The 57,671-nt window shown below is 44.6% G+C and carries 50 protein-coding genes, 1 tRNA gene, 1 other RNA gene and 1 pseudogene (1 of these 53 running past the window's edge); 40 read left to right on the top strand and 13 right to left on the bottom strand.

Annotated elements, in window-relative coordinates:
- Nucleotides 1-304: 304 nt before the first annotated feature.
- Nucleotides 305-376 (top strand) — tRNA-Arg (locus tag H5993_RS02585).
- A gap of 280 nt (nt 377-656) precedes the next feature.
- On the opposite strand, the gene H5993_RS02590 is transcribed toward H5993_RS02585, so the two are convergent.
- From H5993_RS02590 to H5993_RS02630, 9 genes are all read right to left on the bottom strand, one after another.
- Nucleotides 657-2,024: an NAD-dependent succinate-semialdehyde dehydrogenase gene (locus H5993_RS02590; protein WP_204776100.1), complete on the bottom strand. Its 1,368-nt coding sequence runs from the start codon at nt 2,022-2,024 to the stop codon at nt 657-659.
- Between the two features lie 393 nt (nt 2,025-2,417).
- Complete coding sequence (locus H5993_RS02595; protein ID WP_204776101.1) at nt 2,418-2,918, bottom strand: shikimate kinase; 501 nt, start codon at nt 2,916-2,918, stop codon at nt 2,418-2,420.
- A gap of 1 nt (nt 2,919) precedes the next feature.
- Entirely contained in the window at nt 2,920-4,002 is a 1,083-nt protein-coding gene (locus H5993_RS02600; protein ID WP_204776102.1) for a prephenate dehydrogenase, read from the bottom strand.
- A gap of 2 nt (nt 4,003-4,004) precedes the next feature.
- Nucleotides 4,005-5,300, bottom strand: a complete 1,296-nt coding sequence (gene aroA / locus H5993_RS02605; RefSeq protein WP_180870451.1) for a 3-phosphoshikimate 1-carboxyvinyltransferase — start codon at nt 5,298-5,300, stop codon at nt 4,005-4,007.
- The gene (locus H5993_RS02610) at nt 5,297-5,836 is read right to left on the bottom strand and encodes a hypothetical protein (RefSeq protein ID WP_204776103.1); all 540 of its coding nucleotides are present in this window, start codon (nt 5,834-5,836) and stop codon (nt 5,297-5,299) included. The genes aroA and H5993_RS02610 overlap by 4 nt, the downstream gene beginning before the upstream one ends.
- Nucleotides 5,833-6,999: a chorismate synthase gene (gene aroC / locus H5993_RS02615; RefSeq protein WP_180870447.1), complete on the bottom strand. Its 1,167-nt coding sequence runs from the start codon at nt 6,997-6,999 to the stop codon at nt 5,833-5,835. Before aroC ends, H5993_RS02610 begins: the two co-directional genes overlap by 4 nt.
- Before the next feature lie 12 nt (nt 7,000-7,011).
- Nucleotides 7,012-7,266: a chorismate mutase gene (locus H5993_RS02620; RefSeq protein ID WP_204776104.1), complete on the bottom strand. Its 255-nt coding sequence runs from the start codon at nt 7,264-7,266 to the stop codon at nt 7,012-7,014.
- Between the two features lie 12 nt (nt 7,267-7,278).
- The gene (locus H5993_RS02625; protein WP_204776105.1) at nt 7,279-8,487 is read right to left on the bottom strand and encodes an MFS transporter; all 1,209 of its coding nucleotides are present in this window, start codon (nt 8,485-8,487) and stop codon (nt 7,279-7,281) included.
- Between the two features lie 381 nt (nt 8,488-8,868).
- Complete coding sequence (locus H5993_RS02630; protein ID WP_204776106.1) at nt 8,869-10,020, bottom strand: cobalamin-independent methionine synthase II family protein; 1,152 nt, start codon at nt 10,018-10,020, stop codon at nt 8,869-8,871.
- A gap of 117 nt (nt 10,021-10,137) precedes the next feature.
- Between H5993_RS02630 and H5993_RS02635 the strand changes: the two genes are divergently transcribed.
- The 4 genes from H5993_RS02635 to H5993_RS09460 all read left to right on the top strand — a co-directional run bounded on the left by H5993_RS02635 (nt 10,138) and on the right by H5993_RS09460 (nt 14,717).
- Nucleotides 10,138-11,082: a LysR family transcriptional regulator gene (locus tag H5993_RS02635; RefSeq protein ID WP_204776107.1), complete on the top strand. Its 945-nt coding sequence runs from the start codon at nt 10,138-10,140 to the stop codon at nt 11,080-11,082.
- A gap of 222 nt (nt 11,083-11,304) precedes the next feature.
- A complete protein-coding gene (locus tag H5993_RS02640) occupies nt 11,305-11,721 on the top strand; it encodes a (deoxy)nucleoside triphosphate pyrophosphohydrolase (RefSeq protein ID WP_204776108.1) in 417 nt (138 codons plus the stop codon).
- Nucleotides 11,718-13,769 (top strand): DEAD/DEAH box helicase family protein, encoded by a 2,052-nt coding sequence (locus H5993_RS02645; RefSeq protein ID WP_239457952.1) that lies wholly within the window; start codon nt 11,718-11,720, stop codon nt 13,767-13,769. Before H5993_RS02640 ends, H5993_RS02645 begins: the two co-directional genes overlap by 4 nt.
- A gap of 12 nt (nt 13,770-13,781) precedes the next feature.
- Nucleotides 13,782-14,717, top strand: a complete 936-nt coding sequence (locus tag H5993_RS09460; protein ID WP_338033122.1) for a DUF3427 domain-containing protein — start codon at nt 13,782-13,784, stop codon at nt 14,715-14,717.
- 291 nt (nt 14,718-15,008) lie between these two features.
- Here the strand turns inward: H5993_RS09460 and ssrA are convergent.
- Nucleotides 15,009-15,385, bottom strand: a transfer-messenger RNA (tmRNA) gene (gene ssrA / locus H5993_RS02650).
- Between the two features lie 119 nt (nt 15,386-15,504).
- Between ssrA and H5993_RS02655 the strand changes: the two genes are divergently transcribed.
- The 14 genes and pseudogenes from H5993_RS02655 to H5993_RS02720 all read left to right on the top strand — a co-directional run bounded on the left by H5993_RS02655 (nt 15,505) and on the right by H5993_RS02720 (nt 34,828).
- Nucleotides 15,505-16,224, top strand: coding sequence for a response regulator transcription factor (locus tag H5993_RS02655; protein ID WP_204776109.1), 720 nt, complete (start codon nt 15,505-15,507; stop codon nt 16,222-16,224).
- A gap of 3 nt (nt 16,225-16,227) precedes the next feature.
- Complete coding sequence (locus H5993_RS02660; protein WP_204776110.1) at nt 16,228-17,745, top strand: sensor histidine kinase; 1,518 nt, start codon at nt 16,228-16,230, stop codon at nt 17,743-17,745.
- Between the two features lie 176 nt (nt 17,746-17,921).
- Nucleotides 17,922-18,785: a GRP family sugar transporter gene (locus H5993_RS02665; protein ID WP_204776111.1), complete on the top strand. Its 864-nt coding sequence runs from the start codon at nt 17,922-17,924 to the stop codon at nt 18,783-18,785.
- Nucleotides 18,786-19,101: 316 nt separating this feature from the next.
- Nucleotides 19,102-20,642, top strand: a pseudogene (locus H5993_RS02670) (YfcC family protein).
- Nucleotides 20,643-21,047: 405 nt separating this feature from the next.
- On the top strand, nt 21,048-23,084 hold the full coding sequence (gene uvrB, locus H5993_RS02675) for an excinuclease ABC subunit UvrB (RefSeq protein ID WP_204776112.1): 2,037 nt from the start codon (nt 21,048-21,050) through the stop codon (nt 23,082-23,084).
- A complete protein-coding gene (gene uvrA / locus H5993_RS02680) occupies nt 23,074-25,926 on the top strand; it encodes an excinuclease ABC subunit UvrA (RefSeq protein ID WP_204776113.1) in 2,853 nt (950 codons plus the stop codon). The genes uvrB and uvrA overlap by 11 nt, the downstream gene beginning before the upstream one ends.
- A 134-nt stretch (nt 25,927-26,060) precedes the next feature.
- Nucleotides 26,061-27,005, top strand: a complete 945-nt coding sequence (locus tag H5993_RS02685; RefSeq protein WP_204776114.1) for an aldo/keto reductase — start codon at nt 26,061-26,063, stop codon at nt 27,003-27,005.
- A 74-nt stretch (nt 27,006-27,079) separates the two neighbouring features.
- The gene (rapZ, locus tag H5993_RS02690; RefSeq protein ID WP_204776115.1) at nt 27,080-27,952 is read left to right on the top strand and encodes an RNase adapter RapZ; all 873 of its coding nucleotides are present in this window, start codon (nt 27,080-27,082) and stop codon (nt 27,950-27,952) included.
- A gap of 130 nt (nt 27,953-28,082) precedes the next feature.
- A complete protein-coding gene (locus tag H5993_RS02695; RefSeq protein WP_180870391.1) occupies nt 28,083-29,066 on the top strand; it encodes a gluconeogenesis factor YvcK family protein in 984 nt (327 codons plus the stop codon).
- Nucleotides 29,067-29,105: 39 nt separating this feature from the next.
- Nucleotides 29,106-30,038, top strand: coding sequence for a DNA-binding protein WhiA (whiA, locus tag H5993_RS02700; RefSeq protein WP_180870389.1), 933 nt, complete (start codon nt 29,106-29,108; stop codon nt 30,036-30,038).
- Between the two features lie 196 nt (nt 30,039-30,234).
- Nucleotides 30,235-31,248: a type I glyceraldehyde-3-phosphate dehydrogenase gene (gene gap / locus H5993_RS02705; protein ID WP_204776116.1), complete on the top strand. Its 1,014-nt coding sequence runs from the start codon at nt 30,235-30,237 to the stop codon at nt 31,246-31,248.
- Between the two features lie 86 nt (nt 31,249-31,334).
- The gene (locus H5993_RS02710) at nt 31,335-32,540 is read left to right on the top strand and encodes a phosphoglycerate kinase (protein WP_204776117.1); all 1,206 of its coding nucleotides are present in this window, start codon (nt 31,335-31,337) and stop codon (nt 32,538-32,540) included.
- Nucleotides 32,541-32,727: 187 nt separating this feature from the next.
- Nucleotides 32,728-33,510 carry a triose-phosphate isomerase gene (gene tpiA, locus H5993_RS02715; RefSeq protein ID WP_204776118.1) on the top strand — a complete coding sequence of 261 codons (783 nt, stop codon included), beginning with the start codon at nt 32,728-32,730 and terminating at the stop codon, nt 33,508-33,510.
- Nucleotides 33,503-34,828: an amidohydrolase family protein gene (locus H5993_RS02720; protein WP_204776119.1), complete on the top strand. Its 1,326-nt coding sequence runs from the start codon at nt 33,503-33,505 to the stop codon at nt 34,826-34,828. Before tpiA ends, H5993_RS02720 begins: the two co-directional genes overlap by 8 nt.
- Here H5993_RS02720 and H5993_RS02725 read toward each other — a convergent pair.
- Nucleotides 34,825-35,244 carry a PAS domain-containing protein gene (locus H5993_RS02725; protein ID WP_204776120.1) on the bottom strand — a complete coding sequence of 140 codons (420 nt, stop codon included), beginning with the start codon at nt 35,242-35,244 and terminating at the stop codon, nt 34,825-34,827. The two genes, H5993_RS02720 and H5993_RS02725, sit on opposite strands and share 4 nt — an antisense overlap.
- 259 nt (nt 35,245-35,503) lie before the next feature.
- Between H5993_RS02725 and eno the strand changes: the two genes are divergently transcribed.
- From eno to H5993_RS09560, 10 genes are all read left to right on the top strand, one after another.
- Nucleotides 35,504-36,826 carry a phosphopyruvate hydratase gene (gene eno, locus H5993_RS02730; protein ID WP_204776121.1) on the top strand — a complete coding sequence of 441 codons (1,323 nt, stop codon included), beginning with the start codon at nt 35,504-35,506 and terminating at the stop codon, nt 36,824-36,826.
- 235 nt (nt 36,827-37,061) lie between these two features.
- Nucleotides 37,062-38,462: an amino acid permease gene (locus H5993_RS02735; protein WP_204776122.1), complete on the top strand. Its 1,401-nt coding sequence runs from the start codon at nt 37,062-37,064 to the stop codon at nt 38,460-38,462.
- A gap of 179 nt (nt 38,463-38,641) precedes the next feature.
- Nucleotides 38,642-39,019, top strand: a complete 378-nt coding sequence (gene gloA2 / locus H5993_RS02740) for an SMU1112c/YaeR family gloxylase I-like metalloprotein (protein ID WP_204776123.1) — start codon at nt 38,642-38,644, stop codon at nt 39,017-39,019.
- Between the two features lie 71 nt (nt 39,020-39,090).
- Entirely contained in the window at nt 39,091-40,635 is a 1,545-nt protein-coding gene (locus H5993_RS02745) for a ClC family H(+)/Cl(-) exchange transporter (RefSeq protein ID WP_204776124.1), read from the top strand.
- 227 nt (nt 40,636-40,862) lie between these two features.
- Nucleotides 40,863-41,180, top strand: a complete 318-nt coding sequence (locus tag H5993_RS02750) for a hypothetical protein (RefSeq protein WP_180870374.1) — start codon at nt 40,863-40,865, stop codon at nt 41,178-41,180.
- 118 nt (nt 41,181-41,298) lie between these two features.
- Nucleotides 41,299-43,143, top strand: a complete 1,845-nt coding sequence (locus tag H5993_RS02755) for an acyltransferase family protein (RefSeq protein WP_204776125.1) — start codon at nt 41,299-41,301, stop codon at nt 43,141-43,143.
- 1 nt (nt 43,144) lies between these two features.
- Nucleotides 43,145-43,951: a Cof-type HAD-IIB family hydrolase gene (locus tag H5993_RS02760; protein WP_204776126.1), complete on the top strand. Its 807-nt coding sequence runs from the start codon at nt 43,145-43,147 to the stop codon at nt 43,949-43,951.
- A gap of 314 nt (nt 43,952-44,265) precedes the next feature.
- Entirely contained in the window at nt 44,266-44,868 is a 603-nt protein-coding gene (apf, locus tag H5993_RS02765; RefSeq protein ID WP_204776127.1) for an aggregation-promoting factor, read from the top strand.
- A 352-nt stretch (nt 44,869-45,220) separates the two neighbouring features.
- A complete protein-coding gene (locus H5993_RS02770; protein ID WP_204776128.1) occupies nt 45,221-45,883 on the top strand; it encodes an NAD(P)H-dependent oxidoreductase in 663 nt (220 codons plus the stop codon).
- Between the two features lie 93 nt (nt 45,884-45,976).
- Nucleotides 45,977-46,108: a hypothetical protein gene (locus H5993_RS09560; RefSeq protein ID WP_275086994.1), complete on the top strand. Its 132-nt coding sequence runs from the start codon at nt 45,977-45,979 to the stop codon at nt 46,106-46,108.
- Nucleotides 46,109-46,192: 84 nt separating this feature from the next.
- Here H5993_RS09560 and H5993_RS02775 read toward each other — a convergent pair whose 3' ends face one another.
- Nucleotides 46,193-47,218 carry a YeiH family protein gene (locus tag H5993_RS02775; RefSeq protein WP_487343522.1) on the bottom strand — a complete coding sequence of 342 codons (1,026 nt, stop codon included), beginning with the start codon at nt 47,216-47,218 and terminating at the stop codon, nt 46,193-46,195.
- Nucleotides 47,219-47,327: 109 nt separating this feature from the next.
- On the opposite strand from H5993_RS02775, the gene H5993_RS02780 reads away from it, so the two are divergent.
- Complete coding sequence (locus H5993_RS02780) at nt 47,328-48,206, top strand: LysR family transcriptional regulator (RefSeq protein ID WP_204776130.1); 879 nt, start codon at nt 47,328-47,330, stop codon at nt 48,204-48,206.
- Nucleotides 48,207-48,280: 74 nt separating this feature from the next.
- The gene (locus H5993_RS02785; protein ID WP_204776131.1) at nt 48,281-48,814 is read left to right on the top strand and encodes a VanZ family protein; all 534 of its coding nucleotides are present in this window, start codon (nt 48,281-48,283) and stop codon (nt 48,812-48,814) included.
- A 51-nt stretch (nt 48,815-48,865) separates the two neighbouring features.
- Here H5993_RS02785 and thrC read toward each other — a convergent pair whose 3' ends face one another.
- Complete coding sequence (thrC, locus tag H5993_RS02790; RefSeq protein WP_204776132.1) at nt 48,866-50,344, bottom strand: threonine synthase; 1,479 nt, start codon at nt 50,342-50,344, stop codon at nt 48,866-48,868.
- Between the two features lie 114 nt (nt 50,345-50,458).
- Between thrC and H5993_RS02795 the strand changes: the two genes are divergently transcribed.
- The 9 genes from H5993_RS02795 to fabF form a co-directional block, all read left to right on the top strand.
- Nucleotides 50,459-51,736 (top strand): homoserine dehydrogenase, encoded by a 1,278-nt coding sequence (locus H5993_RS02795; protein ID WP_204776133.1) that lies wholly within the window; start codon nt 50,459-50,461, stop codon nt 51,734-51,736.
- A 12-nt stretch (nt 51,737-51,748) separates the two neighbouring features.
- The gene (gene thrB, locus H5993_RS02800; protein ID WP_204776134.1) at nt 51,749-52,612 is read left to right on the top strand and encodes a homoserine kinase; all 864 of its coding nucleotides are present in this window, start codon (nt 51,749-51,751) and stop codon (nt 52,610-52,612) included.
- Nucleotides 52,613-52,889: 277 nt separating this feature from the next.
- On the top strand, nt 52,890-53,336 hold the full coding sequence (gene fabZ, locus H5993_RS02805; protein WP_180870355.1) for a 3-hydroxyacyl-ACP dehydratase FabZ: 447 nt from the start codon (nt 52,890-52,892) through the stop codon (nt 53,334-53,336).
- Nucleotides 53,337-53,452: 116 nt separating this feature from the next.
- A complete protein-coding gene (locus tag H5993_RS02810; RefSeq protein ID WP_180870353.1) occupies nt 53,453-53,899 on the top strand; it encodes a MarR family winged helix-turn-helix transcriptional regulator in 447 nt (148 codons plus the stop codon).
- A gap of 4 nt (nt 53,900-53,903) precedes the next feature.
- Nucleotides 53,904-54,878: a beta-ketoacyl-ACP synthase III gene (locus H5993_RS02815; protein ID WP_204776135.1), complete on the top strand. Its 975-nt coding sequence runs from the start codon at nt 53,904-53,906 to the stop codon at nt 54,876-54,878.
- 33 nt (nt 54,879-54,911) lie between these two features.
- On the top strand, nt 54,912-55,154 hold the full coding sequence (locus H5993_RS02820; RefSeq protein WP_180870349.1) for an acyl carrier protein: 243 nt from the start codon (nt 54,912-54,914) through the stop codon (nt 55,152-55,154).
- On the top strand, nt 55,154-56,101 hold the full coding sequence (locus H5993_RS02825) for an ACP S-malonyltransferase (protein WP_180870348.1): 948 nt from the start codon (nt 55,154-55,156) through the stop codon (nt 56,099-56,101). The genes H5993_RS02820 and H5993_RS02825 overlap by 1 nt, the downstream gene beginning before the upstream one ends.
- Nucleotides 56,085-56,810 carry a 3-oxoacyl-ACP reductase family protein gene (locus tag H5993_RS02830; protein WP_204776136.1) on the top strand — a complete coding sequence of 242 codons (726 nt, stop codon included), beginning with the start codon at nt 56,085-56,087 and terminating at the stop codon, nt 56,808-56,810. The genes H5993_RS02825 and H5993_RS02830 overlap by 17 nt, the downstream gene beginning before the upstream one ends.
- A gap of 27 nt (nt 56,811-56,837) precedes the next feature.
- A protein-coding gene (gene fabF, locus H5993_RS02835; protein ID WP_180870344.1) for a beta-ketoacyl-ACP synthase II crosses the window boundary here: on the top strand, nt 56,838-57,671 show its 5' portion. 399 nt of this gene lie beyond the right edge of the window; 834 of the gene's 1,233 nt are visible here — the first part of the coding sequence; the start codon lies at nt 56,838-56,840; its stop codon lies beyond the right edge, outside the window.

Below are 57,671 nucleotides of genomic sequence, written 5' to 3' on the forward strand. Positions count from 1 at the left end.
CCACGTTGGGCAGCCTAAACTAGACCAATTTAGCCTTAAAAATTCTATCAGTACCAGTTGACGAAGAGCCTTTTTTCATCCCCTGGTTTTGTTTGCTAAGTTTGTAAAGGGGTGATAGTTTGACCAATGCGATTTTGCGGATGGTAAAAGTTGCTTTTGACTTAGAAGTGTTATTGTCAAAGTAATATCTTTGGTGTAAAATAATAACGTTAGGGTGATCGATGGTATCGCTAGTAACAAATGAAAATTATGCAAAAAAGGCTAGTAATTTAGGGCCTGTTTATGTATAATAGTTAATGCTGATGCGCCCTTAGTGTAATGGATCGCACGTGAGATTCCGGTTCTCGAGATCGGGGTTCGACTCCCCGGGGGCGCATAATTAAACAGGATGAAGTAAAAGCTTCATCCTGTTTTTTCGTATATCGAAAATTTTTCCCGCGATGGATAAGTAGGTTGCGATTATAAAAAAACTTGGGATGATGTGGTTCGCGGCACCTTGCGCGCAATCTGATCTTATTTAGCATCGGAGAATTTTCAACGTAGCTTTTTCAATCAAAAGACCCAGCACTAAGGGGAATGCTGGGTCAAGGGGAAAGGGGTTATTGGGTAATTTGAGTGTGAGTATCTGTATGGGTGTAATGCAGGGGATAATTTCTTTATTGCGCTTCGTAAACGAGGTGTTGGTTAACAAATTCGGTAAAGCCGATTTCACTCAATTCACGGCCGTAACCAGAGTGCTTAACCCCACCAAATGGAATTTCAGGTAAGGATGCCCAACCATCGTTGATCCAGGACATTCCTGTTTCAATCTTGGCAGCCACTTCACGGGCGTGCTTTACTTCACCAAAGACGGTGTTTCCAAGGCCATAGCTAGAGTTATTAGCTAACGCAATGGCTTCGTCTTCGGTCTTGTAAGTGTAGACTTCTGCTACTGGACCGAAGAGTTCTTGATCGAAAATGGGATTGTTTTCGTCAATGTCAGTCAAAATAGTCGGTGGGAAGAATTGACCTGGTAAGTCAACTGATTCGTGTTGGTAAGCTAAGGTTGCCCCACCGGCAATGGCGTCAGCAACTTGCTTTTCAAGCTTTTCCTTGGCCTTCTTGGAAGAAAGCGGAGCTAAGGTTGTGGAACGATCCAGTGGATCACCCATCTTAACGTTTGAGAAGACTTCCTTAACCATGGCAATAAATTGATCTTTCATGTCTTCTGGAACGAGGAACCGCTTGGAAGAAGTACATACTTGACCGGCGTTAAAGAGCCGTGCAAATTGAATCGTAGCCTGCAACTTGTCCAGATCAGCGTCGTTCAGAACAATAAAGGCATCGTTCCCACCAAGCTCCATCGTACTCTTCTTGAGGTGCTTTGCGGCTTCGGTAGCAACGGCTTTGCCACCTCGTTCAGAACCAGTTAAGCAAACGCCGGCGATGCGTGGATCCGCGATGATGTCGGCAACTTGATCGTAGGAAATGAAGAGGTTGGTCAAGCTACCTGCTGGTGCCCCTGCTTCAGCAATCAAGTCACAGAAGGCTTGAGCAGAAGTCGGACAGTTGGCAGCATCCTTTAAGAGCATTGGATTTCCAACTAAGAAGTTTGGAATAAAGACCCGGGCGATTTGGTAGAATGGGAAGTTCCATGGTTCGACCGCCATCAATGCCCCAAGGGACTGCTTCAAAACATAAGCATTCCCAGACGCCGTGTAGATTGGCTTGGGTTGTAAGAACTCGTTGGCTTTGTCAACGTAGTAGTCACAAAAGGAAGCGCAAAGGTCAACTTCGGCTTCAGCTTCACCAATTAACTTTCCCATGTCGCGGACCATTAGTTCAGCGAGTTCCGTCCGGCGTTCCCGAAGTAATTCCCCCAAGCGAATGATCACGGCTTTCCGGGCTTCTAAGTCGTTGTCTTGCCTCCATAACTTGTAAAGGGCGTGGGCCTTGACTAAGGTTTGTTCAATTTCTTCGTTGGTCGTGTTTTCATATTCGTGTTCAACTTCATTGGTATATGGATTTACAGTTTTGTATGCCATTTGTGCATTCCTACCTTTCAAAATTGGCTGATTATTGACTATGGCTATATTGTAACCGCTTTTTTAAATTTCACAAGTGCTTTGGTAATTAAAGATTAAATACACAATAGTTGTTAATTGGTATTGTTATGATTGGTTGTGAAAAAAGTTGATTCTGACCGTTATTTCACAAATAATTAACGCACAAAGTTGAGTAAATGATGTAACCAAAATTGATTGAGAACAATTAAAAACCCTGTTATTTTCACCGCTGAAGTTTGTGAAAATAAAAAAATAATAGCAAGGATTTTGAACAGTCCTGTAAGATACGAAAAAGCCGAAGCTAAATTCAGAAAACGAATTTGCTCCGGTTAATTTAGCTATTTAAATTGATAGCTCAGTTTGGCTGTTTGCTTAAAATGGGACCCGCGCTTCAATTGCTAAAGCAACTTCCATTGGTGAAAGAAGGTTGGTTTCGATCGTGTAATTAGCGCAGGCTTGGTAGGCCTGGTGGCGTTGCTTTTTTAGGGCTTCAATTCCAGCTTGATCAAGCCCCTTGGCAAGCGGTCGGTTTTGGGTGTTGCCAAGCCGGGAGAGGGTTTCCTTAGCGTTAGCTCGCAGGTGGATAATCGGGACAGCAGCGTTTTGTAAGAGCGCCTGATTGTCAGCACGTAATGGCGTTCCGCCACCAGTTGCCAAGATTCCTGGTTGATCAATTACGGTCGCTAAGACTTGGTGCTCTAGCTTTCGGAAGTAGGTTTCACCGTGAGTCGCAAAGATTGCGGGGATCGTTTGGCCCGCCGCTTCTTCGATGGCTTGGTCGAGATCAATTACCGGGAGACTATGACGTTGTCCGAGGAGCTTACCAACGGTGGATTTACCGCTTCCCATAAAGCCGATTAAAATTAGTTTCATCCTAATCCCCCCGATCAATAATTTCGTAGTGTGGTGCTAAAACGGTGGCGGCTGTTTTGACTTCAGCTGCGGTCCGAAAGGTCAATTGAAGAATACCGTCAATTTCATCCCGGACTTCTAAAAGTTGGATGTTAATTAAGGACAAGTGGTGGTTGGCCAAAAGGTGAGTGACCTTGGCGATTGCGCCAACCTCATCCGATAAGTTTAAAAAGAGATCGTAGAAAGGCGCCCGAGCTGGTTGATTGAGTTTTTCGCGACTAACCTTAGCTTGATTGAAGAATTGGTGGATGGCGGTTTGATCTCCAGCTCCAATTGCTTGATCAATCTGGTGTAACTGGTCGATAAAACCGGTAAGTTGTTGGCGGATGATGGATCCGTTTGCCTGTAAGATCGCTGTCCACATGGTCGGATCTGCCGCCGCAATCCGGGTCACTGACTTAAAGCCCCCGGCCGCAAGTCGCATCCCTAAGGGTTGGGTTTTAAACCGCTGATTAGTTTGGTTAACTAAAGCTGCCGCAATGATATGGGGGAGGTGGCTAATCTGGCTTACAATTTGGTCATGTTCTTGGGGCGTGACCGTTAACCACTTAACATGGGTGGCACTAAAGAGGTCCTGGATTTGTTTAGTTGCTTTTAGATGGCCATTTGGGATCTGAAAGTAAAACGCATTTTCAAATAGGTCGGGTCGGCCCGCTTGGACACCACTTTTATGGGAACCAGCCATTGGGTGGCCGCCGACAAAGGCAACCCCCTGAGCTAATAATGGTTGGGCCGCCTTAATCACGGTTGACTTGGTACTGCCGACGTCGGTGATAATCACCCCGGGTTTCAAGTTTAACTTGGCAAGGGCTTTTAAGTCAGCTTCGATTTGACTAACGGGACTGGCTAAAACAATCAAATCAGCTCGTTCTACCTGGTCAAAACCGATCGTGGCTTGGTCGATAATCCCGTGATCTAAGGCATAGGCGGTTGTCCCGGCTTGCGGATCACTGGCCAAAATCTCTATCTTTGGATGGGCTAACCGGATTGCTTGGGCCAAGGAACTGCCAATTAAACCTAGGCCTTTGAAAAAGATAGTTATCATGCTTAAGCCTTCTTTCTAAACCTTGCTAGATCAGTAAAGAATTCCGGATAGGAAACTGCCACCGCGTCCGCGTGTCCTAACGCTAGGGGCCGGTCGGCTTTGAGGGCCGCAATCGCCAGCATCATCCCGATCCGGTGGTCCCCGTGACTATCGAGCTGGGTATTTTTGATTGTCCAGTGAGGACGCCCGGTAATGATCATTCCATCGGGGAGTTCGGTAACTTGAACGCCAAGTTTTCGAAGTTCAGCACTCACGGTCGCAATTCGGTCGGTTTCTTTGACCCGGAGTTCACTAGCTCCAGTAATCTTACTGGTGCCCTGCGCGCAGGCCGCCAAAAGCGCGACCAGAGGAAGCTCATCGATGACAGCCGGAATATCAACGGGTCCCAAGTTAATTGGCTTTAAGGAACTACTTTGAATGGTTAAGTCGCCAATTGGTTCGCTAGCACTAGGGTATTCAGTAACGGTAAGCTGAGCCCCCATCTGCTGGAGAACGTTCAAGATCCCGGTCCGCGTTGGGTTGAGGTTGACTCCGGTAAGGGTGATTTGGGAATGGGGAACGATTGCTCCCGCGACTAAGAAGAAGGCCGCTGAGGAAATATCCCCTGGCACCGTAACGGTTTGTCCCTGTAAGTGGGGTGCGGGATGAACGGTAATTGTCCGCTGGTCACTTGCTGTAGTTATGTCAGCGCCAAATTGGCGTAACATTAACTCGGTGTGGTTCCGGGTTGGAAGTTTTTCGATGATCGTAGATGGCCCATCGGCTTGGAGAGCGGCGAGGATTAAGGCGCTCTTAACCTGAGCGGAAGCTACTTGTAATTCAACCGTAGCGGGGTGGAGGATCTGACCAGTGATTGTGGCGGGTAAGGTCCCCGCTGGACTTAATCGGACTTGACCGCCAAAAGCCTTCAAAGGTTCGGTTACCCGTTTCATTGGCCGTTTTTGTAGGGAAGCATCCCCAATCATTTGACTTGCAAAGGGCCGTCCTGCTAAGAGTCCCATCATCAAGCGGGTAGTCGTTCCCGAGTTTCCCATTTGCAGGGGATGATTAGTGGCGTGGAGCCCAGCCCAGCCTTGTCCATGGATTAAGACTTCATCTTGAGCTTGTTCGATCTGTACTCCCAGCTTCCGGAAGGCTTGGAGCGTCCGGAGGCAGTCTTCACCGGCTAAAAAGTGGTGGATCTGGGTCGCGCCCTGACTAATGGCGCCGAGCATAACCGCCCGGTGGGAAATACTTTTGTCACCTGGGATGGCGAGGGTCCCGGCAAGACCGGTCGGGGCAGGTAAAAGTTGGGTCATTGGCTGTGTCCTTTCGTTGGTAAAATTTGGTACACACTCCAAAGCATCGGGGTGTGAATTGCTTTCAAAATGGTAATTTCCGGGTCAGCTGGTAAAAGGTTCTGACTAGTTAAGACGTATTCGCCGTTCAGTAAAAATTGGTTAGCCGCTACAACCTTGCTGGAACAGGCTTTAATTTGAATCTCCGGGGGCAAGAATTGTCTTAATAAATCAGCCGTTGCCGGATGGCTATAGGCCAGTTTTGTCGTCCGGCCTTGATAGTGGGCGACTGCCATCGGTGCCAGTTCAAAAACAAAGCCGTCAACTAACTGGAGTTGGTTTAAGCTTCGATAATGAAGTTGCCCCCAACTGAGGCCAGTCGGGCTTTGATAGGCCGCCGGAATTAAGAGATAATCACCGGCCAAGTGATTGAGTTGATCATAAATCGCCGTAAAGCTAGGGTGGAGTTGGACCGTAAATTGGGGATGGGTGTTTAAATACGCCGCCGCGGCGTGAGCACTGTCAGTTGCCGCTGGGCCAAGAGTATGCAAGATCATTGGTTCATTTCCATGCGCCAAGCTTTGACTTGGTCTTGTAAGCGGGCGAGGTTGTCGCCTTCAAAAGCCTCCAGGATGGCCTTGGCAAGTTCAATTGCCACCACGTTTTCAACGACTAAAGCGGCCGGAACAATTGCCGTGGTGTCAGACCGTTCGACGTTGGCTTTCATGACTTCCTTCGTTTGGACGTCAACGGTTTGCAGGGCCTTATAGAGGGTCGGAATCGGCTTCATCGCCGCATTCACGACTAATGGCATCCCATTAGTCATCCCCCCTTCAAAGCCACCGAGGTGGTCGGAAAGCCGGTGGTAGCCAGTTTTTTGATCAAAGGCAATCGGATCCATGACTTGACTCCCGGGGCGGGTAGCAGCTTCAAAACCATCCCCGATGGCAACCCCCTTCATGGCGTTAATCCCCATCACGGCGCCGGCAATTTTGGCATCTAATTTAGTGTCCCAGCTAACGTAAGAACCTAAACCAACGGGGACATTTTCCGCGATCACCTTGATCAAACCACCCAGAGTGTCACCGGCCCCCCGGGTATCATCAATTAACTGGTGAATGGTATCGACCTTGTCGGGATCAGTAATCCGCAGGTCATTGGCGGCGGTGACCGCCTTGATTTCTGCGACGCTTTTTAGGGGTTGCTCTGCTGGCACGGGGCCAATCTGGCGGACGTAACCAACGATTTGAATGTCCAGAGCGGCTAAGAGTTGTTCACAGACGTTGCCAATGGCGACCCGCATGGCAGTTTCGCGGGCTGAGGACCGTTCCAAGACGTTGCGCATATCGTTATGGCGGTACTTGAGGCCCCCGACTAAGTCAGCGTGACCTGGGCGGGGCCGGGTCACTTTCCGGGTCGTGTTTTCCGGCGTAGCGGGAGCTGTTGGGTCCATGATCGCACTCCAATGGGCGTGGTCGCGGTTGTGGATGACTAAGGTAATCGGTGAACCCAAGGTTACCCCGTGACGGACCCCACCGAGGATTTCGACTTGGTCATGTTCGATCTTTTGGCGGTTACCCCGGCCGTAGCCCCGTTGGCGATCAGCTAAGGCGGCGTTAATTTGGTCGACGTCAAGGGTTAAGCCGGCCGGAATCCCTTCGATAATTCCCGTGAGTTGAGGGCCGTGTGATTCGCCGGCAGTAAGATAAGTAAATGTCATGACTTCCTCCCATTATTGTCGTTCTAAGGCCCGTGATTGGGCCATAATCGTTTTAAAAACTTGTTGCAAGGGTTCTTTTAATGATGGATCTGCCTGCCCAACTTGCGCAAGGATTTCGGCTTCCCGTTGCGGATCGCAAACCGGTAACTGGGTAGTTTGTTTGAGATTACCCACCTCAGTTACTAGGTTAAAGCGTTGAATTAACAACTGTTCTAATTGCTGGTTAATGGTGTCAATTTCGTGGCGGAGTTGGTTTAAATCAGCCATCTTAATCCCTCCTTACTTTGTCCGGTGCAAACCGGCCAGGACAATCACGATTACCGTACCAACTAGGCCGACGATTAAGTCACCTGAGAAGGCGAGGGCAATGCTTTGGGCAGATAAGAGCCCGGTAATTAGTGGAACTGTAAAGGAAGCAATACTGCCGAAGAAGTAAAAGGCGCCAGTGATCATTCCGTGGTGACTGGGGAAAAGCTTCATGAAGACCGTTAGTCCGGTTTGCATGGCCCCACCAGCCGCCGCAAACCCAAAGATAAGACTAGCCAGATTAGCTAACCAAACGATCCGGCCGGCAAAAAGCAAAATTGCTAACGCAACCACGGCCGTTAAGTTCAAAGCGATCAAAAGCTTTAGTTCGCTAACGGCACGGTTTAAGAGAATAAAGAGAATAATCACGCCGGTGATGGAACCGATACTGTAGAGGGATAAGATAAAGTGAGCCGCTGTTTCGCCGAAGTGAAGTTGTTGCTGGGCAAAGAGGGTGATCCATTGGGTAAACCAGATCATCAAGGCCATTGAGGTGTAGCCGTAACCGAGTAATAAAATTGTAGCGACGACTTTTTTAAATCCTCGTGGACCGTGACTAGTTTGACTAACGGCCTGGTTAAGTTGTTTTAGTTCGGCGTGGTTAGGAAAACGGACGGTTAAGACGTTGATGAAATTTAAAACAATGATGGCAGCCATCACAATGAAGGACCAGCCAAACCACCATTCGTGATTTGCTAGGGTCGCAACTAAGATGGGGAGGATAAATTCCCCGAGGGACATGAACCCCTTTAGTAAAATCGTGCCGTCCCCCTTGCCATGGTTGATTTCAACTAAGGTCGTGTAGGTTCCGGCATCGAGCGCTGAGTTGGCGATGCCGGCAAGGATGGCGAGACCGTAAGCAACGGGGATGGAAGGATTCATTACCATCCCAACGGCAAAGACTAGGTAACACAACATCCCGATGACGACGAAGAGTTTCCGACTTAAAAGGTCGGCTAAACTTCCAGTGATTAGGTAAGCAATTAAACGACCAACCCCAATCCCGGAAATCACGAAGGAGACGGTCTTCAATGGCACGTTCCAACTATTTCCGAGGGCGGTCATGTTTTGGGCAAGGATGATAATCCCAAACCCGTGAATTAAGTAATTTAAGTAAAGGGTAAGTGATAAACGCCATTTATTGATATTCACAGTCGTTTGACTCCCTGGGGCAATTTCCATCATGGACCTCCTAAATTAATTATCACGAGGGAAACGAAAAAAACCAACTAGCATGCTTTGGGGGACGCAATCTAGTTGGTTTTCAAGTTAATATTAATTGGAGTAAATGCTACTCACTAACTTGACCCTGCTAGATTAGTACCTAGCAGAAGTCGTTAAAAGATGACTTTGCTTCGGTACGAACGCCCGCGTCCGTACCGAAATGGCCGGACGATTACTTAAAATAAGCAAAGCCAAAATAGAAACTCGTCATCTTTAGATTAAGCAACATTCTTAAAACTCCCTTCGAAAATTGTTGGTTATATTAAAACATTCTCATTTGGTGATGTCAAGAAGAAAATTTGAAAAAGGAGAAACTGGGAAATTAGACTCGTAAAGTGGTTATGATTGCCAGAATTCCTCGGCGAGGCGTTCACCTTGATCGATTTTAGCCCACTGTTGGTCAATCGTTAGTTCATTGCCTTCGTCACAAGAGGCAAACCCACATTGATGAGAGAGATAGAGCCGATTCTTATCCAGAATAGTGGCTGCCCGATTAAGAAGGCGACGAACCCGATCCTCATCATCAAGTTCAGCTCGTTTACTTGAAAGTAGACCGAGAACCACTTCTACTTCTGGCCGATTTTGAAGGACTTTGAGGGCCGCTAGATCCCCTGCCCGTTCATCATCCCACTCCAAGAAGAAACGATCGTAGTGTTGTTCACCGAGAAATTTCTTGGCGATGGTCGTATAGGAGCCGCCGGCAGCATGACGGGAGGCGTAGTTGCCCCGACAATTATGAGTCCATACTTTTAGACCAAGTTGGTGGCCATAGTCGGCAACCGCATTGTTAATCGTAATGAACTCGTCGGCAAGGCCGGCAACCTTATTGTCATCCCCCTTAAAGAAGGATTGTTGATTATCGGAAGCAAAGAGTTCCCAAAGGCAGTCGTCAAATTGAATGATTTCGCCCCCGGCAGCTTTATATTCGGTTAAAAATTCCTTATAAGCGTTAATTAAACCATCGCGAAGGTCGGCTGCTGTCTGATAGACTTGGTTGTCTCCATAGAGATGATCAAAGATGGATAATTCGGTATAAGCGTGGGCGGCACCCCAAACGGTTGTTTTAATCGTTTGGTTAGGGGCGAGTGCTTTAAGTTCCTTGAAGATATCAATAAAATGGTGTCCCTTACCTGAAAGGGGAGCGGTGATGCGGACACCGATGTCTTTACGGGTTTCATAGTCGGATCCATCATGATCTTCAAAGGTGTATCCGTGGTCAGCAATGTAGCGTTCTACTCCCTGAAGGCCCCAGATAAAATCAAGGTGCCACATTGACTTGGAGTATTCGCCATCGGTAATGACCGAAATGCCGTGATCAAGTTGATCCTTAACGACTTGCTTAATCGCAGCTGTTTCAGTTGCTTGATAACCAGGAAAGTCATCATAAAATGGATAGGTAATGTCATCCCGTTTTTCGATGGCGCGCTTGTACTTCAATAATTCAGGGGTCCGCAGTAGTGATCCTACCAGTTGAAATCGATTAGTTGCCATGTTTTCTTTCCTCCTGTGCTTTAAGTTGACATTAGTATAACAAGGCTAGTTGATTTTAGATAATACTTATTAACTTGATGGTATAATAGGCATTACTTATAAGAAGGGGGAATCCGCGTGCGAATTCGACAATTACAATACTTTGAAAAGATTGCCGAAACTGGCTCGATGAACGAAGCGGCTAAACAGCTTTATATCAGCCAGCCATCACTTTCTCAAGCAATGAAGGAGTTGGAAAAGGAGTACCAGGTTCAATTGTTGTACCGGTCCAAGGTAGGAATTACGCTAACTGATGCGGGACGGGAATTCCTCAATTATGCCCGGGGAGTTTTAGACCAAGTTTCCTTGTTAGACGAACGTTTTGGGACGAAAACGACCCATAAGCAAATTTTTTCCGTTTCTGGGCAACATTATGCCTTTGTTGTTCATGCTTTTGTGGAATTAGTAAAGAAGATTGGTAAAGAAGAATATAATTTCACCCTACGGGAGACCCAAACCGAAAACGTCCTTAATGATATCCAAAACTTAAGGAGTGAGGTGGGGATAATCTACCTAAATCCTTTTAATGAAACGGTAATGCAACGCTTGATCAGTGAACGGAATCTCGAATTTATTCCGCTTTTTTACGCTAAGCCCCACGTCTTCGTTAGTCGGGATAATCCACTGACTAAAAAAGTCTCACTAACGATTAGTGATTTGGAAGACTACCCTTACCTTTCGTATGAACAAGGGGAAACGAATTCCTTTTACTTCAGTGAAGAAATCCAATCAACGCTCAAGCATAAAAAGTGGATTCAGATATCAGATCGGGCCACTATCTTTAACTTAATGGCTGGTTTAAACGGCTACACAATCAGTTCAGGGATTATTTCGGCTGATCTGAATGATGATAAGATCGTGGCGATTCCCCTTGAAGTGGATGATTATATGGAATTAGGTTATCTAAAACGTAAACAAATTGAGCTATCACCGATTGGTCGGGATTATATCAACCTCTTAAAGCAACATATTAAAAACTTTGGCTTTTCAATCATTGGTGAGGCGGATGAAACAACTAGGTAAAAGCTAGAATGCAATTAATTGTAAAAACAAGACCAGATAGATCTAAAAAGCTGCGCAAAATCAACACAAATTGCGCAGCTTTTTAGATCTGTTAGGTGTCATTTGGGATGTTTGGAAGATTTCGGTTTGATTTTGCAGCTAATGGTTGATAATTCGGTAATGAAAACACCTACATTTTTCGGGTGGGGGCTGCTATACTTAACAAAAAATGGGAGGAAATTTATGAGTAAGCAAATTTACGTTGTTGGCGCAGCGATTTTAAATGAGAAGTACCAAGTCTTAGCTTCCAAGCGAGCAGATGACCGAATTTTAGGGACGCTTTGGGAATTCCCGGGTGGCAAAATTGAACCAGGCGAAACCCCAGAGCAAGCGTTGACCCGGGAGTTACGCGAAGAATTTAACGACCAGATTACGGTCGGTCCAGCTGTTGGTCCAACTTCAGTTTACGAATATGACTTTGGGACAGTCCATCTAACGGTCTTTTATGCCCATCTTGAAAGTCACAACTTTGATTTAGTAGCTCACAGTGAATTGCGGTGGTGTGACCAAGCAAAACTGGGTGAATTAACTTGGGCTGGTGCCGATGCCCCAATTGCAAAGTTAGTTAGTCAAGCCAACTTAAAGGAGATTTTGTTTTGAGTACTAATCAACACCAGGATTTTGACTATGGGCAGTTAAGTAGCCTGGCGTCAGCGATCCAAAAAGAAACCGGCGTGGCCCGCGAAGTTGCCGGGGCAGTTTTAAATGGTTACGTTAATAGTGATCAATTTCCGACAGCAGCTAAGTACGCGCCACGGCTTTTGACCAATCAATTTGGTAATCAGATTTACGATCAAATCAAAACCGAATTGGAAGAATGCCAAAGTTTTACGTTTGCCGTTGCTTTTATCACGGATGCGATGTTATCAAATCTCAAGCCAATCTTCTTACGGTTAGCTAATCATGGAGTGCAGGGGCGGCTATTAACTTCAACTTATCTTTGTTTTAACAGTCCCAAGGTTTTCCACGAACTATTAAAAATCCCGAATCTAGAAGTTCGTCTCGCTGATGTAGATGGGTTTCATCAAAAAGGTTACATTTATGAAAAAGAGGGCTACCAAACAATCATTATTGGGAGTGCTAACTTAACGGAAAAAGCCCTAATGAAGAACCAAAATTATGAGTGGAGCTTGCAAATTTCATCCTTGGATAATGGAGAGATTGTTCACCAAGTCAGTGAAAATGTGGAAACGGAATGGCGAGCAGCGCAGGCATTGACAGAAGGATGGATTGAGCTGTACGCCAGTAAATACGCAGAAGCAAAGCCTGCTTTACAGCAGATCCATTCAGGCCATGTGATTGTTGATCGGCCAGGGAAGCAAACGATCAAGCCCAATCAAATGCAACGGGATGCCTTAGGTCAGATTCAAAATCTGCGGAACCACGGGGCTGATCGGGGATTAGTGGTTTCAGCAACCGGGACGGGGAAAACTTACTTAGCCGCTTTTGACGTTCAGAATTACCGCCCCAAGCGGATGCTTTTTATTGCTCACCGGGAACAGATATTGAATAAATCTCGCCAAAGTTTTCAACGGATTCTTGGTGGTCCGGATCAAGACTTTGGTTTGTTTACCGGAAATCACCATGAAACGGATGCCAAATACGTCTTTGCCACTAACCAAACCTTAGCTAAGGAAGCTAATTTAAAGCAGTTTAAGCCGGATCAATTTGATTACATTTTAATTGATGAGGTCCACCACGTGGGGGCTAGTACCTACCAGCGGATTTTGGATTACTTTAAGCCGCAGTTCTTCTTGGGGATGACGGCAACGCCAGAGCGGAATGATGACTTTAACGTCTTTGAACTGTTTCATTATCAAATTGCTTATGAAATTCGCTTGCAAGATGCCTTGCTGGAAGGGATGCTTTGTCCTTTCCACTATGTGGGGGTCCATGATTTTGAGTTCAAAAACGATGCCGATAATGAAGTAATCAATCAATATAATGCGGCTTTAGCGAAGAATAAATCAGCGAATGACCTTGAGCAACGAGCGTTAAGCCTTTTAAGTAGTCAAGAGCGGGTTAAGTATATTCTGCAAGCCACGGATTACTACGGTTATTCGGGGGATGTTTTACACGGGCTGGTTTTCTGTTCAAACCGGCAAGAAGCCAAAGAAATTGCGGCTAAATTTACGCAGCAAGGTCATCCGGCTAAAGCATTAACTGGCGAAGACTCGCAAACAATCCGGGAAGCGGTGGTAGCGGAATTGGAAGCTGGTAAGATTGACTACATTGTGACAGTTGATATTTTTAACGAAGGGATCGACATTCCCTGCGTTAATCAGGTCGTTTTCTTGCGAAATACCAATTCCAGCATTATCTATACTCAGCAGTTAGGACGGGGGTTACGGAAAGCATCAAATAAAGATTACGTGGAGATTATCGACTTTATCGGGAACTATCAAAATAATTACCTGATCCCAATTGCTTTGACGGGAGATAATTCTGCTTCTAAGGATAATGCACGAGGAACAATCAACACGGAACCGACGATCGGCCTTTCCACGATTGCCTTTGACGAAGTGGCTAAGGAGAAAATCTATGAATCCTTACGCCAAGTTAAATTGGATGAAATGCGGCGCTTGAAGGGAATCTACCAAAACATTAAGCAACGGGTGGGGCGGATTCCACGCTTAGAAGATTTTTAACGATTCGATTCAGTGGATCCGGAAATTTTAGCTAATAAGCAAAAAAATTATGCTCGCTTCTTGCAAAAGATGAAAGAAGATGTCGTAGTCACCGATCAAGAAGATAAATGGTTAACTTTCTTAACTGCTGAACTGCTGAACGGAAAACGACTCTATGAATTGACCTTGTTAGAACTTCTTTTGAATCAACAAACGGTAACTGGCAAGGAACTTCTTAGCCTTCTAAAGGCCCGCGGTGCTTATCTCAAAGACTGGTCACTCTGGTCAATGCGGCAAGTATTGAGTCTCCAGTTCTTCAGTGAAAAGGCCGCCCCGAATCGTGCGGGGTATGGTGGTGAATCCTTGATTAACTGGGATGAAACAAGTGATACCTATACCTTAAATATTCACTTGCAAAAAGCGTTAAAAACGAATGAATGGTTTGCCAAACTTTGGCGTGATGGGGTCACGACCGGTGTTCTCCGGTCAAAGCGCTACTTGGGTGCGACTCCCTTCAAGTTAGGAGAGAAGTATACTCGGAAGGATACTTTACGATTAACTGGCTATAAGCAAAATCTCACCCCATTAAACATTGGTGGCTACTACTTTACCGATCGGGAAGGGTTAATCTTCATGACCTATGACAAAGCGGAGAATATCCAAAAGTCGATTGATTATGAGGACCGCCTGTTAGATGATCAACACTTACATTATTATTCCAAAAACAATCGTCGCTTGGATAGTAGTGAGATCAAAAAATTTCAGTCGGGTGATTATGAGTTACAACTCTTTGTTCAAAAATCTGGGGCAGACGATAACAAGACTTTTTATTACCTGGGAACGATGAAGTATACCCCAGGATCGGCGCGGCAAGAAGAAATTGCTGGTAAGCCGATTGTTTCGATGAATTTTACTTTGGCTCATCCGGTTGAACACAACCTGTACGAATTATTTACTAAGGGGAATTAATTTTCCAGGAAATACAAGAGGGAGTGAACCAGCCAATTGGTTTGGCGTTTGTGAGCCCATGCAAGGCTGAATCGATTGGTGTAACCGACAGGGAAGCAACTGCATTCAGCTACTGCTTTGACCGTAGTTGCTGAGTAACATTCGGAGATGAAAGAAGAGGGTGGGAAGAAACTTGAGTTTCTTCCCACCCTCTCGCTTTATTATTTTTACTGTTTGATGTGGTTTTACAAAAATAAGGAATGTTGATTTATCGGGCTTTCTAGCACCAATCAACATCCCTTAATAGCTTAAAAATGGAGATGAGGGGAGTCGAACCCCTGTCCGAGCATATCGCCATCCTAACCTCTACGCTCATAGATTAACTACTTAAGAATTTAACCTACCAAAACGCCGCTAATCAAGGCAAACATGCTAGGCGAGCTGGGAAAATCTCTTTCGCTAACCCCCAGCTGAAGCTAACAACGTAGTCCACTAATTAATGAAACCCGAAACCGCATCATGGACGAACCCGGTCCGGATTTACGTCCGCTTACCGGTTAGGCAGCGAGGGCGTATGATTGTGAATTATTGTTTGCAGTTATAATTTAAAAACTGAGCGTTTTTAGAAGCGCCACCTTCAAACGCAATTAGAACTCGACCTATACCCGTCGAATCCAAAAAACATCCCCAAAATAGGTTACAAACACTATACCATATTCTTAAAGTTTCTTTCAACTTTGCGGATTTCAAAGAAAAATCATGAAAGCTCGGTATAATTAAATAAAATCATGCAACGGAGGCCAAAAAGATGAAAATTTTGATGGTTGAAGACAATCAATCAGTCTGTGAAATGATGGGAATGTTCTTCAAAAAAGAAAACTGGGAAGCTGAATTTGCTTACGATGGTGAAGCAGCCGTCACCATGTACGAGGAAGGTAAGGACGAGATTGACATTATCCTTTTGGATTTGAATTTACCAAAAAAGGATGGGATGCAAGTTGCGGCCGATATTCGCCGAATTTCACCAACCGTGCCAATTATCATGTTAACAGCACGGGATTCCGAATCCGACCAGGTATTGGGACTTGAAATGGGGGCAGACGATTACGTCACTAAGCCATTCTCTCCAATTACTTTAGTTGCGCGGATTAAGGCGCTTTACCGGCGAACCCAATTAGGGCAAATTACTCAACGGGCTTCTAAGGTGGCATCCGACTTTGATGTCGAAACACCGCACTTCAAAATGAATAGTAAGACCCGGGAGGCCTACTTAAATGGCAAGTTAATTAATGATTTGACGCCAAAGGAATTCGATCTTTTGAAAGCCTTAGCCTCCAAGTCTAAGCAAGTCTTCACGCGGGAACAATTGCTTCAGTTGGTTTGGAACTATGAGTTTTATGGAGATGAACGAACGGTTGATGCCCACATTAAAAAGCTTCGCCAAAAGATGGAAAAGGTTGGCCCCAAGGTAATCCAAACTGTTTGGGGGGTTGGTTACAAGTTTGATGATTCTAACATCGAGGGGTAAAGTATGCGATTAGTTTGGCGCCAAATGTTGGGGATTTTGGTAGTCATTGTGGTATTATGTACCACCTTAACGATTTCTTTTATTGGGGTAACTAATCGTACCCTGTACTTAAATACCTGGCGGCAGCTATCCCAAAATGCGGATAGTTTAATTAACGATGATGAAATAATTTTTAATAAAAAAACTGGACAGATTATTGGTATCGAAAAGAGCCAAATTGATTCCAAGTCACGGATGCTAACGCGACAACACGTAAAATTTGCAATTTACGATGGAAAACATAAACTACGTTATACTAACGAAAATGAGTACACCCCCACTATTAATAACAGTGAGTGGCAAAAATTAAAGCAGGGCAAGGCAATTCAGAAACGGACCTCCATAACCTCGTTTCGTAAATCGATAGCAAGGGGAAAACAACATCCAGAACCGCCAGAGATGACCATGGTCATTAAACCCTATTTCTACAAGGGTAAGTTGGTAGCTGCCGTCACGATTGGCTCTTTTACTTCAACCATGCGGCAAAATATGCATCAAATTGTCAATGATTTGCTGGTTTCCTTTTTATTTGCAGTTTTGATTGCCTTGATCATTTCCTTCTTTGTTTCCCGGTCGCTAACTCAACGAATTGATGCGATGAACCGGGCAACCCGGCAAGTGGCCAAGGGAGACTACAACGTTCACCTTGAAAATCATCAAAAGGATGAACTGGATGAATTGAGTCATAATTTCAACGTCATGGCGCGGTCTCTCCAAGAATCACAAGAAGAAATTAAAGATCAAGAAGAGCGTCGGCAACAACTCCTGGCCAATGCGGCTCACGAAATGAGGACACCATTGACGACGATTAATGGGATTCTCGAAGGATTAGCTTACGATGTGATTCCAGAAGATGAGCAAAAGCACAGTATCGAGTTAATGCAACAAGATACCAAGCGTTTAATTCGGTTGGTTAATGATAATTTGAGTTACGAAAAGATTCGGACCAACCAAATTTCCTTGGATCGGAAGATGTTTGATGCCGGTGCGGTAATCACAAATCTCCGGGATCAATTAGCTAAGAAGGCCCAAGAAAAAGGAGACGAACTAATCGTGACGGCTCCACCTGAGCTTAGGGTTTATGCTGATTACGACCGATTTGTTCAAATCCTTTTTAATATCATTCAAAATGCGATCCAATTTACCGACCATGGGAAGATCACAATTAGCGGGGAGCGGGTGACGCATGGGACCCAATTTAGTGTCCAAGATACGGGGATTGGTATGACCGAAGAACAAATCAAGCATATTTGGGAACGGTTCTACAAAGCTGATCGTTCCCGGATGAATACCCGTTATGGTGAATCTGGAATTGGGATGGCAATCGTTCATCAATTAGTAACGCTGCATGGCGGTAAAATTAAGGTCGCATCAAAGTTAAATAAGGGTTCAACTTTTACCGTTTTCTTCCCTAGTCAGCAATATGCGCCGCATGCCGGAACGAAAAAATCCTATGAAAATAAGCATGAAAGCGATAAATAATTTGCAATTAATCTTGACTTCCGTTAAAATGTTAAACGTTTTCCAAAAAGCATTGATTGGCAACAACCGGTGCTTTTTCTGTGCAGTCTTGTGTAAACGGTTTCGATACACGAAAAATTTGCCAGGCTGAGAGTAAAAAAGAGATTTAGAGAGATTTGATATAGGAGAATTTTTTTATGGCCTATTTAATTGCGTTAATTCCGGCCCTTGGTTGGGGCTTTATGCCGATTATTACCGGAAAGATTGGAGGTTCCTCAGCTAACCAAATTTTTGGGATTGGGGCTGGAGCTTCAATTATCGGGATTTTAGCCTTCTTAGTAATGCATCCACACGTTTCGGCAACTGCTTTTATTTTTTCCCTCGTTTGTGGGGCCCTTTGGTCAACGGGACAAGTTGGTCAGTTTGAGTCTTTTAAACGGATGGGAGTTTCTAAAACAATCCCATTATCCACGGTTTTCCAATTAGTTGGTAATTCTATCATTGGGGTGCTGTTTTTGGGGCAATGGTCTGGAAGTAAGGCCTTGATGATTGGTTTCGTTGCCTTATTGATTGTGGTAATTGGTGCATTATTGACTTCCGTTAGCGATGAGGCCGAAGGCAGCCAAAAGGTAACCATTGGAAACTTCTTATTTTTATTGGTTACAACGATCGGATACTGGGTCTATTCCACATTTCCGAACTTACCACAAGTTAAGCATGAGGATCCGGTTGGCGTTTTCCTACCAGAAATGCTTGGGATTTTGGTTGGCGCGGCTATTTACTCAACCTTCGCAACCAAAGGTGCTAGTTGGAAACAAGCGGAAAACTACAAGAATATCCTTGGTGGGCTCTCCTGGGGGATCGCTGCGTTTGCTTATATTTTTGCGGCTCGGCAACTGGGAAGTAATACGGCCTTTATTTTCACGCAATTAAACGTGATTATCGCTACCTTTGGGGGGATCTTACTCCTTCACGAACACAAGAGTGCTAAAGAAATGAAGTTTACCGTTGGCGGAATTGCGCTGATTGTGATCGGAAGTATTTGCACAATTTTTGCCTAATTAAAAAATTAAAGCAAGGAAACGCGTTCTTTTAAGAACGAGCTTCCTTGCTTTTTTAAAATTTGTATTGTTATTATTTGCACAATACGATATGAGAGATTCTGGGGAAAACACGAGCTTCTCCCCAGAATCTTTTTAAGATTACTTGATGCTTCTTGAATTTTTTTGAAGTTGAAGGCCTGCAAAGTGGTTGCTTCTGCCAAACAAAATAAAAAAATAAGAGTTAATCAAGTACCGACAGAAGAATGTTGAGAACGCTTTCTAAAATAGTTGTGGATGTAGTTGCAGTGTGTGTAAGTAATAGGGGGGGATTCAAATGGATTCAACTGCGACACCACAAAATCACCGTTGGCGGTTAAAGATGCCCGGTGCCTTTACAATTTTATTCTTCTTGACGGTGATTGCGGTCATGCTGACGTGGGTAGTGCCAGCCGGGAGTTACTCCAAGCTTCAGTATACTAATAATCATTTACAAGTAACGAAACCTTCTGGAGCGAAGGAAAGTTTACCAGCAACGCAAGCGACCTTGGATAAGTTGAACGTTAAGATCGACATCCAACAATTTAAGTCCGGGGCGATTTCAAAGCCGGTTTCGATTCCAAATACCTACCAACGGCTCAAGCAACACCCAGCTAGCATTTATAGTATTTTTACCAGTATGGTCAATGGGACCATGCAGGCTGTTGACATTATGATTTTTATCTTCGTGCTTGGGGGCTTGATTGGGGTCGTTAAGGAGTCTGGTGCTTTCGAAGCGGGACTAATGGCCTTAACTAAGAAGACTAAGGGTCGTGAATTTACCATGGTTTTCCTAGTAGCGGTTCTCTTGATGCTTGGGGGAACTTTGTGTGGGATTGAAGAAGAGGCGGTAGCCTTCTATCCAATCCTCGTTCCGGTCTTTCTTGCGATGGGGTATGACTCAATTGTCTGTGTTGGGGCAATTTTCCTGGCTAGTTCGATTGGGCGACCTTCTCAACGATTAACCCCTTCTCAGTCGTCATTGCTTCCAACGCCGCCGGAACGAACTTTACCCAAGGTTTGATCGGCCGGGGTATCGGTTTGGTAGTGGCCGGAATCTTTGTGATCCTTTACCTTCACTGGTATGCGCGGAAGATCCAAAAAGATCCGAGTTCCTCTTACACTTATGAAGATCATGAATCCTTTGATGCCATGTGGACAATGGAGAGTGATGCTGTTTCACCGGACTTTGATTGGAAAAAGAAGGTTACTTTGACCCTCTTTGCGGTGGCTTTTCCGCTAATGATCTGGGGCGTCATGGCCAAGGGCTGGGGTTTTCCTAATATGGCTGCTTCCTTCTTGACGATTGCGATTATCATTATTTTCTTGAACTGCTTTGGTAAAAATGGCCTGGGTGAAAAACGAGTTGTTGACGCCTTTACTAATGGTTCAGCCAGCCTAGTTGGGGTTTCAATGATCATCGGCCTTGCCCGGGGGATCAATTTGGTTTTGAACAACGGGTACATTTCCGATACCATCCTGTATGAATCGACGAAGTTAGTCCAACACATGAGTGGTTCAATGTTTATTATCATGATGATGCTGATCTTTTTCGTTCTTGGTTTCATTGTGCCATCTTCATCTGGTTTAGCGGTACTCGCCATGCCAATCATGGCTCCGCTGGCCGATACGGTGCAGATTCCTCGTTATGTCGTGGTTACTGCTTATCAATTTGGACAGTATGCAATGCTCTTCTTAGCTCCAACTGGGTTAGTTATGGCGACCTTGCAAATGCTTGATATGAAGTACTCCCACTGGCTTCGCTTTGTTTGGCCAGTGGTGGTCTTTGTCCTCGTCTTTGGGGGTGCCCTCTTGGTTGGCGAAGTATTAATGAATTAGCAATCAGCGAAACAGATGAAGTCACTAACTTGGGTTGGTTAGTGGCTTTTTAATTTTAAAAATGAGTGAAAATGGTTATGGGTTAGCCGAAGCTTTCACTACCGCAATTGCTGATGGTTATCCACCGTTACCAACTGGGGATTCGATGGGGATAAATAAAATTCGTCGGAAAAGTTTTGACTGTGATTTCGATGTAAGCTTCAGAAACCAAAAACTTTATTAGCTTAGCGTAAAGGCGATCAATGAAGTTAAGTAGCGTCGGCTATGTTCCACTCTAAAGTGATAGCCGATATTTTTTACGGCTCTTTTTGAGGATTTTGATGATGTAAGTAAATTTCTTCTGACAAAAAGTACACCGTGCTAAAATAGATAGGATAATTAGACGATTAGAGGGGGTATTCGGGCATGATCTATCGGCAAGCGGATCAGCAGTTTGATCTCGTTTCAGATTACCAACCAACGGGTGATCAGCCAGAAGCAATTGAACAATTAACCAGGGGAATTAAAAAGGGTGAACATGCCCAAATTCTCTTGGGGGCAACGGGGACCGGGAAGACCTTTACCATCTCCAATGTGATTAAAAACGTCAATAAACCAACCTTGATTCTTTCCCACAACAAGACCCTTGCTGGGCAGCTTTATGGGGAAATGAAGAAGTTTTTTCCCCACAATGCGGTGGAGTACTTTGTTTCTTATTATGATTACTACCAACCGGAAGCCTACGTACCATCAAGTGATACCTATATTGAAAAGGACGCTTCAATTAACGATGAAATTGACCAACTTCGGCACTCGGCAACTTCATCGTTGTTAGAACGTAACGATGTGATTGTTGTCGCTTCAGTTTCTAGTATCTTTGGATTAGGGTCCCCGGCGGAATATCAAAACCACGTGGTATCTTTGCGGGTAGGGCAAGAAATCTCCCGTGATCGCTTGTTGCGGGAATTAGTAACGATTCAATTTGATCGCAATGATATTGATTTCCAACGGGGCCGCTTCCGGGTGCGCGGTGATGTGGTTGAAGTTTTCCCCGCTTCTCGGGAAGAGAAGGCTTTGCGGATTGAGTTTTTTGGGGATGAGATCGACCGCATTCGGGAAGTCGATGCCTTAACCGGTGAAGTATTTGGTGACTTAGAACATGTTTCGATCTTCCCGGCGACCCACTTCTTAACCAGTGATGAGATCATGGACTTAGCCTTGCCAGAAATTGAAGCCGACATGAATAAGCAGGTTGAAAAATTTACCAAAGAAGGTAAGCTTCTTGAAGCTGAACGGATTAAGCAACGGACAACCTATGATATTGAAATGATGCGAGAAATGGGTTACACCAACGGAATTGAAAATTATTCCCGGTACATGGATCGCCGGAAGTCGGGTGAACCACCGTATACTTTGCTTGACTTCTTTCCGAAGGATTTCTTATTAATCGTCGATGAATCGCACCAAACGATGCCCCAAGTCCGGGGGATGTACAACGGGGACCGGGCCCGGAAGCAACAATTGATTGACTACGGTTTTCGGCTTCCTTCGGCTTTAGATAACCGGCCACTGAAGTTAGCCGAATTTGAAAAGCATGTTAACCAAGTAATTTATATGTCAGCCACGCCCGGACCATACGAAGAAGCCCAGACGGACCACGTTGTCCAACAAATTATTCGGCCAACCGGCTTGCTTGATCCAACAATTGAAGTCCGGCCAATCATGGGTCAAATTGATGATTTGGTAGGGGAGATTAACAAGCGGATCGAAAAACACGAACGGGTCCTTATCACTACCTTAACCAAGAAGATGTCAGAAGACTTATCCGACTACCTCAAAGACCTGGGTTTGAAGGTGAAGTATCTCCACTCTGATATCAAGACTTTAGAACGGACGCAGATTATTCGGGATCTGCGACTCGGAAAATTTGACGTCCTGGTTGGGATCAACCTTTTACGGGAAGGGTTGGATATTCCAGAAGTTTCCTTAGTGGCGATTCTGGATGCCGACAAAGAAGGATTCTTGCGGAATGAGCGATCCTTGATCCAAACGATTGGGCGGGCGGCCCGGAACGCAAATGGGGCGGTCATTATGTACGCTGACACGGTAACTGAATCAATGCAAAAGGCGATTGATGAAACTAAACGGCGGCGGAAAATCCAAGAAGCTTATAACAAGAAACATGGCATTACACCGAAGACGATTATTAAACCAATTCAAGAAGTGATCTCAGCGGTTAAGAAGGTTGAAGATGATGAAACGGATCAATCCGCTGAATTTACGGCCGCCGACTTTGCCAAGTTAAAGGCCAGTGAACAAAAGCAGATGTTAGCCGAATTAACCGATCAGATGCGGTCGGCTGCTAAGCGCCTGGACTTTGAACAAGCGGCCACACTCCGGGATACGATCATGGAACTAACGGCGCAACAAAAAGGGAAGGGGAATAAAACTCGTGGCAAGTAATGAAAAGATCGTCATTAAGGGCGCCCGCGCTCACAACTTAAAAAACATTGACGTAACGATTCCCAAAAATAAGCTGGTGGTAATTACCGGTCTTTCAGGATCGGGGAAGAGTTCCCTAGCCTTTGATACGCTTTATGCGGAAGGCCAGCGTCGCTACGTGGAAAGCCTATCTGCCTATGCCCGCCAATTTTTAGGGCAAATGGATAAACCAGATGTTGATTCGATTGAAGGCTTATCACCAGCAATTTCCATTGACCAGAAAACCACTTCTCATAACCCGCGGTCAACCGTGGGGACGGTGACTGAAATTAACGATTTCCTCCGGCTGCTCTGGGCCCGGGTGGGAACCCCAATTTGTCCGAATGACCACATTCCAATTTCTAGTCAATCGCCAGAACAAATGGTTAACCGGGTCTTAGAATTACCCGAACGAACGAAGTTACAGATCCTCGCTCCAGTGGTCCGGGATAAAAAAGGAACCCAAAAGAAGACCTTTGACCAAATTAAAAAAGATGGCTTTGTCCGGGTTCAAGTTGATGGTGAGATTTATGATGTTGAGGAATTACCAGAACTTGATAAGAATAAGAAGCACCAGGTAAACGTTGTCGTTGACCGGATTGTGATCAAAGCTGGCGTCCGTTCACGGCTCTTTGATTCTTTTGAAGCGGCCCTTCGCCTTAGCAGTGGTTACGCGATTGCGGATGTAATTGGTGGAGATCCGATCTTTTTCTCTGAGCAATACGCTTGCCCAATTTGTGGTTTTACGGTTGGTGAACTTGAACCCCGGCTTTTTTCTTTCAATGCTCCAATTGGTGCTTGCCCAGCTTGTGAAGGGCTTGGTTCCAAATTAGAAGTCGATGAAGATCTCGTTATTCCAGATCGGGGAAAGACGCTCAACCAAGGGGCCTTAGAACCTTGGAATCCAATTTCTTCTAAGTACTATCCAGAAATGTTAGCTCAATTCTGCCAATCGGCTGGGATCGACATGGATACCCCGTTTAAGAAGCTGCCAAAGAAGCAACAGACCCAGCTACTTTACGGGAATGGTGATAAGCTATTCCACTTCCATTACGAAAACGATTTTGGTGGGGTCCGGGATGTGGATGTTCCTTTTGAAGGCGTCATTAACAACGTTAGTCGCCGTTACCGGGAAACTAATTCGGATTTTACCCGGGAACAAATGCGGAAGTACATGGCAGAATTACCATGTCCGGTTTGTCATGGGTACCGGTTAAATAACCGGGCTTTAGCAGTGAAGATTAACGATCAAAACATTGGGGAAGTTAGTGAACTACCAATCAGCAAGGAGTTAACCTTCTTCAAGGGTCTTAATTTAAGCGAAGCGAAGGTAGAGATTGCCCGGCCTATTTTAAAGGAAATCATTGACCGCCTTACGTTCATGCAAAATGTCGGGGTTGATTATTTAACCCTTAGTCGAGCAGCGCGGACCCTCTCTGGTGGGGAAGCCCAGCGGATTCGGTTAGCGACCCAAATCGGTTCCAATCTTTCTGGGGTGATGTACGTCTTGGACGAACCATCAATTGGACTCCATCAACGGGATAATGACCGTTTGATTGCTTCCTTAAAGAAGATGCGCGACCTGGGGAATACCCTAATTGTCGTTGAACACGATGAAGATACGATGTTAGCAGCGGATTACATTGTCGACATTGGTCCCGGCGCTGGAGAAAAGGGTGGTCAAGTGATGGCCGCCGGGACCCCCAAGCAAATTATGCGGTCGCGGAAGTCCTTAACCGGGCAATTCTTATCCGGTAAGCAACAAATCGAAGTCCCTGCAAGTCGGCGGCCTGGTAATGGAAAATTCATTACCTTAACTGGTGCGAGTGAAAATAACTTGAAGAATCTGACGGTCAAGTTCCCGCTAGGTGACTTTATTTGCGTGACCGGGGTTTCGGGTTCTGGGAAGTCAACCTTGGTTAACCAAATTTTGAAGCGGATTTTAGCGCAAAAGCTCAATCATAATTCAGAAAAGCCCGGGAAGTACAAGTCAATCGCGGGGCTCGAAAATATTGAAAAGATCATTGATATTGACCAGTCGCCAATTGGCCGGACCCCACGAAGTAACCCAGCAACCTACACTGGGGTTTTCGATGATATCCGTGACCTCTTTGCCCAAACTAATGCTGCTAAGGTCCGGGGTTATAGTAAGGGCCGTTTCAGTTTCAATGTTAAGGGTGGCCGCTGTGAAGCCTGTCATGGGGATGGAATTATCAAGATCGAGATGAACTTCTTACCTGACGTTTATGTACCATGTGAAGTTTGTCATGGGACCCGGTATAACTCCGAAACCCTAGAAGTTGAATACAAGGGGAAGAATATCGCCCAAATTCTTGATATGACGGTAAGTGAAGCCCTTGACTTCTTTAGTGCGATTCCAAAGATTCGCCGCAAGCTGCAAACGATTGAAGATGTTGGCCTTGGTTACGTTCGTCTCGGTCAACCAGCGACAACGCTTTCTGGTGGGGAAGCTCAACGGATGAAGTTGGCCAGTGAATTACACCGCCAATCGCATGGCAAGAGTTTCTACATTTTGGATGAACCAACGACCGGTCTCCACATGGCGGATATTCGGCGCTTATTAGCAGTCCTCCAACGGTTAGTTAATGCTGGCAATACCGTCTTGGTCATCGAACACGATCTTGACGTGGTGAAGTCTGCTGACTATCTTATTGACCTTGGTCCCGAAGGGGGCGAAGCCGGTGGCCAAATTGTCGCCACGGGGACTCCTGAAGAAGTTGCCCAAGTTGCTGAATCTTATACCGGTCAATACCTCAAGAAAATGTTGGAACGGGATAAGGAACGGGCAGAAGCAAAGCAGTAGCTAAACGCTTGGTTGCCCTATTTGATCTGTCAAAATTAAGTTGGCTAGTTTGCACAAACGTTCCTTAAATAAGAGCGGTTTTAACAAATTAGAAAGCCAGGATAATTAAGGGAAAATTTAAAGGAAGATGAAAAATGAAAACAGTTGCGCTTGGGGGAAGTAAAATTCAAGCTTCCCAAATTGCTTTAGGGATTATGCGGATGGGCAACTTAGCCCAAGCAAAGTGTGATCAAGCTTTAGAAGCTGCTCTTGAAAATGAGATTAACTTTTTTGATTCAGCTGATATCTATGGGCGGGATCCAGAAATCGGCCGTGGGTCTTCAGAAGTCCATTTTGGTCAAGCTTTAAAGGATGTTGGGGTTGATCGAGAAAAAATCTTGATTCAATCTAAGGGAGGAATTTTTGCCGATGAAAATGATCATTTAACTCGCTACGAAGCTAGTAAGGAACATCTTTTAGCCTCAGTTGATGGGATTTTAAAGCGGCTTGGAATTGACTACTTAGATTTCTTCTTAATTCATCGGTTGGATGCCCTAGTAGATCCTGAAGCCGTGGCAGAAGCCTTTGATCAACTCAAGCAAAGTGGTAAGGTCCGTCACTTTGGAGTTTCAAACTGTCATCCTAGTCAAATTGAACTTTTACAAGCAGCAAGTCATGAACCACTCTTGGTGGATCAACTCCAATTTGGTCTTGGCCATACCCAAATGATTGACGAAGGATTGAACGTTAATCGAGCTGAGGCTGACCACACCAACGGTTTGATGGAATACTTGCGCCTTCACCACATGACTTTACAAACTTGGTCCCCCTTCCAATACGGTACCTTTGCCGGAACCTTCATTGATCATCCGGACTTTCCTGAATTAAATCAGGAATTGGCAAAGTTAGCCGCTAAGTATCAAGTTTCGAAAAATGCGATTGCGCTTGCTTGGATTTTGCGCCATCCGGTAATGCCACAAGTCTTAATTGGCACGATGAACCCTAGCCATCTTCAAGATAGTGTGGCCGGTAGCGAAGTCACATTAACTCGTCAAGAATGGTATGATTTGTACTTGGCAGCTGGTCACAAATTACCTTAATTTGACAAAAATAATGAAAAGACACGCCCGGTATGTTATGATTGTCCAGTATGTTAAAAAAGGGGAGATTCTCCATGGAGAAGAAATTTGAAGTTGTGGTTATCACGGGAATGAGCGGGGCCGGAAAAACGGTCGCCGTTCATGCTTTTGAAGACCAAGGCTATTTCGTTATCGATAATATTTTGCCCAGCCTTGCGCTGCAATTTATCAATGTGATTAAGCGATCGGGCGAATTTTCTAAGATGGCCATGGTCATGGATGCCCGTTCTAAGAGTTTTTATGAAGAAATGGCCCCTTGTTTGGATACTTTGCGGTCACAAGCTGATTTAAACGTTAAATTGTTATTCCTAGATGCTGACGATGTCAAGCTGGTTTCCCGGTACAAGGAAACCCGGCGGTCGCATCCTTTAGCTGAACATGATGGGGTGCTAGCGGGGATTCAGCGTGAACGGCACTTAATGGCGAACCTCAATAGCGAAGCCGACGTTAAAATTGATACGACGACCTTAACGCCTCGGAACTTAAGTTTACGGATTGCTGATTACTTTGGGGATGGGAGTGGGCAAACCCCATTCTACGTCCAAGTTGAATCCTTTGGCTTTAAGTATGGGTTACCCTTGGATGCTGACATCGTAATGGATGTCCGCTTTTTACCAAACCCATTCTATTTACCAGAACTTAAGCATTTAACGGGAAATGATCAGCCGGTGCAAGAGTATGTGATGGCTTCTCCAATGGCCAAGGACTTTTATTCCCACTTACGTTCCTTATTAAACGTGGCCCTACCGGGTTACGTGAAGGAAGGTAAGTCGAGTTTGACGATTGCTATTGGCTGTACAGGAGGCCAGCACCGCTCAGTGACGATCGCCAACCAGTTGGCCAAAGATTTAAAGGCTGCTGGTTACCATACCTACATTGACCATCGGGATGTGGATAAAGCTAAATAAAAGGCTCTACCCGGAATTGTGCGTTGGTAAGAGTAAGCTAATTTATATCTAGCCAATCACCAATCCTAAGGTTAATGGGATCAAAAGATGTGTGATTAATTTTGAAGCTATACAGAAAGAAATGATTTAAATGAGACATCGTCCAAGAGTTGTGGTGATCGGGGGTGGAACGGGACTTCCGGTCATTCTCCGCGGCTTACGGGATAAAAACGTAGATATCACGGCAGTGGTAACTGTGGCTGATGATGGGGGGTCATCCGGAATTTTGCGGAATTACGTTAACGTGGTTCCACCTGGTGATATTCGGAATGCCTTGGTAGCGTTAACTAATATTCCCAAAATCGAACGCGATATTTTTCAATACCGGTTTGACAGTTCTGACCAGTTCTTAGCCGGCCATGCGATTGGTAACTTAATCATCACGGCGCTAGCCGAGATGAAGGGTGATATTTACCGAGCGGTCCAGGAATTAGCAGAAATGATGCAAATTAAGGGCCACATTTATCCGGTAACGAATGAGCCGTTGACCCTAAACGCTGAATTTACCGACGGCACAACTTTGAGCGGGGAATCAGAAATTACGGCAGCGCATAAGCAAATCAAGCGGGTTTGGGTAACGCCAACCAATGATGAAGACGGTCATCAACCAGCTGCGATGCGGGCTGTGATTGAGGCGATTTATGATGCTGATCAAATTGTCCTAGGACCTGGGAGTTTATTTACCAGTATTTTGCCAAACTTGGTAATTCCAAATGTTGGTAAGGCCGTTAAAGAATCGAAGGCCGAAGTGGTCTATATTTGTAACATCATGACCCAAAAAGGGGAAACCGACCACTTCTCAGACGCCGATCACGTCCGCGTCTTAAATAACCACCTCGGTGAAAACTTTGTGGATACAGTGTTAGTTAATATCCAGCCGGTTCCCGAAGATTACATTAACTTCCAGGAATGGAATGAAATTTCAGAACCAGTTAAGCATGACTTCGCCGGTCTACGTGACCAAGGTTGCCGGGTAATTTCGGCTAATTTCTTGCGGTTACGGGACAATGGGGCTTTCCACGACCGGGATAAGGTGGTCGAAGAACTTCTCAACCGGTTGCACGATGTTCACTAGTTTGACTGGAACCTAGCCATGCTTTCAAAGGAGGAAACTATGTCATACGCAAGTGAGGTAAAAAAAGAACTCACCGGCATTAAGGTGCATGCCGATAATGCCAAAGCTGAATTAATGGCCTTAATCCGGATGAATGGCTCGTTAGGAATTGCCAATCAACAGATGGTACTTTCGGTTCAAACGGAAAGCCCGGCAATTGCTCGGCGTATTTATTCTTTACTTAAAGAATTCTTTGCGGTTGAGTCTGAAATCGTGGTTCGCCGGAAAATGAAGCTTAAGAAAAATAACACTTACGTGGTACGGTTACGCCACCATGTTCAAACAATCTTGACGACCTTAGGGATCTTGGATGGTTTTAAGATTATGGAAAAGGTGCCAACGGGGATGTTGAAGAATGATTTAATGATCCAATCCTACCTCCGGGGAGCCTTTTTAGCCGGGGGATCGGTCAATAATCCAGAAACTTCTCGTTATCATTTGGAAATCTATTCGCTTTATGAAGAACATAACCAGATGATTGCGGATTTGATCAACCGCTTCGGTCTTAATGCCCGGACCACTAGTCGGCGGAGTGGCTACATTGTTTACCTCAAAGAAGCCGAAAAAATTGCCAATTTCTTACAACTAATCGGGGCAACTTCGAGCATGTTGGAATTTGAAAATATTCGGATTGTCCGTGATATGCGAAATTCGGTCAACCGACTTGTTAACTGTGAAAATGCCAATATGGATAAGGTGGCGACGGCTTCTAACAAACAAGTTGAAAACATCCGCTTGATCGAAGCAACGGTTGGGTTAAATAGTTTGCCTGATAAGTTAAGAGAAATTGCCCAGACACGGCTCGACCACCAAGAAGTTAGTTTAAAGGAACTTGGGACCCTGGTACCGGGGGGGCCAATTTCAAAATCAGGGGTCAATCATCGCCTCCGAAAATTGAATGCCTACGCGGAAAAAATTCGGACGGGAGCTTGATGAACCATTGCAATCATGATAGCGTTACCACTCGCAGAGCGGTGCGCTTTTTCTTATGTATCAACGGTTTGAGCGTTTGTACTTTTTTCACAAAACCACAAGAAATGCGACTTAAAAACTGTACTTTTTAGCCGAGCGTGTTAAAATAAGTTTTGTAAATTAATTATTTGTTTTCCTAAAAGGAGGAACTTACAGTATGACTGTTAAGATTGGTATCAACGGTTTTGGTCGGATCGGTCGTTTGGCTTTCCGTCGGATTCACGAATTACACTCTGATGCTATCGAAGTTGTTGCAATCAACGATTTAACAACGCCTTCAATGCTTGCTTACTTGCTTAAGTATGACTCTACTCATGGCAAGTTCCCAGGTGAAGTTTCCGCTTACGATGAAGGGATCATCGTTGATGGTAAGAAGTACCCTGTTTACGCAGAACGCGATGCTAAGAACATTCCTTGGGTTAAGAATGATGGTGTTGACTTCGTTCTTGAATGTACTGGGTTCTACACTTCTGCTGAAAAGTCCCAAGCTCACTTGGATGCCGGCGCAAAGCGGGTATTAATCTCTGCTCCTGCTGGTAACATCCCAACGGTTGTTCCTGGTGTTAACTTGGACACTTTGAAGTCAGATGACAAGATTGTTTCTGCAGGTTCATGCACGACCTCTTGCTTGGCTCCAATGGCTTACTTCTTGAACAAGAACTTCGGCCTTAAGGTTGGTACGATGACCACTGTTCACGCCTTCACTTCCACGCAAGCTATCCTTGATGGCCCTCGTGGTAAGAAGATGCGGAACAACCGGACTGCTTCTACCAACACGATTCCTCACTCTTCTGGTGCTGCTAAGGCCATTGGTCTTGTTATCCCAGAATTGAACGGTAAGCTTTCTGGTCACGCTCAACGGGTTGGTGTTGTTGACGGTTCCTTGACTGAACTTGTTTCTATCTTGAACAAGAAGGTTACGGTTGACGAAGTTAACGATGCTATGAAGAAGGCTACTGATGGTAACGAAGCTTACGGTTACACTGAAGACCCAATCGTTTCCTCAGACATCATTGGCTCAACTTACGGTTCTGTCTTTGACCCATCTCAAACTGAAATCATGGAAGCCGAAGACGGTACGCAATTAGTTAAGACCGTTGCTTGGTACGACAACGAATACGGGTTCACTTCAAACATGATCCGGACCTTGATCCACTTCGCAACTCTTTAATTGCAAGTTGATCTTGACATTAGGTGGGAGGAGGCGACTCCGCCCACCTTTTTTAAAAAATTAAAATAAGAGAGGAGTTAGCTGAAATGGCTAAATTAACCGTTGAAGACCTTCAATTAGAAGGCAAAAAGGTATTGATGCGGGTTGACTTCAACGTTCCTGTTAAGGACGGGGTTGTTGGCGATGACAACCGGATCGTGGCTGCTTTGCCAACGATCAAGTACGTGATCGAACACAAGGGGAAGGCAATCTTGTTCTCCCACTTGGGTCGGGTTAAGAAGGAAGAAGACAAGCCTGGACTTTCGATGCGGCCAGTTGCCGAAAAGCTTTCTAACCTTTTGCAACAACCAGTTACGTTCGTTCCGGTAACGGAAGGTCCACAATTGGAAGAAGCAATTGATAAGATGAATGATGGGGACGTTTTGGTCGTTCAAAACACCCGTTACGAAGATGTTAAGGATGGCGAATACGTTAAGCGCGAATCTGGTAACGACCCTGAATTAGGCAAGTACTGGGCATCCTTGGGAGACGTCTTTGTTAATGATGCCTTCGGGACTGCTCACCGGAAGCACGCTTCTAACGTTGGAATTGCCACTAACATGCCTGGTAAGGCGGCTGCTGGTTTCTTAATGGAAAAGGAAATCAAGTTCTTAGGTGACGCGGTTGACAACCCTGTTCGTCCATTTGTCGCTATTCTTGGTGGGGCTAAGGTTTCCGACAAGATCGGGGTTATTAATAACCTCCTCGAAAAGGCCGACAAGATTATTGTTGGTGGGGGGATGGCCTACACTTTTGCCGCTGCTAAGGGTGAAAAGATTGGTAACTCCCTCGTTGAAAAGGACAAGATCGATGTTGCTAAGGAAATCTTGACGAAGGCTGGCGACAAGTTAGTTCTCCCTGTTGATAACGTAGTGGCTAACAAGTTTGCTAACGATGCTGACTCCAAGGTTGTTGAAGGCGATATTGAAGATGGTTGGATGGGCCTTGACGTTGGTCCTAAGACCGTTGATCTCTTTAAGAGTGTCCTCGCTGATGCGAAGACGGTTGTTTGGAACGGTCCAATGGGTGTCTTTGAAATGCCAAACTTTGCCAAGGGGACCTTGGAAGTTGGTAAGTTCTTAGGGACTTTGTCTGACGCTACGACGATTGTCGGTGGTGGGGACTCTACTGCGGCCGCTAAGCAACTTGGCATTGCCGATAAGCTTACGCACATCTCCACTGGTGGTGGGGCTTCCTTGACTTACTTGGAAGGCCAACCATTACCAGGGATCGTAGCATTATCTGAAAAGTAAAAAGAGGCCTTGGTACCTCAAACTTAGTTTCCGTGTCAAATACGGAGACAGCAAAAGGGACTGTTGTGGAATTTATTCCATGACAGTCCCTTTTTTAGATAGAAATTAATTTCTATCTATACCCGAACTTATAATTGCTATCTTTTTAAAATTATTCGATAATTGAGATACAGAAGGAGGGGATTACGTGCGAAAACCATTAGTTGTTGGAAATTGGAAAATGTATAAAACGATCACAGAGGCTGTTAACTATGTTGATCAAATTAAAGGGGCGTTGCCAACACCTGAAAAGGTTGAGGTTGAAATTGCTGTGCCAACTTTGTTTTTACAATCTTTAGTTGAACGAACTGCTACTAGCCCGTTAAAAATTGCAGCGGAAAATTGTTTTTATCATGATGAAGGGGCTTTTACGGGAGAAACCAGTCCGGTTGCCTTGCGTCAATTAGGAGTTAAACACGTTATTTTAGGTCACTCCGAACGCCGACGTTTGTTTTATGAAACGGATGAAGTGGTGAACCAAAAAGTGCATGCGGCTTTAAACGCTGGAATTTGTCCAATTTTATGTGTGGATGAAACGATGAAACGCGGTCAAAGCCATGGTCAGGTTGCCTGGATGGTTAGCCAAGTCATTGCTGGCCTTAAGGGGGTGAATGAAGATGAAATGGCCCGGGTCACAATTGCTTATGAACCAAGTTGGGCAATTGGGTCTGGAAAAGTTGCAGCGACCCCCAGCGAAGCCAATGAAGGTTGCTATCTAATCCGACAAACCATCGCGGCTTTGTATAACGACCAAATTGCTAACCGGATCCGGGTTTTATACGGTGGGAGTGTTAATGAGACTAACTTAGTTGACTTGATGGCGCGGTCGGATATCGATGGGGTACTGATTGGGCGGGCGTCCTTGGATCCAACCAATTTCTTAAAATTAGTTTCGATTGTTAGCGCCAGTGAAGGAGGAAGCGATGCTTAAAAAAGTCTTAGTAGGGAATGCTTATACTGCCATTGATCATCACCAAATCAAGTTTTTACCACAGGCTTTAATTGAGATTGATTCTAGTGGGGTGATCGACCGGGTCCTAGAACCAACGGCTCCTGACTACCAAGCTGCATATCAAGCCGCTCAACAAGCACACCTGCTAGAAAAAGTACCAGCCGATCAAGTTATCTTCCCTGGTTTTGTGGACCTCCATGTCCACGCACCCCAGTGGCCTCAAGCAGGTTTGGCCTTGGATAAGCCCTTAGCTGCTTGGTTAAATGATTATACTTTTCCCCTGGAAGCTAAATATCAGGATCTTGATTTTGCCCGTCAGGTTTACCATGAACTGGTTCATGAACTGCTGGCTCAAGGAACCACGACCGTCCTCTTCTTTGGGACGATTCATCCGGAAGCTAATCTCGTCCTTGGTGAGGAGAGTCTTCATCAAGGGTTACGCACCCTAATCGGTCGGGTGGCAATGGATAATCCAGATCAAACCCCCGCTTATTACCGGGACTCAAGTTCTCAAGCAGCCATCGTTGCAACGGAAACTTTTATTCATCAATTAAATGATCTTGGTAAGGACAATCCCTTATCCCCAATTCCGGTAATTACCCCGCGGTTTGTGCCATCCTGTACTGATGCAACTTTAGCAGGCTTAGGAAGACTCGCCCGGAAATACGATCTCCCCGTCCAATCTCACGTGAGTGAAAGTAATTGGGAACACCAATATGCCATTGACCGTTTTGGTATCCATGATGCGGCGGTGCTGGATCACTTTGGCCTTTTGACTTCCCGGACCGTTCTTGCTCACGCCACCCAATTGACGCCAGAAGATCAAGCCCTACTTCGTCAGCGCAAAACCGCAATTGCCCACTGTCCAATTTCAAATGCTTACTTTGGCAATGGGGTTCTCCCGGTTAATGATTTATTAGCAGCCAAGAACCGGGTTGGCTTAGGAACCGATATTTCAGGTGGCTATTCCCCAAGTCTTTACGATAATCTCCGCCATGCCGTTGCGCTTTCTCAGGTGCGTAATGATGGGATTAGTCGTGATGATGAAGGGATTGCCAATTCTCGGATTTCCATGGTAGCATCTTTTTATCTTGCCACGGTTGGTGGGGCCGAAGCTTTGAATCTGCCAGTCGGTCGGATTCAAGCAGGCAAAATTGCTGATTTACAGGTGGTTAAGGATCGCTTTAAGCGGCCAACTGAGACCGCTCAAGAACGCTTTGAACGAATTCTTTATCAAACCCACCGCAGTGAAATTATGCAAGTCTACACGCAAGGAGACCAGGTTTATCAAGCCTAATGGGAAAATATTTGTTTAAGATTATGGAACCAAGCACGCTTTTGTTGAGCCTGGGAAACGTCCTGGGTAACTTCAACGCACCCAAGATATTCACCAGTTGTATCATGTAAAGCGTAAAAGGCGATGTTGACAGGATGATGATGGTAGGTGATCAGCAGGGAGATTGATTGACGCTTGCCACTGTGCATTTGATCCAAGACAGTCTGAACGCGTTGTTTAGCATGCCCTGGATGAACTTCTAAAACGTGCTTCCCTAAATCGGCTTCGGTTCGCTTAAATAGCCGGTGTTGATTCATGGACGACCAGCGGATAATGTCATCTTGATCAATAAAATCAAATTCAACCGGAATCGTCTGAAAAATTGCTGTTAACTGTTCAAGGGTGAGCCTGCCACCTGGTAATTTTATATTGGTCATTTTAAATTCCTCCAACTCATTATTATCCTTTGTAATAATAATACCACTTAGATTATCTTTATTATAATCAACATAAAAATATTGAAAATTGATGAAAAATGTTTGAGGCCATTAAGTAATAAACAAAAGTGGGAATCGCTATTGGTAACGCTTTCTAAAAAATAGCTGGTAAATATGACTTGTTTTAAGGTGAACAAAATAATACAATGTAAGTCGTAAGTTTAAATACTATGCAAACCATTCCAGAGGAGAGAAAAAAATGTCATTAATTACTGATATTTACGCTCGTGAAGTCCTCGACTCACGTGGTAACCCAACTGTTGAAGCTGAAGTTTACACCGAAGCCGGTGGTGTTGGCCGGGGGATTGTTCCTTCCGGTGCTTCAACTGGTGAACACGAAGCCGTTGAACTTCGTGACGGCGACAAGAACCGTTTCGGTGGCAAGGGCGTTTTGAAGGCCGTTGCTAACGTAAACAACGTGATCGCTAAGGAAATCGTTGGGATGGAAGTTACGGACCAAATTGCAATTGACAAGGCAATGATCAAGCTTGATGGTACTCCTAACAAGGGTAAGCTTGGTGCCAACGCAATTTTGGCCGTTTCCCTTGCTGCTGCCCGGGCAGCTGCAGATGAACTCCAAGTTCCTCTGTACAATTACCTTGGTGGGTTTAACGCGCACGTATTGCCAACCCCAATGATGAACGTTATCAACGGTGGTGCCCACTCTGACAACAAGGTTGACTTCCAAGAATTCATGATCATGCCGGTTGGTGCTAAGAGCGTTCGGGAAGCTATTCGGATGGGTTCCGAAACTTTCCACGCCTTGAAGAAGGAATTGGAAGCTGCTGGGAAGGTAACTTCTGTTGGTGACGAAGGTGGTTTTGCTCCTGACTTTGCTAACAATGAAGAACCATTCCAATACTTGATCAAGGCAATTGAAGATGCTGGTTACAAGCCAGGTAAGGATGTTGCCATTGCCTTTGACGTGGCTGCTTCTGAACTTTGGAACGATGAAGACAAGAAGTACAAGCTTCGTTGGTCAACTGGTGAAGAATACACCACTGAAGAATGGATCGAATACCTTTCTGGTATCATCGCTAAGTACCCAGTTGTATCTGTTGAAGACCCAATTGATGAAAACAACTGGGATGACTGGGTAACTTTGACGAACAAGCTTGGTAAGAAGGTTCAATTGGTTGGTGACGACTTCTTCGTTACGAACACGGACTACCTTGCTAAGGGGATCAAGATGGGTGCCGCTAACTCCATCTTAATCAAGTTAAACCAAATCGGGACTTTGACGGAAACGGTTGAAGCGATCGAAATGGCTAAGGAAGCTGGTTACACGGCTATTGTTTCTCACCGTTCTGGTGAAACTGAAGACACGACGATTGCTGACTTGGTTGTTGCTACTAACGCCGGCCAAATCAAGACTGGTTCTATGAGTCGGACTGACCGTTTGGCTAAGTACAACCAATTGATGCGGATTGAAGATAACTTAGGTGACGTTGCTCAATACAAGGGGATCCACTCCTTCTACAACTTGAGTGAACAAGCACGCCAAGACATCGAAAACCGTTAATAGGTTAATAATTAAAAGTAAAAGAAGGCTTTCATTTTCAGATTCGAAGGTGAAAGTCTTCTTTTCGCTTTATTAAAATACAATGAGATTTAAATCATTGAATTTTTATTCTCTTTCTCCTATAATTCTAAGTGTTGTAAATTAAAAAAATTAACTTTATAGATCCTTACACTATTGAAAAATAATTGAGGATTTATTAGTCAAGGTTAATGGGTTCTTATGAGGAGGAAAGAGAATGTCAGAGAATAAGCTTGGTGCCCCGAAGCTTAGTCGGACAATGACAAGCGGCCAAATGGAGATGATTTCCCTTGGGGGTGCAATCGGGGTTGGGCTTTTTATGGGCTCAACTTCATCCATTAAGTGGACAGGCCCTTCAGTTTTGTTGGCATATGCCTTTGTTGGCTTATTATTATACATTGTGATGCGTTCATTGGGAGAAATGATTTATCTCAATCCGGGGACGGGCTCCTTTGCTGATTATGCAACGGAATATGTTCATCCGATTGCCGGTTACCTTGCTAAATGGGCTAACGTTTTCGAATATATCGTGGTTGGCATGTCTGAAGTCGTGGCGGCTACCGAATACCTAAAGTATTGGTGGCCAAATATTTCGCCGATGATTTCTGGATTAATCATTATCGTATTCTTAGTCTTAGCTAATCTAGCAAGTGCTAAATCCTATGGATCCCTTGAATTTTGGTTTGCGATGATTAAAGTAGTTACGATCATCTTTATGATTATTTTGGGATTCCTAGTGATCTTCTTTGGCTTTGGTAATGGAGGACATCCAACTGGTTTTTCTAACCTCTGGAGCCATGGCGGTTTCTTCACTGGTGGTATTAGTGGGTTCTTCTTCTCAATGTCAATTATCGTTGGTTCTTACCAAGGAATTGAATTATTAGGGATTTCTGCTGGAGAAGTAGCAAATCCGCAAAAGGCGGTTGTAAAATCAGTTAAATCCGTGCTGTTCCGGATTTTGATTTTCTACATTGGGGCGATCTTCGTGATTGTTACCATTTATCCATGGAATCAGTTAAGTTCAATTGGTTCACCGTTTGTTTCTACTTTTGCTAAGGTTGGGATTACAGCCGCTGCTTCGATTATTAACTTCGTTGTTTTAACAGCAGCTCTCTCTGGCGCTAACTCTGGGATCTACTCTTCAAGTCGGATGTTATTTAAGTTAGCTCACGAAGGAGATGCTCCGGGAATCTTTGGTCGCTTGTCCAAGCGAATTGTTCCCGACGCTGCCATTCTCGGAATTTCCGGTGGGATTTTGATCGGGTTTGTGATTGATTTAATTGCGGCAGGCCAAAACAAGTCAATGTCTGATCTTTTCGTGGTTGTCTTTTCATCCTCAGTTCTTCCGGGGATGATTCCATGGTTCGTGATTCTCTTGGCAGAATTGAAGTTTCGCAAGCACAATCCTGATTTGATGAAGGATCATCCCTTTAAATTACCGCTTTACCCAATTTCAAACTACTTTGCCATCATTTCTTTAATTGTGATTGTTGGTTTTATGTTTGTTAACCCTGATACGCGGATTTCCGTTATGGTTGGGGCTGCGGTCTTAATCGTTGCCATCTTAATTTACGTAATTCGTTATCATGGTGATCTCCGAAAAGAAAATGTTAGATAAGTAGATTTAAACAACCTAAGATTAGTTCAGGATGAATTTTACCATCCTGGACTTTTTTATTACCCTAAAGATAGAGCTAAGGTCGTCCATAACCTCAGGGGCTGGGAAGAAACGTGCGTTTCTTCCCAGCCCCTCTTTGCGTTAAAATAAAAATGCTAGAAATTTATAGGGGGAAGAGCATGTTTGATACAATCCATCATGTTGCCATCATTGGAAGCGATTATGCCCGTTCAAAACACTTTTACGTTGACCAATTAGGGTTTAAAGTCATTCGGGAAAATTACCGGCCCGAACGCGATGATTACAAAATTGATCTCGCTTGTGGTATGACCGAGATCGAATTGTTTGTTATTAAAGGGGCGCCTGAACGGCCAAACTATCCGGAAGCTCAAGGTCTCCGCCATCTTGCTTTTAAGGTTGCCGATGTAGATGCAACGGTCAAAAAACTCAATCAGCAAGGAATTAAGACCGAACCGGTCCGGTTAGATACCTTTACGGGGAAAAAGATGACCTTCTTTTTTGATCCGGACCACTTACCATTGGAAATCCATGAATAACAATTTTGACGTGTTTGGATTGATAAAAAATGGTAAACTCGGAAAGGATAATTTGATTGAGGTGATTTTTGATGGAACGACGACGGCGGTTATATAGTTTGAATTATAGTAATAGTCGTCAGATTATCCGGGCAATTTTAATTGGGTTAGTGACAGGGCTGGTAGTGAGTTTATTTCGTTTAAGTATCCAGACGATACTGAAGTGGACGATTGAGGCCTTTAGCTATTTTCATACTCATCCAGTATGGTTAATTCCTTGGGCGATAGGAGCGATTATCCTAGCCCTAATTTTAGGTCATATGACCCAAAAAAACCCGAATATTAAAGGATCAGGGATTCCCCAGGTTGAAGGTCAGCTAATGGGCGAATTTGACGAAAAATGGTGGCCTGTTCTGTGGCGGAAATTCTTTGGAGGCATCTTAAGTATTGGGCCCGGACTTTTCCTTGGTCGGGAAGGTCCTTCGATTCAACTTGGGGCGACTGTCGGTCAAGGGATTGCAGAAACCGGCCAGGTAACAGCTGTTGAACGTCGAGTCGGCATTGCAAGTGGGGCAGCTGCTGGTTTATCAGCAGCCTTTAATGCTCCAATTGCTTCTTCGATGTTTATTTTAGAAGAGGTCTACCATAACTTTTCGCCACTTGTCTGGTTATCGGTCTTTATCAGTGCCCTGTGTTCTAACATGGTTTCAATGCAGTTCTTTGGTTTAAAGCCGGATTTGAATGTTCCGCACGAGAGTGTTTTTCCTTTAAACCAATACTGGCAATTAATTATTCTGGGGCTCTTGCTCGGAATTTTAGGCCGCCTTTACCAAGTTGTGATTTTACGGCTCGGGAAGTGGACTCGGCAAGTAAAGTGGTTTAAACCGGCCTGGTATCCTGTGATTCCCTTCTTATTGATGATACCAATCGCTTGGTATTGGCCAGTTACCCTCGGTGGTGGGAATGGGCTGATTGTTGACTTAGCCCGGATGCAACCAGTCTTATTATGGCTCGCTTGGCTATTTGTCCTACGTTTTGTTTTTTCGATGATTAGTTACGCCTCGGAATTACCTGGGGGAATCTTTTTACCGATTCTAACTTTAGGAGCGGTTTTTGGAGCGCTTTATAGTGCTGCCATGGCTCGCCTTGGTTTGTTGCCGATTCACTACCTTCCAAACTACGTTATCTATGCCATGGCTGGATACTTTGCTTGTATTTCAAAGGCGCCGTTTACCGCCATCCTTTTAATTACCGAGATGGTTGGGACGATGGCTCATTTAATGCCCCTTGCGGTAGTGGCAATTGTTGCCTACTTAGTTGATGACGTCATGGGGGGCCGGCCGATTTACTTTGCGATGTTTGAAAACTTTATTCATCAACGGCCACACGCTAAGTTAAAAGGAATGACCCAAATGACCACAACTATTTTTGAGGGTGCTAAGCTTGATGGAATGGCGGTAAAAAACTTCGCTTGGCCTGAAGGAAGCTTGGTTTTAGCGATTTATCGGGGTGAAGAACAGTTGGTTCCTCACGGCAATACTAAGTTAAAAGTTGGTGATACGCTAGTGATCCAGTTAACTGGGGCTAATCATTTAATCAATCAAAAGCAAATTAATGAAGCTGCCCATGAAGGTTAAACTAAGAGTTATCAAGAGACCGCTATCATCTATTAGAGATAAAAAGATTGTTAATTAAATATCAATATAAATCTTGACAAAAATAGCTGAAAACGCTAACATATAGTCACAAGGTATTAAGTATTTACCTTCTAATCAATTCTCTTTCTCTCTTATGCCGATCACCGTCCCCTTGGCGGTGATTTTTGGTTTATAATGAAAAAGATTTGGATGAAGGGGGAATTATGATGGCAGAACAACCATTGCTAGGAAATTTGGATATTATTGAAGAAATTACGCGTAACGATGGGACAACCTACTACGAAATCGGCAATATGGTCCATAATGGGCGGTCTGAATTGGCAGCCGAAAAAGGCTTTATTAAACAGGTCCGAATTCTAAAACTCAATATCCCACATTCCCAAAACGTTATTAAATATGAAAAGTACATTAATGAAAATTACCGGGTCCAACCGGAGTCAATGGATCATTTTGAAGAATGGCAACGGACGCCGGAAATGGAAAAGATTGTGACGGCAATTTTAAAAGAGAACCACGTTGGGTGAAAATAATTCCCTGGTAACTTTTTTTAACGGTGGAAGTTGATTATAATAGAGAGGTCTTTTAAGAGACCGCGGGAAAGCCTTCTCGGTGGTCTTACATTAAATAGATCGAGGAAAATTTATGAGAGAATATTCAAAATGGACCCCTAATAAACAGATCAGTCAACCGCCAAAGTTTGTGAGTGGTGTTGATGGTCTAAGAACCCTTGCGGTAATTGGCGTCATTATGTATCACTTATTACCAAACATCATGAAGGGGGGCTTCTTGGGAGTCCCACTTTTTTTGTTAATTACGGGTTATTTTGTAACCAACCAATTAACTCGTCAGTGGCAGGCTGGCCAACCCCTTAAATTACGTTCGTTTTATTGGCGCCGGTTTAAGCGACTTTACCCCCCGTTAGTGGGGATGCTTTTGTTTACTAGTGCTTATATTACGCTGTTTGCTCGGGAATCACTAGTCCATCTACGGATAATTATCCTGACTAATCTAACTTGGGTTTACAACTGGTGGGCAATCGGTCATGGTCAGTCATACTTTGATCGTTTCAACGGCGCTTCGCCGTTTACTCATTTGTGGACGCTTGGGGTAGAAGCACAATTCTACTTAATTTGGCCAGTTATCTTAATTTGGCTCCTAAAACGAGGTGGTCTGAAACTCACGCGGAGGGTAACAATTGGCTTAGCGGTCTTGTCAATGATCCTGATGGCCGTCTTGTATCAGCCAACTAACCTGAACCGGGTCTATTATGGGACTGATACGCGGGCATTTTCGTTACTCTTTGGGAGTTGGTTAGCCCTAGTTTGGCCCCGACAAAAGCTTAAAGCCACATTGTTGGCTAAAGAACGGTACCTCCTAAATGGAGCTGGAGCAATCAGTCTAATCCTTTTAATCATTAGTTTCTTTACAATTAATGGGGAAGTTGCTTCAACTTACCGTGGGATAATGGCACTAGATAGTCTGGTTGGTTTAGTTTTATTAGCCACGATTGTTCATCCGGGGGCACAGGTTAATCAATGGTTGACTAATCCAGTTTTTCATTATATTGGCCAACGTTCCTACGAAATATATATCTATCAACTACCAGTAATGGTTTTTTATGAACGGCTCTTTCCAGTTGGCGATGCTCCCTGGTTAAACGCCTTAATTGAGCTCGGATTAGTCTTTGGGATTAGTGAGTTGGCATATCGATTAGTCGAATCGCCGCTCAAAAGGAAGGCCCTTGGTCCGCATCGTAAGCCGTTACAGACCAAAAAGCAATGGGCAACGTTGACGGTAATGGGCTTGATTACAGTAATTGCGGGCGTTGGGATCTTAGGTCCCCAACCGCAACCGGTAAAATCAAGTCTGCAAAAACAACTCCAACACAATAAGCAGGCTACTTCTGACCGCAATAAAAAAATTGCGGCTGGTAAAGTTCCTAAAGTTGATGTTAATAGCCCCTCCTTAAAGCAAAAGTATCAGTTGAATTCAAAACAACTAAAACAAGCGGGGGATTGGCTGATTACAGCAGTTGGCGATTCGGTGATGGTTGATGCTGCCAATGACTTACAAGAAGTAATGCCGCACGCTATGGTTAAGGCGAAAGTCGGAATGCAGGGGACGGCTGGTTTAAATATTCTGAAGGATTTGGCGAATAAAAACCAACTGAGCCCAATTGTGGTTGTTAATTTAGGGACCAACGGGGCAATCTCTGATCAAGTAGCAGACGAGATCGTACAAACGGTTGGGGATCGGCAACTTTATTGGATTACCCCGCATGTACCAACTCGGCCATGGCAAAAGGCAGTGGTTGCCCAAATTAAGCGCGAAGCTAAGCAACACCCAAATGTCCATGTCGTTGATTGGAATACTAAGAGTAAAAACCATCCTAATTGGTTTGGTAAAGACAACGTGCACATGAATGAAATCGGAAATGCACAGTTTACCCGACTACTGGTGACAACAATTATTAAAGAGGAAAAGTAAAATGATTAAAATGATTGCTTTAGATTTAGATAATACCTTGTTAAACAGTCAAAAGGAGATTAGCACAGTCAACGAAAAGATCTTAAAGCAACTCCATCAAGCGGGAATCAAAGTGGTGCTCTGTACGGGGCGACCAATTAATGCGATTAGGAATTATCTGGATCAACTGGAATTAAATCAACCTGATGACTACACAATTACCTTTAATGGGGGCTTGGTGATCAATAACCAAACTAAGGAACCCTTATTCTCGCTGGGAATGACTAAAGCTGATTTACAACCTGTCTACGCCTATCTCAAGGCTAACCAATTACCAATGGACGTTTTAGACTTTGAACGAGTATATGAATTAACTGAATTGGGTCCATCACGATACCGGCAAACCGTTCAGGGAATTGAATTTGTGGATACAACGATGGATGCTCTTCCTAATGGTAGCCACGTTTTTGCAAAGGCGGTTTTGGCGACCGCACCAGCTAAGGTAACGGTTGTAAAAGAAAAGATTCAGTTACCTGCTCATATTCGGGTCGTTCAATCCCAACCCCACATTCTAGAATTCTTGCCGGCTAAGGTTAATAAGATGCTTGGCTTAAATCATCTGTTGAGTAAATTAGGAATGCAGGCGGAAAATTTGATGACCTTTGGGGATGCAGACAACGATTTGGAAATGATTGCAGGTGCTGGTGACGGGGTCGTAATGGCGAATGGATTGCCCGAAGTAAAAGTAGTTGCTAACCATTTAACGGCTTCAAATGATGAAGACGGAGTTGCGCTTTACTTGAAAAAGACATTTGACATTAATTTGTAATAAAAGCCATAAAAAATAGGATTCTGGAACCATTTTTTTCCAAACTAGGAAAAATCTGGTTAAATTCAGAATCTTTTTTTGTGGATTTGTGAAATTTTACGAGAAAAATTAGGCCAACCGAAAACCTTATTAGCTCGGGAATTTTAAGGTTAAATTAGTTTGTTCCGTTCATGATTATTACAAAAGATTACAAAAAAGGCGCTTGTTTCGGGGAAAAGCAATTGCTCTGTGACACGCTAGTAACATTTAATCGGTATTATAGTAACCGTTGAAAGATTTGAACGAACAAATGTAAAGGATGGTTAAATTACCTTATGTTAAAGAAAAGTATGTTAACGACTGTCGCTACTCTTGGAATTGCAGCTTTTGGGATCGCCGCTGGAACTAGTGTTGCAAACGCCGACTCAATTTACACTGTACAAGCTGGGGATACGCTTTCTTCAATTTCCCAAAAGTTTGCCAAGGATAACAGCTTAGTTAACAAGCTGGCCCAAGACAATAACATCCAAGATGTCAACTTGATTTACGTTGGTCAAAAGCTTTTGATCAAGGACAATGGTCAAATCCAAGTGGCTAGTCAACAAGACGTTGCTAACAATCAAGCAACAACTAACAACGCAGCTACTAACACGGCAACTACCAGTCAAGCATCGGCTACTAACAACAGTAGTAGTTACACTTCAAGCGTTTCTGGTAGCGAAGCAGCTGCCAAGGCTTGGATTGCTGCACGTGAATCTGGTGGTAGCTACACTGCTCAAAACGGTCAATACTACGGTAAGTACCAACTTTCTTCATCTTACCTTGGTGGGGACTACTCCGTTGCTAACCAAGAACGGGTTGCTGACCAATATGTAGCTTCGCGTTACGGTTCTTGGACGGCTGCGCAAGCCTTCTGGCAAGCAAACGGCTGGTACTAAAATAAACAATCTCCACGTAGGTCGTGCTTTGGAGCGAACCAGCCAACTGGTTTGACCTTAGTTATTGAGTAACATTCGGGGATGAAAGAAAGAGGTTGGGAAAAAAGCTCCTTGACGGCCTGGTTGGGATAAGAAGAACGAAGGTTGATTCATTAGAATCGACCTTCGTTCGCCCTGATCCGCTAAGGCCGTGCTTTTTGACCTTAGTTACTGAGTAACATTCGGAGATGACAAAGAGGGTGGGAAGAAACTTGAGTTTCTTCCCACCCTCTCTTTTTTTACATATAGTAGCTGGTAATAATCGCAGGAGTCCGGTTAGTGCATGATATAATTACTGCAAGAGGTGATTTAAATGACTTTAGCTAAAACCCGTGAGCATGTCTTAAAGATTGCCAACCAACGGTACGCAACGAAAAAATACGATCCTAACAAGCACATTAGTGATGAAGACTGGCAAACGATTCTTCAAGTTGGCCGGTTATCACCAAGTTCATTTGGTTATGAACCTTGGCGCTTTATTTTGTTAAAAGATGAAAAGCTCAAAGAAGCAATTCGCCCATTTTCCTGGGGAGCAATTAATAGCCTTGATGGGGCTGATAAAATCCTCTTAATTTTAGCCCGGAAGGATGTTACTTATGATGCGGATTACATCCAGCATTTAGTTGCGGAGGTCAAACATAAACCGTATTCGCCAGATAGCCCACAATCTCAACATTTCAAGGTTTTTCAAGAACGGGATTTAAATATCCAAACCACTGAAGAACGGTTTGACTGGGCGGCTCGCCAAGCATACATTGCAATGGCAAATATGATGACGGCTGCAACCGAATTAGGAATTGATACCTGCCCAATTGAAGGGTTTAATTATCCACAAATGAATCAATTCTTAGCAGAACATCAAATTATGGATCCAAAGCATTGGCAGATTGCGGTTATGGTTAGTTTTGGTTACCGGGATCAACCAATTAAGCCCAAGGTCCGACAACCATTGGCGGATATTTACGAAGAGATCTAAAAAGCGAGGGGCTGGGAGGAAACTCATGTTTCTTCCCAGCCCCTTTTTCATCTCCGAAGGTTACTCAGTAACTAAGGTCAAAGCAGTAGCTGAATGGCAGTTGCTTCCCTGGCGGTTGCACCAACCGATTCAGCCTTGCGTGGGCTCACAAACGCCAAACCAGTTGGCTGGTTCGCTCCAAAGCACGGCCTTAGCGGATCAGGGCGAACGAAAGACCGATGCTAATGAATCAACCTTCGTTCTACTTATCCCAACCAGGCCGTCAAGGAGCTTTTTTCCCAACCTCTCGCTTTCATACCCTTATGCTCTCTAAAAGAACAACTTTGCTCCAGCAATTACAAGGGCTAAGAGGAGAACCGAAGAAATACCGGCCGCTAGGAGGGCTTCTTTTCCGCGCGTGAAAAGGACGTTGAAGTTAACATTCATCCCTAAAGCAGCCATAGCCATTCCGAGCAAAAGATAGGCTAATTTAACCAAGCTAGGGACGAAAGTAGCCAAGTCAGGAATAAAGGTTCCCATAACGCTGGCAAGGATAAAGCCCACCATGAACCAGGGAATTGGGACCGGTTGCTTTTTACTTGGGTTGGTTTGCTGGCTACTCCGATGGTACCAGATCCCAATAATAATAGCAGCTGGGGCTAATAAGAGGACACGAGAAAGCTTAGTAATGATGGCGGTATCCAAACTAACCGGCCCACCAGCACTTCCGGCGGCAACCGCGTGGGCGATTTCGTGAAGGCTTCCCCCGGTCATCACCCCAAATTGAACGGCCGTCATATGAATAAGGGGGCGGATCGAAATATCAATTAAGGTGAAAAGCGTCCCGAGGATTGCGACGATCGCAACGGCAACCACTTCATTTTCTTGATGGCGGAGATTAGTTGTGGGATCATTGCTTTCATGAAGCTGGGACGAGATTCCCATGACAGCAGCGGCACCGCAAATTCCAGTTCCACTCGCAGTTAAGATAGCAAGGTGCTTATCAACACCAAACTTGCGTGCTAATTGATAGGTAACGGTGATTGTGAAGGTTACGACAACAACTGCTAAGGCAATCGTCTTAATCCCCGCTTGTGCTAAGGCAAGCAAATTTAATTTGAAGCCTAAGAGGATAATTCCGGCCCGTAAGAATTTATTGGCAATTAGACCAATTCCAGAACGACTATAGTCGAGAACTGGTCGCCCAACTTGCATCACCATCCCAAGTAATAGGGAAATTACGAGGGCCCCAATCACTTTTAAATAGGGAAGACTAGCTAAGTAACTCCCAACTAGTGAACAGATTAAGGTTAAAATCGCGGCGGTAGCGAAACGACCATTCAAGATTTTTTTCAATTTTCTTCCTCCTAAGTTTTGGTACATTCTAAATTTACCATGGTAGAATGATAAATAAAAATTATGATTTCTTTCTTGGGTATAAGAAAAAATTATTAAGGAGTAAAAGATGGATCACTTTCTCGATCGCCGGATTGAAACCTTAGCCATTGTGGCGCAAACCGGATCCCTTACGGCCGCGGCCAAGACCTTATTCATTTCCCAACCAGCGGTTTCACAGCAATTAGCCAGTTTAGAAACCGACCTTAACTTACCATTGTTAAATCACCACGGGCGCCGAATTACTTTAACTCCGGTGGCTAAAGAATTAGTTTCGTATGCTAACCGGTTAGAACATGACAACCAAGCAGTACTAAATTACTTGCGAACTGGCCAAACTCCACCGCTAAAGTTGGGGGTTACGCGTTCATTAGCGGCTTTTCTCTTACCACAATTATTGAAGAAGATTGTTGCAAGTGACCATCAAGTAACGGTTACGATTGGGAATACAGCAGAATTATCAACGCAACTTTTAACTGGTCAACTTTCCGTGGCCTTAATTGAAGGTAATTTTGAACGACGTGAATTTACGGCGGAACCAATTGGGACAGCTGCTTTTGTGGGGGTAAGTAACCGTTTAATTAAGCGGCCAACCTTAGAAGCGATTTTTGACCAGCGATTGTTAGTCCGGGAGCCGGGGTCGGGGACCAGGGAGATTTTAACAACCTGGTTGGCGGCTCATAACGCCAATTTAAATGATTTTAAGCAGAGTTTGGCGCTCAGTAGCCCCTTAGCAATTATCGAAAGTGTCAAACAGGGGATTGGAATTAGTTTTATGTATCGGGCGTTGGTTGAGGAGGAACTTGATGAACAAAGGTTATTTGAAGTTGATTTACCTGGTTTTCCCTTGCAACACCCTTTAAATGTAATCTATTTAAAAGACAACACCTTTGCGGCCGAGTTTCAGGAAATTAGCCAGCTTGCTAGTCAGGTGCTCCCAAAAAGCTAAAGGTGTTTACTTGGCAGGTAAGTTGGCATGCGGTAAGCTAAAAAAGTTAAGTTTGCATGGGGAGGTTGAGGATTTTGGGATTGAAATGGTTCCCGTTAATAATTGTGATGATCATTTTACTGAGTTGTTACGGCCATGTTTTCCGGCAGACTAACCGCAAGTTCTGGCAAAATGTGACTGTTTATTCGTGTTTAGTTTATTTACTCGTCCTTTGCTGGTTAGTTTTTACGCCTGTCGGGCCACAAATGCCGGATTCGTACAAATCACTGATGTATTTTCATGGGGTTCCTTATAATTTACGGCCCTTGCAAAACATTGATCCTGAGTTTGTGGCCAATATTTTTATGACTTTCCCATTAGGATGTTATGTCTACTGTTGGCGCCCCCGGCTTAAAAGCTGGAATTTACTCCTAATTGCCCTAACTCCCGGTTTGATCATTGAAAGCACTCAGTTTATTAGTGATCTTTTGGTTGGCAATCATCGGGTAGCTGATATTGATGATGTAATTACCAATACGCTTGGAGTATTGATTGGGTATGGTATTTTTTGGCTGTTGTCTAAGACTCCGGGCGAGCGGTTATTAAATTATTTCCGGTTAGAAAAGTAAAACCACTAGCTTGGTTGCAGCAAACCTGTTGCAACAAGTTAGTGGTTTTATTTAGATTAAATCCAGTACCGTGGTTGTCATTTCCGGAGGAGCAATCGTTAATTGGGACTGTGGCTGATCAACGAAGAGCTCTTTGACTCCGGTGGTTAAAGGTTTTGTATCAAATTTAGCGAGCGTCTCGATGGCAGCCAGGCCACTAGGTGGATTCGTTTGCGAATTGATGGCGGTAAGCACTGTTTCTGGGAATTTATATGGGCTGGCGGTTGCCAAAATTACGCACGGGTGCTGGTCATTAGTTTGAGCTTGGTATTGCTGGGTAACGAAGGACCCAACCGCAGTATGGGGATCGATTAAATAATTAGCCTGCTCATAAACCCGCCGAATTTCAGCCTGCACTTGATTTGGGGTGGCATATCCAGCAGCAAAGGTTGCTTGTAACCATTTATGGACTTGCGGAGTTACTTGATAAGTGCCTTGGCTTTGGAGCTGTTGCATTAGCTTATTAATAACTTCAGCATCTTGTCGATAGGCATCAAAGAGTAAACGTTCCAGATTGGATGAGACTAAAATATCCATTGAAGGAGCGTTGGTAACCTGAAATTTTCGCTGCCGATCATAAGTCCCGGTTTGGAAAAAGTCAGTTAGGACATGGTTTACATTGGAAGCGCAAATCAATTTATGGATTGGTAAGCCAAGTTTTTTGGCATAGTAACCTGCTAAAATATCACCAAAATTACCGGTAGGAACGCTAAAATTAATTTTTTCGCCAACTTTGATTACTCCTTGGCGAACTAATTGGCCATAGGCGCTAAAATAATAAGTAATTTGGGGAATTAGCCGCCCAATATTCATGGAATTAGCTGAAGAAAATTGCTGCTTTTGCTGGGCGAGCTGTTGACGAATTTGGGGATTGTTAAAAATTTGTTTGACCCTTGTTTGAGCTTGATCAAAATTACCAGTAATCCCAACAACGTGAAGGTTAGCTCCCGTTTGACCTAACATTTGTAATTTTTGAATGGGACTGATCCCATCTTGCGGATAAAAGACTACTACTTGAGTCCCCAATATATTTTTAAAACCGCGGAGAGCAGCCGTACCGGTATCACCAGAAGTGGCGGTTAAAATGATTGTTTCGTTTGGATTACGGCCTTGTTCTTTGGCCAGACGCATTAGTTGGGGAAGGGCTTGCAGGGCAACATCTTTAAAGGCTAAGGTCGGTCCATGGAATAATTCAAGGTAATAGTTACCAGCGATCTGTTTGGTTAGCGGGGTAATTGATGGCGTATCCCACTGAGAACCATAGGCTTTGGTGGCCGCTACCTCAAGACCACTTAGCTCATTAAAAAACCACCCGAAAACCTGTTGGGCAATTAATTGATAAGGTTGTTGAATTAAGGTTGCAAGGTCATAGTTAGGATGGGGAAAAGCAACGGGGACAAATAAGCCCCCATCTACAGCTAATCCCTGAATAATTGCTGCGAGCGCATCAGTGGCCTGCGCCGTGACGTCACGGGTACTTCGAAATTTCATAATCGGCCCAGCTCCTTTCGTTGGTAACATTTTTATTTATTATACTTCAAATTAGATAATAATGTGTTATCATTTACAAAATGATTAGAAAATGGTTAAAGGACGGTGAACAAGATGGATGAAATAAAACTTGGGATGGTGGGTCTCGGAACCGTCGGGAGCGGTGTTTTAGCAATGGTACAGAAACATGCCGCCAAAATTTCAGCGGTAACGGGTCGCCAATTAGTCGTTAAAACGGTGGTGGTTAAAAATCCCCAAAAACACCAGCAGGTTGCTGATCTAGTTCACCTTACAACCGAGCTTGATGATCTTTTAAACGATTCAGAAATAAAAATTGTCATCGAAGTAATGGGCGGGATTCATCCGGCTAAAGAGATCATTGAACAAATGCTACGAGCCCATAAACATGTTGTTTCTGCAAATAAGGACTTAATTGCTACGGCGGGGCAAGAATTAATCGCTTTAGCTAAGCAAAATCATTGTGATTTGATGTATGAAGCAAGTGTTGCCGGGGGAATTCCCATTCTACGGACAATTGCCGATAGTTTTGCGGCGGACCAAATTACTGAGGTCAAGGGAATCGTTAACGGAACTACAAATTATATTTTGACGCAAATGAGTCAGAGCAATCGCTCGTACGAAGATGCCTTAAAGCAGGCCCAGAAATTAGGTTTTGCTGAGGCTGATCCCACTAATGATGTCCAAGGGAGAGATGCCGGTTATAAAATGGCGATCTTGTCCCGGTTTGCTTTTGGGACGAATGTTGCGGTTGATCAGTTTAAAGTCACGGGAATTGACCAAGTCGATCAAGTTGACGTTCAGCAGGCGGCAGCTTTTGGCTATACCTTGAAACTAGTCGGCATTGCCCGTTTAGTTGACCAACGGGTTTTTGTGGAAGTTGCACCGGCACTGGTTAATATCCATCATCCCTTAGCTCAAGTCAATAATGAAAATAATGCGGTGATGGTTACGGGAAGAGCAGTTGGTGATACTTTGTTTTATGGCCCTGGAGCTGGGGGCTTACCAACTGCCAATAGTGTCTTGTCCGATATTACGACAGTCACGAAAAATATGATCTTGAAAACGAATGGGAATTCCTTCAATGGTTATTCTCACCCCTTACCATTTGCGGATGCAACGATGGTCAAGGACTGTTATTACCTCAGCTTAACTTTGCCAGACCAACCCGGAGAGATGCAAAAACTAACCACCGTCATGGCGGAATTAAATGCTAGTTTTTCCCAAATCGTCCAAAAAGCGAGTGATCAGGGGGAAGCCCGGGTGATGATTATTACTCACCAAATGAGCAAAGCCCAACTTAATCAGTTGGAGCTTGCCTTGCAGGACTTAGGGACGATCCAGCTGCATTGTGCATACCGGGTAATTAATTAGGAGGCGGGAATTATGCAAATTCGGGTTCCTGCATCTTCAGCTAATTTTGGCCCAGGCTTTGATTCAATCGGGGTTGCCCTCAAGCAGTACTTAAATCTAGCGGTTTTAGAGCCAACCACGACCTGGGAGGTTGAACATGACTTACCACACGTTCCGCACAATGAACAAAATTTGATCATTAAAGCGGCATTAACGGTTGAACCAACTTTACCGCCCCACCATTTATTGGTCCAAAGTAAAATTCCACTTGCCCATGGGCTCGGTTCTTCGTCGACAGCGATTGTGGCTGGGATTGAATTGGCCAATCAATTGGCGAGTTTAAAACTTACGTCAATGGAAAAGGTCCAATTAGCGGCCCAAATTGAAGGTCATCCGGACAACGTTGCTCCCGCGATCTTAGGAGGAGTGGTGATTGGAACTAGTTTAAAGGATCAATTCATAACTTACCAAGTACCGACGCCACCCTTTACTTTTTTGGCGTATGTTCCGAAGAATAATTTAGCAACTAGCGTTTCCCGAGCAGTTTTACCATCCCAAATTGAACGATCAGTTGCCGTTCGCGGGAGTAGTATAGCGAACGCCTTAGTGGCGGCCTTGTTTAGTCGGCAATATGAAATGATTGGTCCATTGATTGAAGGTGACCAATTCCACGAAGCAGCGCGGGCAAAATTGGTCCCTGAATTAGCAATGATTCGTCAAATTGGCCATGAGGTTGGCGCCATTGCAACCTATTTGAGTGGGGCGGGACCAACGGTGATGACTTTAATTGCACCGCACTTGATGCCGGCTTTTCAAAATCGTTTACTGCAAGCAAATTTGACGGCGCCATTATTAGAATTAGCGGTTGATCAAAATGGGGTAATGGTTACGGTATAAGCTAAAATTTGCAAAAGAAAATTATCATTTTTAAAAGCGATCGCCAAATTTTTTTGCGGTCGTTTTTAGTTTGATTTCACAAAGTGATAACGAAGTGCTTTACTTTTAATATCAAGGAATTAAGCGAGATATTTTGAGGGTTCAAAGTAACAAAAAATCAATCTTTTGGATAAATTTTGTTAGAAAAATAATTTGACAACCAAAATACTTTTTGCATATAATTCGAGCATCGGATATTTTGATACTCGAAATACTTTTTGGAAGGTAGGTGACGAATGTGCCAGTAATGACTGCCCAGGAAGTGATGGATTTAATTCCGAACCGGTATCCCATCTGCTACATTGATGCGGTGGATGAGTTGGTCGCTGACCAAAAGGTAGTGGCAAGAAAGAACGTAACGATTAATGAACGCTTCTTCCAAGGCCATTTTCCAAACAATCCGGTTATGCCAGGGGTATTAATCATTGAAGCGCTTGCTCAAGCAGCCTCGATTCTCATTTTAAAATCCCCAAAGTTTTATAAGAAAACGGCATATCTCGGGGCAATTCATAACGCGCGCTTTCGCCAAATGGTCCGGCCGGGAGATGTTTTAACCTTGACGATTGAAATGGAAAAGGTGCGGTCAAACATGGGCCAAGTTGACGCGGTCGCAACGGTTGATGGTAAGCGGGTATGCACCGCTAAGCTGGTCTTCTTTGTTGCTGATCGGGAAGCAAAAATTTAGAAAAGTCGTTGTCAGGATTTGAAGTTTATGCGGCAATGTACGAACGGTTATCGCTTATAATGTATTTTGAATCATCAAATTATTTGGGTTATCAAAGAATTGAAAGGAGAATGCATATGAACGAGAACCGGGATTATCAAGAAATTAACCAGGCCTTGATCAAAACCTACGGAGGCATTATGTGGATTGAAGAGCATGAATTGCGAAAAAGTACTTTTTCGGATTTAACGATTAAGGAAATGCACGCAATTGATGCGATCAGTATGTATAACCACCAGACTGCTTCAGCGGTAGCGAAGAAGCTCCACTTAACTCCCGGGACCATGACGGCAACTGCTGATCGGTTAGTGAAAAAAGGTTACGTGAAGCGGGTTCGTGAAGATCAAGATCGCCGGGTTGTACGGTTATATTTAACCAAAAAGGGACGGGTGCTCTATCGGGCACATCGGGCTTTCCACAATATGATGGTGGCCAAGTTCCTTGATGGAATGAATGACCAAGAATTAAAGGTTGTCCGCAAAGCGCTTGCAAACCTAGAACAATTTGTAGAAGAACACGAGTAGCAGGATGAAAAGAAACCTAAAAATTGTTACTAGCGGTCAAGCCGTTCCTAAGCCTGTCGTTGCCAACCAAGACTTAACGGCTTGGTTGGATACTAGCGATGAATGGATTACCAGCCGAACTGGGATTAAAGAACGGCATTTAAGTGACGGGGAAAATACTGCCGATTTGGCGACCCGGGCGGCTAAACAAGCTCTTGAACGGGCAAAGTGGGATCCGGCTAGTCTAAACTTGATTATTGTTGCGACGATGACGCCGGAAGCTTTGATGCCGTCAACTGCGGCGACTGTTCAAGGACGGATAGGGGCAACCCAAGCGGCTGCCTTTGATCTTTCAGCTGCTTGCACCGGTTTTGTTGATGCTTTGACGGTTGCTAATCAGATGCTCCAAAATCCGCAGTTCCAACGAATTTTAGTGATTGGAGCCGAAACAATGTCAAAGATCATCGATTGGTATGATCGGACAACGGCTGTCCTCTTTGGGGATGGAGCTGGGGCAGTTCTGGTTGAAGCAACTAGTGAACCAATTGGGATTCTTGGGGTGGATCTAATGACAGATGGCCAACAAGGTCCGAAGTTAACGGCTGGACAAACTGTGGTTACCCAAAAGGCGCCCCATCCTTTGACTAGGCTTACCCCACTAAAAATGGATGGCCGGGCGGTGTACAAATTCGCTACCCATGAGGTGCCAGCTTCAATTAACCGAGCGTTAGCCCAGGCCCAAGTCCCTGTGACCGCAGTTGATCACTTTATACTCCACCAAGCTAACGCGCGAATTATTCGCCAGGTGGCCAAACGCCTTGGTCAACCGTTAGTAAAGTTTCCCCAAAATATTGATCACGTAGGGAATACTGCCGCTGCTAGTGAACCCTTACTTTTAGACGAAATTATTAAAAAAGGCCAGCTTAAGCATGGTGAGACCATCGTTTTAAGTGGCTTTGGTGGGGGGCTTACGGCGGCCACGATCATTTTGAAATACTAATTAATTACTTAAAACAAGAAAGGAATTTTAATTATGACTAAAGAAGAAATTTTTAACACTGTTCAAGATATTGCTGCTGAAGAACTTGACGTTGAAAAGGACAAGATCACCTTGGATGCTAAGATCAAGGATGACCTTAACGCCGATTCTCTTGATGTTTTTGAAATTATGAACGAATTAGAAGACAAGTTTGACATTGAATTAGATGTTGACGAAGGGGTTACGACGATCCAAGATGTTGTTGACTTTGTTGAAAAGCAATTAGCAGCTAAGTAATGAAATTCGGAATTTTATTTAGTGGCCAGGGCGCCCAGCGGCCGGGAATGGGGATCGACCTAATGGCGGATCCCCTTTTTGCTAGCACGATCAAGGAGGCCAGCGAAGCCGTCAAAATGGATCTCGTCCCCATTATGAAAAATGAAGCTGGGGCGCTTGATCAGACTAAAAACGTGCAACCAGCCTTGGTAGCTGTTAGTTATGGCCTTTACCGGATGTTAATGCGGGACCTTGATTTGCCAGTTGAAGGAATGATTGGCCTTTCCCTTGGTGAATACGCAGCCTTACTCGCCAGCCAAGGTTTGGAATTTCAGAGCGGAATGGCCCTTTTGGCCGATCGGGCCCGGTACATGCAAGCAGTTGCTGATAAAACCCCATCTGCGATGGCCGCACTCTTAAAGCCAGATGTTCAATCGGTTGAAGGAATTTGTGCGCAAATTACAGCTGAAGGGGATTTGGTGGCAATCGCTAATTACAACACCCCAAAGCAGGTAGTAATCGGTGGAACCGTTGCTGGCGTTAAGGCAGCAATTGAACAAATAAAGGTAACGAAAGCAGCCCGCCGGGCAATTGAACTTCCAGTTAGCGGGGCTTTCCATACGGCTATGTTTAACCCAGCACGGGATCAAATGGTTGAACGCTTGAAGACGATATCATGCCATGATCCACAAGTTCCGGTAATTAGTAATACGACGGAAGAACCCTTTGAGGCAGCTAGTATGAAAGCCATTCTGGCAAAGCAATTAGCGGTACCAACGCATTTTGGTGCAGGTTTAAAGAAGCTGGTAACGCTCGCAAATCTTGATGCTACTTTGGAACTAGGCCCTGGTAAAACCTTAACCAGTTTTGCCCAAGTAGTTGCACCAGATTTAAAGCACTATCACATTAGTAATTTAGCTGAATACCAAGCATTTATGACGGAGGTAGAAAATGGAACTGACGAATAAAATCGCCTTAGTGACCGGGAGTACCCGGGGAATCGGCTTGGCAATTGCCAAAAATTTTCTTCAAGCCGGTGCCAAGGTGATCTTAAACGGCCGGGGTGAAAAACTAGCTCCGGAAGTAAAATCCCAATTGAATGGTGAATTTGCCTATATCAGTGGTGATTTAAGTTCACCCGCCGGTGCGCAAGACCTTGCTAAAGCAGCCCAAGAAAAGTTTGGCCCGATCCAAATTTTAGTCAACAATGCTGGCGTTAACCGGGATAAATTACTTTTGGGAATGAAACCCGCAGACTTTCATGCCGTTTTATCAACGGACTTAATGGGACCAATGATATTGACCCAAGCCCTTTTTAAACCAATGGTGAAGCAACGAACGGGTGTCATCATTAATCTTGCCAGTGTGGTTGGGTTACATGGTAATGCTGGCCAAGCTAATTACGCTGCCGCCAAGGCTGGTTTAGTCGGTTTTACCAAGACCGTGGCCCGTGAAGGGGCCTTGCGGGGAATCCGGGTTAACGCAATTGCGCCAGGAATGGTTGATAGTGCTATGACCCAAGCTTTGAGTGATAAGGTCAAGCATCAAATCTTAACGGAAATTCCATTACACCGCTTAGGACAACCGGACGAAATTGCTCAAACGGCCCGGTTCTTAGTTGAAAATGATTATGTAACTGGTCAAACGATCGTTGTTGACGGTGGAATGACGATGTAAGACAAGTTTAAAAAGAAGGAGTAACAAATGACACGAGTTGTAATTACTGGGATGGGTGCCATTGCCGCCAACGGAAATGGTTTTGAGGCCTTTACCCAAAACAGCTTAGCTGGCAAAGTCGGGATTAAGCCAATTTCAAAGTTTGATAGTTCGCAAACTGGGATCAGCGTTGCCGGGGAGATTGATGATTTTGATCCAGCCGCTGTAATTGGTAAGAAGGCGGCCAAGCGGATGGACCTTTACTCCCAATATGCAATGCAAACGGCGATGGAAGCCATGAAAATGGCCGGCATCACGGAAGAAAACACCAAGGCAGAAGATCTAGGGGTAATCTACGGTTCTGGAATTGGTGGTTTAACAACCATTCAAGAACAAATCATCAAGATGCACGATAAGGGACCCAAACGAGTATCACCGCTTTTCGTGCCAATGGCAATTGCCAACATGGCTGCCGGAAACTTGTCGATCCACTTTAACGCTAAGAATATTAGTACCACGATCGTTACGGCGTGCGCTAGTGCGACGAACGCCATTGGGGAAGCTTTCCGCCAAATTAAGGAAGAACGGGCCCAAGTAATGATTACTGGTGGGGCCGAAGCTTCCGTAAACGAAATCGGGATTGCTGGTTTTGCTGCCCTAACTGCCCTATCAACGACGGAAAACCCAATGAAGGCTTCGCGGCCATTTGATAAAGATCGCAATGGATTTGTTCTTGGTGAAGGGGCTGGAACCCTGGTCCTTGAAGCATACGACCATGCTAAGGCGCGCGGTGCCAAGATCCTCGGTGAAGTGGTTGGTTACGGAACGACTTCAGATGCTTACCACATTACGTCGCCAGATCCAGCTGGGGTTGAAGCTGCC

Source organism: Limosilactobacillus alvi, from assembly GCF_016900115.1.
Taxonomy (GTDB): domain Bacteria; phylum Bacillota; class Bacilli; order Lactobacillales; family Lactobacillaceae; genus Limosilactobacillus; species Limosilactobacillus alvi.

Excerpts from the sequence above, each read along its gene's own strand:
- uvrB (WP_204776112.1), top strand. The coding sequence starts at position 21,048 with ATGATCTATCGGCAAGCGGATCAGCAGTTTGATCTCGTTTCAGATTAC.
- H5993_RS02760 (WP_204776126.1), top strand. The coding sequence starts at position 43,145 with ATGATTAAAATGATTGCTTTAGATTTAGATAATACCTTGTTAAACAGT.
- aroC (WP_180870447.1), bottom strand. The coding sequence starts at position 6,999 with ATGACATTTACTTATCTTACTGCCGGCGAATCACACGGCCCTCAACTC.
- H5993_RS02590 (WP_204776100.1), bottom strand. The coding sequence starts at position 2,024 with ATGGCATACAAAACTGTAAATCCATATACCAATGAAGTTGAACACGAA.
- H5993_RS02735 (WP_204776122.1), top strand. The coding sequence starts at position 37,062 with ATGTCAGAGAATAAGCTTGGTGCCCCGAAGCTTAGTCGGACAATGACA.
- H5993_RS02710 (WP_204776117.1), top strand. The coding sequence starts at position 31,335 with ATGGCTAAATTAACCGTTGAAGACCTTCAATTAGAAGGCAAAAAGGTA.
- H5993_RS02655 (WP_204776109.1), top strand. The coding sequence starts at position 15,505 with ATGAAAATTTTGATGGTTGAAGACAATCAATCAGTCTGTGAAATGATG.
- H5993_RS02665 (WP_204776111.1), top strand. The coding sequence starts at position 17,922 with ATGGCCTATTTAATTGCGTTAATTCCGGCCCTTGGTTGGGGCTTTATG.
- thrC (WP_204776132.1), bottom strand. The coding sequence starts at position 50,344 with ATGAAATTTCGAAGTACCCGTGACGTCACGGCGCAGGCCACTGATGCG.
- H5993_RS02755 (WP_204776125.1), top strand. The coding sequence starts at position 41,299 with ATGAGAGAATATTCAAAATGGACCCCTAATAAACAGATCAGTCAACCG.
- H5993_RS02820 (WP_180870349.1), top strand. The coding sequence starts at position 54,912 with ATGACTAAAGAAGAAATTTTTAACACTGTTCAAGATATTGCTGCTGAA.
- H5993_RS02685 (WP_204776114.1), top strand. The coding sequence starts at position 26,061 with ATGAAAACAGTTGCGCTTGGGGGAAGTAAAATTCAAGCTTCCCAAATT.
- H5993_RS02810 (WP_180870353.1), top strand. The coding sequence starts at position 53,453 with ATGAACGAGAACCGGGATTATCAAGAAATTAACCAGGCCTTGATCAAA.
- gloA2 (WP_204776123.1), top strand. The coding sequence starts at position 38,642 with ATGTTTGATACAATCCATCATGTTGCCATCATTGGAAGCGATTATGCC.
- H5993_RS09560 (WP_275086994.1), top strand. The coding sequence starts at position 45,977 with ATGGCAGTTGCTTCCCTGGCGGTTGCACCAACCGATTCAGCCTTGCGT.
- H5993_RS02660 (WP_204776110.1), top strand. The coding sequence starts at position 16,228 with ATGCGATTAGTTTGGCGCCAAATGTTGGGGATTTTGGTAGTCATTGTG.
- rapZ (WP_204776115.1), top strand. The coding sequence starts at position 27,080 with ATGGAGAAGAAATTTGAAGTTGTGGTTATCACGGGAATGAGCGGGGCC.
- H5993_RS02695 (WP_180870391.1), top strand. The coding sequence starts at position 28,083 with ATGAGACATCGTCCAAGAGTTGTGGTGATCGGGGGTGGAACGGGACTT.
- H5993_RS02780 (WP_204776130.1), top strand. The coding sequence starts at position 47,328 with ATGGATCACTTTCTCGATCGCCGGATTGAAACCTTAGCCATTGTGGCG.
- H5993_RS02720 (WP_204776119.1), top strand. The coding sequence starts at position 33,503 with ATGCTTAAAAAAGTCTTAGTAGGGAATGCTTATACTGCCATTGATCAT.
- H5993_RS02745 (WP_204776124.1), top strand. The coding sequence starts at position 39,091 with ATGGAACGACGACGGCGGTTATATAGTTTGAATTATAGTAATAGTCGT.
- H5993_RS02595 (WP_204776101.1), bottom strand. The coding sequence starts at position 2,918 with ATGAAACTAATTTTAATCGGCTTTATGGGAAGCGGTAAATCCACCGTT.
- aroA (WP_180870451.1), bottom strand. The coding sequence starts at position 5,300 with ATGACCCAACTTTTACCTGCCCCGACCGGTCTTGCCGGGACCCTCGCC.
- H5993_RS02795 (WP_204776133.1), top strand. The coding sequence starts at position 50,459 with ATGGATGAAATAAAACTTGGGATGGTGGGTCTCGGAACCGTCGGGAGC.
- H5993_RS02610 (WP_204776103.1), bottom strand. The coding sequence starts at position 5,836 with ATGATCTTGCATACTCTTGGCCCAGCGGCAACTGACAGTGCTCACGCC.
- H5993_RS02725 (WP_204776120.1), bottom strand. The coding sequence starts at position 35,244 with ATGACCAATATAAAATTACCAGGTGGCAGGCTCACCCTTGAACAGTTA.
- H5993_RS02600 (WP_204776102.1), bottom strand. The coding sequence starts at position 4,002 with ATGATAACTATCTTTTTCAAAGGCCTAGGTTTAATTGGCAGTTCCTTG.
- H5993_RS02620 (WP_204776104.1), bottom strand. The coding sequence starts at position 7,266 with ATGGCTGATTTAAACCAACTCCGCCACGAAATTGACACCATTAACCAG.
- H5993_RS02630 (WP_204776106.1), bottom strand. The coding sequence starts at position 10,020 with ATGGCAACTAATCGATTTCAACTGGTAGGATCACTACTGCGGACCCCT.
- H5993_RS02815 (WP_204776135.1), top strand. The coding sequence starts at position 53,904 with ATGAAAAGAAACCTAAAAATTGTTACTAGCGGTCAAGCCGTTCCTAAG.
- H5993_RS02830 (WP_204776136.1), top strand. The coding sequence starts at position 56,085 with ATGGAACTGACGAATAAAATCGCCTTAGTGACCGGGAGTACCCGGGGA.
- H5993_RS02750 (WP_180870374.1), top strand. The coding sequence starts at position 40,863 with ATGGCAGAACAACCATTGCTAGGAAATTTGGATATTATTGAAGAAATT.
- H5993_RS02640 (WP_204776108.1), top strand. The coding sequence starts at position 11,305 with ATGAGTAAGCAAATTTACGTTGTTGGCGCAGCGATTTTAAATGAGAAG.
- H5993_RS02770 (WP_204776128.1), top strand. The coding sequence starts at position 45,221 with ATGACTTTAGCTAAAACCCGTGAGCATGTCTTAAAGATTGCCAACCAA.
- H5993_RS02625 (WP_204776105.1), bottom strand. The coding sequence starts at position 8,487 with ATGGAAATTGCCCCAGGGAGTCAAACGACTGTGAATATCAATAAATGG.
- whiA (WP_180870389.1), top strand. The coding sequence starts at position 29,106 with ATGTCATACGCAAGTGAGGTAAAAAAAGAACTCACCGGCATTAAGGTG.
- gap (WP_204776116.1), top strand. The coding sequence starts at position 30,235 with ATGACTGTTAAGATTGGTATCAACGGTTTTGGTCGGATCGGTCGTTTG.
- thrB (WP_204776134.1), top strand. The coding sequence starts at position 51,749 with ATGCAAATTCGGGTTCCTGCATCTTCAGCTAATTTTGGCCCAGGCTTT.
- eno (WP_204776121.1), top strand. The coding sequence starts at position 35,504 with ATGTCATTAATTACTGATATTTACGCTCGTGAAGTCCTCGACTCACGT.
- H5993_RS02825 (WP_180870348.1), top strand. The coding sequence starts at position 55,154 with ATGAAATTCGGAATTTTATTTAGTGGCCAGGGCGCCCAGCGGCCGGGA.
- apf (WP_204776127.1), top strand. The coding sequence starts at position 44,266 with ATGTTAAAGAAAAGTATGTTAACGACTGTCGCTACTCTTGGAATTGCA.